Below are 56,284 nucleotides of genomic sequence, written 5' to 3' on the forward strand. Positions count from 1 at the left end.
AAAGATCAGCGTCATCAGCAATGGCGGCATGGCCGAGCCTTCGGCGTAATGCATCCAGTACCGAAATTGCAGGCGCTCGGGAGACTCCGCTGGACGCGCCGACGGCGACAGCGCGCATTCGGTGTCGTAGCGCTCGGTGAGGTATTCCAGGATCGCGCCGGACTCGGCGATGGTCAGCCCACCATCGACCACCACCGGCGACTTGCCCAGCGGATGGATCGCGCGCAACGCCGACGGCGCCAGCATGGTCTTGGGGTCGCGCTCGTGGCGCACGATCTGGTACGGCAACGCCAGCTCTTCCAGCAACCAGAGCACGCGTTGCGAGCGGGAATTATTGAGGTGGTGGACAGTAAGCATGGGAGAGCCGGCGTGCGGAAAGCGCACATCCTACCCAGGCCCACGTCATTGCCGTGCTCACCGCATCCGTAAACCCTCGCACCGGAGTGCAACGCGGTGGCGCCGAACGTGCAGATTGGGGCGACGCGACAAATCGCAGACAATAAAAAAACGCCGGACGCTTGCGCGCCCGGCGTTTTTGGCAACCTTACGGTTGCAGACGGATTAGACCGCCTGCACCTGGTCAGCCTGCATGCCCTTCTGGCCCTGCACGGCGACGAAGGAGACCTTCTGGCCTTCCTGCAGCGACTTGAAGCCGGTGCCCTGGATGGCACGGAAATGCACGAACAGGTCCGGGCCGCTTTCCGGGGTGATGAAGCCGAAGCCCTTGGCATCATTGAACCACTTCACGACACCGTTCTGACGATCTGACATTTTACTAACTCCTGAACTTTTAGATGGATAAATCGCAGCAACCGAAAAACCGGCGCTGAGACTGAGTTGCAGGCGTTGGTAAAGCGGAACGATGGAGCGGGATCGAATGAGATCTAGCTACACCAGGCCACGATTCACGGTGACCCTTGCAAACACAGTGGGTGCACAGTACTCGTGTTTTATGCAAAAAGCGACACCTTCGGACAAAAGTTTTGCTGTCGGGCGCATTCTGACCCCCTGTCAGGCCATTTCCTTCCCGATTTCCTAGATGAATACGCCACTCCCGCCAGGTCTTCCGCAGATCTGGGCCGACGCCGACGCCTGCCCGGCGGTCATTCGCGACATTTTGTTCCGCGCCTCCCTGCGCACCGGCATCCCTGTCACCCTGGTCGCCAACCACTTCCTGCGCACGCCAACCCTGGCCCATGTGCGGGCGCTGCAGGTGCCCGGCGGTCCGGATGCGGCCGATGACGCCATTGCCGAACGCGTCAATGCTGGCGATCTAGTGGTGACCCAGGACATTCCGCTGGCGGCGCGCGCACTGAAACACGGCGCCGCAGCGGTCAGCCCGCGCGGGGAGCCGTTCAGCAGCGACAGCATCGCCGAGCGCCTGTCGGTGCGCGGTTTTCTGGAGGAATTGCGCGGTGCCGGGGTGGCCACGGGCGGGCCGCCCGCGCTGCACGCACGCGACCGCCAGGCGTTCGCGGCGCAGCTGGATCGCTGGCTGGCACGGCAACCCGCCCGGCCATGAAGACCCTCGCGCGGAGCCTGCAGGCGTATCATGACCGCCCTTTGCAACTGGTTTCCCGATGGCTCTCACCGCCACCGTCCGCAGGGCGGAACTGCAGATCAGCGACATGGATCGCGGCTACTACGCCAACCATTCGCTGACCCTGGCCCAGCACCCTTCCGAAACCGACGAACGCCTGATGGTGCGCCTGCTGGCGTTTGCCCTGTTCGCCGACGACCGCCTGGAGTTCGGCCGCGGGCTGAGCAATGACGACGAACCGGATCTGTGGCGGCGCGACTACACCGGCGACCCCGACCTGTGGATCGACCTGGGCCAGCCCGACGAGAGCCGCGTCCGCAAGGCCTGCAACCGGTCACGGGAAGTCGTGGTCATCGGGTACGGCGGCCAGGCCACCGAGACCTGGTGGAAGAAGCATGCCAACGCACTCGGCCGGCACCGCAACCTGCGCGTGCTGGAGCTCGAATCGCAGGCCACCGAGGCGCTTGGTGCGCTGATCCAGCGCGGCATGCGCTTTGACGTGATCATCCAGGACGGCGAAGTGCAGATGCTGGCCGACCAAGGCACCGTCACGCTCACGCCCATCGTGCGACAAGCCCCGGCGGAATGAGCACGCGTTGCGATGTATTGGTCATCGGCGCCGGCGCTGCCGGGCTGATGAGCGCCTTCACGGCCGGCCGCCGCGGGCGACAGGTGCTGGTGATCGACCACGCCAACAAGGTGGGCAAGAAGATCCTGATGTCCGGTGGTGGGCGCTGCAACTTCACCAATACCGGCACTGCTCCGGCCAACTTTGTTTCGGCCAACCGGCACTTCTGCAAGTCTGCCCTCGCCCGCTACACCCCCGGCGCGTTCGTGGAACTGGTGGAGCAGCACGGCATCGCCTATCACGAGAAAGAGCTGGGCCAGTTGTTCTGCGATGTGTCGTCCAAGCAGATCGTGCGCATGCTGCTGGATGAATGCGAGGCAGCCGGCGTGCAGATCCGCACCCAATGCGAAGTGCAGGCGGTGCGCCGCGACAGCGACGGCTTCAGCGTGGACACCAGCCAAGGCCGCGTGCAGGCGCAGGCGCTGATCGTGGCGACCGGCGGGCTGTCGATTCCGAGCATGGGCGCGAGCGGCTTCGGCTACACGCTGGCCAGGCAATTCGGTCATCAGCTGCTGCCTACCCGCGCCGGGCTGGTGCCGCTCACCCTCAGCGGCAAGCATCAGGAACGCCTGCAGGATCTGTCCGGCCTGGCCGTGCCGGTCGAGGCGCACTGCAATGGCGCCAGTTTTCGCAACTTCATGCTAATCACCCACCGTGGCGTCAGCGGGCCGGCGATCCTGCAGATCTCCTCGTTCTGGCAGCCCGGCGATGATCTGCGCCTGGACCTGCTGCCAGGCCATGACGCCGAGGCCTGGCTGCGCGAACAAAAGCAGCTGCGCGGGGCCATCGAGCTGCGCAACGTGCTGGGCGAGGTCTTGCCACGGCGCTTTGCGCAGCGACTGTGCGAGGTGTGGCTGCCGGACAAACCGGTGCGCCAACTCGACCCACCGCAGCTGCGCGCAGCTGCCGACCTGCTCGGCGGCTGGCCGCTGGTGGCCAGCGGCACCGAGGGCTATCGCACCGCCGAGGTCACGCTGGGCGGCGTGGACACCGACCAGGTGTCCAGTGCGACGATGGAGTCGCGCCTGGTGGCCGGCCTGTACTTCGTCGGCGAAGTGCTGGACGTCACCGGTTGGCTGGGCGGCTACAACTTCCAGTGGGCCTGGGCGTCCGGGCATGCTGCCGGAAGCGTGGCCTAGGTCTCACCGTCGCTGCGCGCCCGTCCACATACATGGACGCGCCGAACCCCTTCGTGTATTAAAGCCCGTCTCTAGGGAGCCGCGCATGCAGAAAGGCAAAGATCTCACCCTCCGCCTGATGATTGTCGATGACAGCGTGGAGAGTGCCGAGGCCATCGTGACCGCGCTGCGCAACGGCGGCATCGCCGTGCGGCCGTCACGCCCGCAGACACCGGAAGAGCTCGGCAGCATGTTGTCCGGGCAGATCGACTTGGCGGTGCAAGGCCAGGCGCAGCAGATTCCGATGTCGGCCCTGCAGCAGCAGATTGCCGGCAGCGGCAAGGACATCCCGATCATCCAGTTGGCCGATCGCATCGAAGAGAACGCATTGGTCGAAGCCGCTGCGCATGGCGTGCGCGCGATCGCGCTGCGCCATCGCACCGAGCATCTGCTGGCATTGGTGCGCTCGGAGTGGGCCGACCTGCAGGCGCGCCGCGGTTTGCGTCGTATCGAAGCACAGATGCGCGAAACCGAGCGCCGCTGCGATGCACTGATCGCCTCATCGCGCGACCCGATCGCCTACGTCCACGAAGGCATGCATATCCGCGCCAACGAGGCGTACCTGGAGATGTTCGGCTTCGAATCCTTCGAGGACGTGGAAGGCGTGTCGTTGCTGGACATGATCGCCGCGCAATACGTGGACGATTTCAAGCAACTGCTCAAGGCCCTGTCCAAGGGCGAGCCGCCGCCGGCGCAGTACAAGGTCGACGCGCGGCGGCTGGAGGGCGACACCTTCCCGGCCACCATGGAATTTGCCACCGCCACCTATGAGGGCGAACCCTGCATCCAGGTGGTGTTCCGGCGCCGCGAAGAGTTCGACCCGGAACTGGCGCGCGAGGTCGAAGACCTGCGCCAACGCGACCAGGTCACCGGCCTGCTCAACCGCCCCACCTTCATGGTGGCGCTCGAACAGGCGGTGGCACAGGCCGGCCGCAGTGAAGGCCAGTCCGGCTTCCTGTTGATCGAACCGGATCATTACGCGCGGATCCTGCCGGAGATCGGCCTGGATTCGGCGGATGCACTGATCGCCTCACTGGCAGCGCACCTGGCCAGCGTGCTGGATGACAGCGTGGTGGCCGCGCGCTTCGGCGAGCACAGCTTTGCGTTGTTGATGGACGGCAACTATGCGCGCTCGCATGCACTGGCCGAATTGGTGCGTGACGCGTTTGCGCAGCACGTGTTCAGTGTTGGCGAACGCTCGGCCACGGTCACCGTCAGCATCGGCGGGGTGCAGATCGGCGAGAAGATCGCCAGCATCGGGCAGGTGCTCAACCGCGGCACCGAGGCGGTGCGCACCACGGCCGAGCTCGGTGGCAATGCGGTCAGCATCTTCGACCCGGCCGCGGCCGATCGCGCCGAGGAAGAACGCATCGAGCGCTGGGTGGAACAGCTGCGCGAGGCCCTGATCGGCGACGGCTTCCTGCTGCATTACCAGCCCGTGCTCAACCTGCAGGGCGAGCCGCTGGAGCTGTATCAGGCGTTCCTGCGGCTGGAGCGCAACGGCGAGATGATGTCGCCGAATGCGTTCATGGCGATTGCCGAAGAACACGACCTGATCACCGAGATCGACCGCTGGGTGGTGGCACGTGCCATCCGCCAGCTGGGCGAGCGCCAGCGCGCCGGGCACAAGACCCACTTGCTGGTGCGCATCGGACCCAATTCGTTCTCCGACCCACAGATGATCGACACCATCCGCGAACAGCTGGCGGTGTACGGCGTGCCGGGCGAGCGGCTTTGGCTGCAGACACCGGAATCGAAGGTCTTCACCCACCTGCGCAACGCCCAGCAATTCCTGGCTTCGGTCTCGGCAATGGGCTGCAAGGTGGGGCTGGAGCAGTTCGGTTCGGGCCTGGATTCGTTCCAGCTGCTCGCGCATTTCCAGCCCGCGTTCCTCAAGCTCGACCGCAGCATCACCGGCGACATTGCCTCTGCCCGCGAAAGCCAGGAAAAGATCCGCGAGATCACCTCACGGGCGCAGCCGACCGGCATCCTCACGGTGGCCGAGTTCGTAGCCGACGCGCAATCGATGAGCAGCTTCTTCACTGCGGGGGTCGATTACGTGCAAGGCGACTTCGTCGCGCCCACCGGACCGCTGATGAACTACGAGTTCGGCTGAGGCCGTAGCCACCCGCGTAAGGCGCCATGCTGCTGGCTGGCGCCGTGTGCGGTTTATCGCGGCGGTGCGCTGCCGAGACTCAAAGAAACACGCTGCAACAAAAAACCCGCATGACGCGGGTTTTTTGTTGAGAGACAAACCGCTGGCTTACATCGCCGTACCGCTGGACGCACGCAAGGCGGCAATGCGCTCGGTCAGCGGCGGGTGGCTCAGGAACAGGCGACGCAAGCCCTCACCCACACCGCCGGAAATGCCGAACGCCTGCACCTGCGAGGGCAAGGTGTTCTGGCCGTGATTGAGCGACAGCCGCTCCAATGCGGCGATCATCTTGTTGCGCCCGGCCAGCTGCGCGCCACCGGCGTCGGCACGGAACTCGCGGCGGCGCGAGAACCACATCGCGATCATCGTGGCGAACAGGCCGAACACCATCTCCAGCACGAATACGATGATGTAGTACGCAAATCCACGCCCGCTGTCGCGATTGCCAGACAGCGCGCTGTCGATGATGCCGCCCACCACGCGCGCCAGCACGATCACGAAGGTGTTCAGCACGCCCTGCAGCAAGGCCATGGTGACCATGTCGCCATTGGCAATGTGGGCAATCTCATGGCCCAGCACGGCCTCGGCTTCGTCTTCGCGCATGTGCTGCAGCAAGCCGGTGGAAACCGCCACCAGCGCATTGTTGCGGTTGGCGCCGGTGGCGAAGGCGTTGATTTCCGGGCCGTCGTAGATAGCCACTTCCGGCATGCCGATACCGGCTGCCTGGGCCTGGCGGCGCACCGTGTCCACCAGCCAGCGCTCGGTCTGCGTCCGCGGCTCGGTGATCACCTGCGCGCCGGTGCTGCGCTTGGCCATGAACTTGGACAGCAGCAACGAAATGAACGAGCCGCCGAAGCCGAAGATGGCGGCCATCACCAGCAGCCCACTCATCTGTGCCGGATTGACGCCCAGCACCGACATCACAATGCCGGCCAGGATCAGCACCGCAAAGTTGGTCAAGAGAAACAGGACGACACGGTTGAACATAGAGGCAGTGGCTCCGCACGCAAAGAGGATGAACTGCTGCGGATCTGCGGACGTGGCGGGTTGAAATCAAGCAAGCACCTGACCGACGATTCAGCTGCCCATGTCCTCACTCCCCTACCGCGGCCGGTTCGCGCCCTCGCCCACCGGCCCCCTGCACTTCGGCTCGCTCCTGGCTGCGTTGGGCAGCTGGCTGCTCGCACGCCATGCCGGTGGCGAATGGCATGTGCGAATCGAAGACATCGACCCGCCGCGTGCCGAGCCAGGCGCCTCGCAGCGCCAGTTACATACGCTGGCTGCGTTCGGGCTGCATGCTGACGGGCCGGTGCTGTATCAGTCCGACCGCGATGCGCATTACGAGGCGGCACTGTCGCGGCTGCTGCACACCGGCGCGGCGTTTGAATGCAGTTGCAGTCGCGCAGAGCTGGCGGCGATGGGTGGCATCCACCACGCCTGCGTGGCGCCGCTGGGCATCCGCCGCGCCGTGCGCCTGCGGGTGCCGCCGAACACCCAGGCAAGCTTTCAGGACGCGCTGCAGGGGCGCATCACCCAGGATGTGTACGCCGAGGTGGGCGATGTCGTGCTGCGCCGTGCCGACGGCTACTGGGCCTACCAGCTGGCGGTGGTGGTCGACGATGCGGCGCAGGGCATTACCGATGTGGTGCGCGGGGCGGACCTGCTCGACTCCACCCCGCGCCAATTGGTGCTGCTGCAGGCCCTGGGCGTGGCACCGCCGCGCTATCTGCATCTGCCGCTGATCCTGGGCGCCGACGGGCGCAAGCTTTCCAAGTCGCATGCGGCGCAACCGGTGGACGACAGCGACCCGCTGCCGGCGTTGCGCGCGGCCTGGCGAGCGCTGGGCCAGGCACCGGCGGCCCTGCCCGCGCATGCATCGGTGGCCGGTGTGCTGCAGCATGCTGTGCAGCATTTTTCGCCACAGCGGCTGCCGCGCGTTGCCAGCCTGGACGCTGCCACGCGCATCGACGCCCCGGCTTGACTAGAATTGCGACCCAGCACCGGCTTTCGCCCTGACGCCTCTGCAGCGTCGCGGGCGCCGCCAGCCCTATCTGCTCATTGGAGTTGCGCATGACATCTCGCGTCGCGTTGGTCACCGGCGGCACCGGCGGTATCGGTACCGCCATCTGCAAGCGCCTGGCCGACCAGGGTCACCGGGTCGCCAGCAATTTCCGCAACGAAGAAAAAGCACGCGAGTGGCAGCAGCGCATGCAGGCCCAAGGCTACGAATTCGCCCTGTTTCGTGGGGATGTAGCCTCGTCCGACCATGCGCGCGCGCTGGTGGACGACGTGGAAGCCGCACTCGGGCCGATCGAAGTGCTGGTCAACAACGCCGGCATCACCCGCGACACCACGTTCCATCGCATGACCGCCGAGCAGTGGCACGACGTCATCAACACCAATCTCAATTCGGTGTTCAACGTGACCCGCCCTGTGATCGAAGGCATGCGCAAGCGCGGCTGGGGCCGGGTGATCCAGATCAGCTCCATCAACGGGCTCAAAGGCCAGTACGGCCAGGCCAACTATGCGGCGGCCAAGGCCGGCATGCATGGCTTCACCATCTCGCTGGCGCGCGAAAATGCGGCCTTCGGCATCACCGTCAACACGGTGTCGCCGGGCTACGTGGCCACCGACATGGTGATGGCAGTGCCGGAAGAAGTGCGCGCCAAGATCGTCGCCGATATCCCCACCGGCCGGCTTGGGCGGCCGGAGGAAATCGCTTATGCAGTGGCGTTTCTGGTGGCCGAAGAGGCGGCGTGGATTACCGGCTCCAACCTGGACATCAACGGCGGCCACCACATGGGCTGGTAACGTTTGCTGCAGATGCCCGGTGCAGCATGGAAATCCGTGTCAAATCATGCTGCGCAGCATTTTTTTCCCGTCTGCTTAAGAAAATAAGGCGTTCTGGCTGTTGCAAGCGCTGCTGCGGTGCGCCATCCTGCGCGCACTATCGTTGTGAGTGAACGCTCCATGGCCGGACTTCGCATCATCAAGAAGTACCCCAACCGCCGTCTCTACGACACGGAAATTTCCAGCTACATCACCATCGAGGATGTGCGCCAACTGATCATCGACGGCGAGGAGTTCGAGGTCCGCGATGCAAAAAGCGGCGAAGACCTCAGCCGCGCTGTGCTGCTGCAGATCATCGCCGACCAGGAACAGGACGGTGAGCCGATGCTCTCCACCCAGTTGCTGAGCCAGATCATCCGCTTCTACGGCGACTCCCTGCAGGGCTTCATGGGTAATTACCTGGAGCGCAGCATGCAGGTGTTCCTGGACCAGCAGCAGCAGTTCCGCCAGCAGATGGGCAACCTGCTCGGGCAGACGCCATGGGCGATGATGAATCAGCTCACCGAGCGCAATCTCGAGCTCTGGCAGGAATTCCAGCGCAACTTCGGCGCGGGCTTCGGCCGCCCCGGTGGCCCTGGTACGCCGCCCACCCCGCCCGGCAGCAGCAGCATGGGCAGCGGTCTAGGCAGCGGAACCAGCAGCAGCAACGCGACCGGCACCACCGGCAAGGCCCGCAACCGCGGCTGAGCCCTGACCGGCGTGGCGCAACCTGCGCCGCGCCCGGTCATCACGTCAGTGGCCGGCCTGCTCCGCGCAGGCCGTGCAGATCCGCTCCACGCGATACCCGCGTGCACGCAGACGCTCCACCACCCCGTCGCGACCCAGCAGGTGCAAGGCACCGACCACCACCAGCGTGGTGCCGGCCTGCTTGCCCAGCCGCTGCTCCAGACGGGGCACCCAGCGCGCATTGCGCTCGACGTTGATGTCTTGATACAGCGCGGGATACTGCTTGCGCATGTCTTCGGCCATTTGCGTGGTCAGCAGATGGACGTCACCACGGCGCCAGGCGTCGTGCAGCGCGTTGACCTGATCGGCGGCACCGGCCTCGTCGAGGGTTTCGGCCAGCAGTTGCTGTTGTTCGGTCGCAGTCATGCTGTCGAGCAGGGCGATCTGTTCGTCCGCGCGCTCCAGGCCATCGGCCGGTTTGCCACGTGCCTGCGCCAGCTGCATCAGGTAATTGTCCAGTCCCGCATCGGCCTGCATGCCCTGGCGTCGCATCTCGGCCAGGCTGAGCGTCAGGGCGACAAACCACGGCTTCATCGGCTGCAGTCTCTCCAGCGGGATGCCGTGCTTGCGCGCCTGCGTGGCGAGCGCCTGCCAGGTCGGGGCGTCGAGCGCATCCTGCAGGCGCCTGCCATCGCTGCGGCGGGCGGCACGCAGCATCTTGACCGCCAATTCGGGCGACTGCACATCGGCCGGTGGCAGTTCGAAGGTGAGCCGGTCGGCCTGCGCAAAGGCCTGCAGCACATCCGGCGACAGCGGGTAGTCGTCGGGCTTGAGCAGATGGAACGAGCCAAGCAGATACAGCGTGCCGCCTTTGCCATCGACCTTCCACAGCAGCGGTACCGGCGGGCTGGCGGCAGCAGCGGCGCCACGGGCTGAGGCGGCAGCCGCTGTGCCGCCCCACAATGCAGCGATCGCCAACAGGCTGGCGCAGGCGGGCAGCAGCGCGCGACGCGTGCGTGTCATCCAGCGCATCAATGCGCTGCCTTGTAGGCTTTTTCGCCTGCCGATACGGCTAGGTCGATGCGATTTTCCGGCGGTGGCAACGGGCAGGTCGCAAACGGCGTGAACGCGCACGGCGGGTTGATGGCGCGGTTGAAGTCCACCACCACGTGCCCGGAGGCGTCCGGGGCTTCCAGATCAAGAAAGCGCCCGGCCGAATAACTGCCGTGGCCGCTGGTGCGATCGGCGAACACCACGAACATCGGGCGACCCGGCTCGCCAATGGCTTCCAGCCGATAGGTCTTGCCATCGCGCTCGAACTCGATCGCACCGGCATTGGGCTGCTCGCTGCTGATGCCGACGATATCTACGATGGGAATGGTCTTGCCGACATTGTTGGGCACGTAGCGCGCCTGGATGCGCCAGGACGGATCGATTGGCCAGTACTCCAGCCCCGCAAACCCGGTGCGCGACGGCGCGTCGGCATGCTTGACCCGCAACGCGTAGCGATCGCCGCGGTGAATCAGGCTCAACACGCCCTTGCCGTCGTCGAAGCCGATCAGCGTCGGCTGCGGATCGACATCGGACTGGAAGCGGATCTTGCCGGTGAGCGGTTTGCCGCCGACGGTCAGTGCCGCGCCACGCTCGGGCACGAACCACACCGCATCGCGCTCGCTGGACACCATGCCCATCTTGGGCGGCCCCACGGCCAGGCGGATGCCGCTGTCGGCACTGCGGCCGATGTAGTGCGCCTTCAACGACAGCCAATGCAGGCCGACCAGGCTGGTCCAGCCATCGGGCGCGCGCAGCTCGGTCAGGCGCGCCTCGCGCCAGGCGGCGTTATCGGCCAGAAACGTCTTGTCCAGCGCCACTGGCGCCGGCGCGGGCGGTGCCTCGCGGCCACAGCCGAGCACACCTACCGCTACCAGCATGCCGAGCAGCCAGCCCCGCCCCCTGTGCAGCACTGTCATCAACGTCCCCTCAGGAACCAGCGATCGATTTCGCCCAGCGTAAACCGGGCCCAGGTTGGCCGGCCATGGTTGCATTGGCCCGAGCGCTCGGTGGCTTCCATGTCGCGCAGCAAGGCGTTCATTTCCGGCACGGTGAGCCGGCGGTTTGCACGCACCGCGCCGTGGCAGGCCATGGTGGACAGCAACTCGTCGCGCGCGGTGGCGATGCGCCGGCTCTGGCCGTGCTCACGCAGATCGCCGAGCACATCGCGCAACAACGCTTCCGGGTCGGCATTGGCAAGCAGCGCCGGAATGCTGCGCACGTGCAGCGATTGCGGGCCGCTGCGGGTGATCTCGAAGCCCAGGCTGGCAAGCGTATCGGCCTCGCGCTCGGCGGTGTCGGCCTCGCGCTCGCCCACTGCCAGCGTCATCGGTACCAGCAGCGGCTGCGCATGCAGGCCAATGCTGTCGTGCGCCTGCTTGAGGCGTTCGTAGCCGATACGCTCATGCGCAGCATGCATGTCGACCACGATCAGGCCTTCGGCGTTTTCCGCGAGGATATAGATGCCGTGCAACTGCGCCACCGCGTAGCCCAATGGCGGGACTCCGCTGTCGTGCGCGGTCGCCGGCAAGCCGGTGCCGGACAGCACCGGTTGCCCGTCATCGCGCAACGCGCTGCCGGCCGCAGGCGCATACAACGCGGCGTAGGCGGCGCGCGCCTCGTCCACGCGCAAACCCAGCGGCGCCTGCGACAGCGCCCAGCTTGCATAGCCGGAGCCATTGCCAACGCCCGGATACCCGGCACTGCCGCCAGCGGCGTAGCCTGCGTCGCTTGGCACAGCACCGGCGCCAATGCCGAAGGCTGACGACCCGACGCCGACATCAGCGGGCAGCGCGCCTGCACGGGTTTGCGCAAGTGCGTCCTGCAGAGTGCGATAGACGAAGTCGTGGATCAATCGCGCCTCGCGGAAGCGCACCTCGTGTTTGGCCGGGTGCACGTTGACGTCCACGCGCGCGGGGTCCAGCTCGAGAAACAGCACATACGCCGGCTGGCGCCCGTGGAAGAGCACATCGCCGTAGGCCATCTTCACCGCATGGGCCACGCTGCGATCCCGCACCGAGCGGCCGTTGACGTAGAGATACTGCTGATCGGTACTGGCGCGCGAGTAATGCGGCTGCGCCACCCAGCCGTGCAGGCGCAGGCCGGCACCGCTGTGGTCCACGCGCAACGCCTGGCGCGCGAAATCCTCGCCCAAGGTCTCGCTCAGCCGCGCGTCCGAATACAGATCGCCCGGCTTGTAGCGCCGCGACGGCTTGCCGTTATGCGAGACGCGCAATTCCACGTCCGGGCGCGCCAGTGCCAGCGAACGCAGCCACTCTTCGATATGGCCCAACTCGGTGCGCTCGGCGCGCAGGAACTTGCGCCGTGCCGGCACGTTGAAGAACAGCTCGCGCACCTCGACGGTGGTGCCCGGCGCATGCGCACGCGGCATCACTTCGCCCAGGCGCCCGCCTTCGATCTGCAGCGCGGAGCCGTGCTCTGCATCCGGGCGCCGCGAGGCCAGCGTAAAGCGGCTGACCGAGGCGATCGACGGCAACGCTTCGCCGCGGAAGCCCAGCGTGGCGACGGTTTCCAGATCATCCAGCGAGGCGATCTTGCTGGTGGCATGACGCGACACCGCCAGCGGCAGCTCTTCCGGCGCGATGCCGCCACCATTGTCGCGGATGCGGATCAGCCGCACGCCGCCCTCTTCCAGATCGATATCCACGCGCGTTGCGCCGGCATCGAGGGCGTTTTCGACCAGTTCCTTGACGACCGATGCCGGGCGCTCGACCACCTCGCCGGCGGCGATCTGGTTGATCAGGATCTCGGGCAATTGCCGGATCGCCATCAGCGGGCGCTCCCTGGCAGATGCGCTGCGCGCACGCAGTGGCTGCCCGCATGGGCGAATGATGGAATCAAGGGGGAAAACGTCGGCACGGCCATCCGGCGGCGCCAGGCGCCGTCATCGAGGAATCAGTGCGGAATGATAGCCGAGCGGCTCAACGGCTGCCGCCGGCCACGGTGCCGACTGCGGCGTCGGCCTCGGCCTGCGCGCGTGCGGCGAACAAGGTGCCCGGGGGCGGCTGACGGGTGAAGAACGTATCGATACCGTCCAGCACCGCGGAGGCGATCTTGCGTTGATACGCCGGGTCGATCAGCCGGCGCTCTTCATCCGGGTTGGAGATGAAGGCGGTTTCCACCAGCATCGCCGGCATGTCGGAAGTGCGCAGCACCGCGAAATTGGCGCGTTCCAGCTGCGGCTTGTGATTGTTGCCGATGCGCTTCAAACCGCCCAGCACATGGCCTGCGGCGTCTTCGGATGCCTTCATGTGGCCGCTCTGGGCCAGGTCCAGCAAGACGTTGGCCAGCGTGCTTTCGGTCTGCTGCAGGCGCACGCCACCGACGAGGTCGGCGGCGTTTTCCTTGTCGGCCAGCCAGCGTGCACGCTGCGACGACGCACCCTTGGTCGACAGCACATAGACCGACGAACCGGTGGCGCTGCGGTTCTCCGCGGCGTCTGCATGAATGGAGATGAAGATGTCGGCCTTGGCCGAGCGTGCCTTCTGCGCGCGCATCGGCAACGGAATGAACACGTCGGTATCGCGGGTCATGTACGCCTTCATGCCCTGCGTGGCGTTGATCTGGCGTGCGAGCTCGCGGCCGATGGCCAGCGTGACGTCTTTTTCGCGCTTGCCGGTCGGGCCCATGGCGCCGGGGTCCTGGCCGCCGTGACCGGGATCGATGGCCACCACCAGCGGACGCATGCCGGGCGCCATCTTGACGCGCGATGCCTCGCTTGGCAGCAATGGACGCGGCGGCGCATCGTCATTTTGCGCATCGGCGGCAGCCACACCGGCCGACGTCACGGCTGCGCCCTGCGGCACGTTGCCACCGTTCAAGATGGCTGCCGGCGACGGCGTGCCAGTGGCGATCGCGGTGCGGGTACCGCCGGTCGTGGCGGGCGCGCCTGATGCGGCAACCGTCCCGGGACGCGGAGTCGGCACGCCAGTAGCAATCGTCGTGGGCACCGGCGCAGGCGTCACTGTCGGCATTGCCGATGCAGGCACGGGTACCGGCGTGGGCGCTGCTGCCGGGGTTGGCGGTGGAAGCGCCGAGGCGCGCTGTGCGGAGGCCGCGAGCGCCGCAGTGGCACGTGCAGCTTCCGCCTGTGCATCCAGCGGACGTGTGGCAGGCACTGCGGCTGGCGGCGTTGCTGTTGCTGGCAGAGCGCTCGATGTTGAAGCAACCGGCTTGGCCGGCGCGAAATCGCCGGGCCACTCGATCACCAGCGTCGAGGCGCTGCCCAGGGTCTGCATCTGCGGCTTCAGTGCGGTGACTGGCGTTGCCAGCTCGAACACGACCCGGAAGGTCCCCGGGACCGGCTGGCCGGTGCGCACCGACGTCACCAGCCCGGCGGCGGCCGGCAGCTTCAAGCCATTCTTCGCCGAGGAGGCCGGGAAATCCACCACCAATCGATTGGGATTGGCCAGCGACAAGGTCTTGAACCCGCCGCTGCCGGCAAGCTGGATCTCCGCACGCGTGCCCGTGGCCCCGGTGCTGACATCCACTTGCTTGATTTCGCCTGCCCACGCGCTAAAAACCGCCAGGCTCAGGCCGGCGGTCAGGGCGAAAGCAAAGCGATGGTGGCTCCCCTGGGTCATGGAGCCGGATTCAATCACCCGAACGCATGAATTGCAAGGCAATTTCCCTTAATAATCCATAACCTGGCGTTCATTCCTCTTGTGCGGCGGCAAAAAGCGCCCGCAACTCGTCCCGTGCTGCCAGCTCGTTCACCCATGCCTGCCCGCTTGGGCTCGCGCCGCGCAGCGTCAGCGCGCGTCCCTCCCCGGCCACTGCCAATTCGACCTCCATATCCGCCGCAGGCAAAGCGCCAGCGCCACGTTCCGGCCATTCGACCAGCCACAGGGTGGCACTGCCCTCGTCCAGCCCGAGAAAATCCAGCTCCCCGGCGTGGCCGATGCGGTACAGATCCAGATGCCAGGCTTCGCCCCCGGCTGCCAGGGGATAGCGTTCGACAAGTGTGTAAGTGGGGCTGCGAATTGGGCCGGTGACGCCGAGCGTGCGCAACAAGGCACGTGCCAGGGTGGATTTGCCGGCGCCCAGGTCGCCATGTAACTGCACCACGGCGGTGGCGGGCCGGGTGGCCGCCAGGGCCTGCCCGACCTGCTCGGTGGCATCGACGTCGGCCAGAAAGGCGTGCAGCGTGGTCATGCAATGGCTCCAGCGTTGGCCAGACGGCGCAGCGCCGGCAGCAGGTCGGTGGGAAGCAGGCCGCGCTCGCCGTCGGTGGCTGCAGCATCGCCGGCGCAGGCGTGCAGCAAGGCGCCCAGGCTGGCGGCCTCGAAGGGCGCCCAGCCCTGGCCGAGCAAGGAGGCGATCACGCCGGTCAGCAGGTCGCCCATGCCGCCCACTGCCATGCCGGCATTGCCGGCGTCGATCAGGTGCGGCAGGCGATCTGGCGCGGCCACCACGGTGCCGGCGCCCTTGAGCACCACCACCGCATCAAAGCGCGTGGCCAGCGCATGCGCGGCGCCCAGGCGGTCGCGCTGCACCTGTGCGGTGGATTGACCAAGCAAACGCCCCGCTTCGCCCGGATGCGGCGTGAGCACGCGGGGGCCCCGCGCAGGCACGGCAGTGGATGCGAGCAGGTTCAAGGCGTCGGCGTCGATGACGGTGGGCGTGGCCGATGCCAGCACACCGCTCCACAAGGCGCGCGCCCAGCTGTCCTGGCCTAGCCCCGGGCCCAGCGCGACCACATCGGCGGCCTCGGCCAGCGCGGTGATGTCGGCGTCTTCCTGTACCCCCCGCACCATCGCTTCCGGGCAGCGCGCCAGCAGCGGCGCCACATGCTCGGCGCGGGTTGCCACCTGCACCAGGCCAGACCCGCTGCGCAGGGCAGCTTCAGTGGTCAGCATGATGGCGCCGCCGCTGCCGGCATTACCGCCCACGCACAGCACACGCCCGGATTCGCCCTTGTGGGTGTTGCGCCGGCGCGGCAGCAGATGCGCGGCCAGTGCGTCACGCTCCCAGCGCTGCGCAACCGGTGCCAGGCCGTCGAATGCCGAGCCCGGCACCTCCAGCGTGGCAAGGTCGCGCTCGCCGGCGTATTCCAGCGCATCGCCGGTGTACAGGCCCACGTGCGGCACGATGAACTGCAAGGTCGCGCTGGCACGCACGGCGCTGCCCGGTGCGATGCCGCGATCGGCATCGATGCCACTGGGCACGTCCAGCGCAAGTACGGGCACGCCGGCGGCGTTGATGGCATCGAACAAAGCGCCCATCTGCGCATCGGGCGCGCGGTTGAGACCGATGCCGAACACCGCATCCACCAACACATCCGCATGCGCCAGCGCGCACGGGAATAGCGTGATCGCACCGCCCACGGCCAGATAGTCCGTGCAGGCGCGTTGCGCCAGTTCGCTGGCTGGCCCTTGGTCGGGCAGATGCACGACCTGCACCTGGCGTCCGGCCCGGTGAGCCAACCGCGCCAGCACATAGCCGTCGCCGCCATTGTTGCCGGTGCCGCACATCACCACGATGCGGCGTGCGCGCGGCCAACGTTCCTGCAACCACTGCCAGGCGGCTTGCCCGGCGCGCTGCATCAGCGTGTAGCCGTCGCCGCCGAGCAGCGTGGTGGCCTGCGCGTCCAGCATGCGCGCGGCAGCGGTGTCGTAAAGAGCGAGCGGTGCATACATGCCGGGAATTCTATACTTGTCGCCATGTCCGCCGTCCTTGCCCGCCCCGACCCGACCGATGCCGCCGCGCGCATCCGCACGCTTGCGCGCGAGGCCGGCTTTCAGCGCTGCGGCATCACCGGCATCGAGCTGGGCGAGGACGAAGTGCACTTGCGCAGCTGGCTGGCCGAAGGCCTGTACGGCACCATGCACTGGATGGCGCAGCACGGCGACAAGCGCTCGCGTCCGCAGGAACTGGTGCCGGGCACCTTGCGGGTGCTGTCGGTGGGCATGGACTACGGCCGCAAGGACGACACCGAGGCCTGGGACACCTTGCACGACGGCCGCCGCGCGTACGTGGCGCGCTATGCGCTGGGGCGTGACTACCACAAGCTGATGCGCAACCGGCTACAGAAACTGGCCGAGCGCATCCAGGCCGAGGTCGGGCCCTTCGGCTACCGTGTGTTCGTGGATTCGGCGCCGGTGCTCGAACGCGCCCTCGCCCGCAATGCAGGGCTGGGTTGGATCGGCAAGCACACCTGCCTGATCGACCGCCGCGGCGGCTCGTGGTTCTTCCTGGGCGAGATCTACCTGGACCTGCCCCTACCCATCGACACGCCGGCCACCGCGCATTGCGGCACCTGCACGCGCTGTATCGACATCTGCCCAACCCAGGCCATCATCGCGCCGCACCGGCTGGATGCACGCCGCTGCATTGCCTATCTCACCATCGAGCACGACGGCGCAATTCCCGAAGACATGCGCAAGCCGATCGGCAACCGCATTTTCGGCTGCGACGACTGCCAGCTGATCTGCCCCTGGAACAAGTTTGCCCAGCGCACCGACGAGCCGGATTTCCGCGCGCGCAACGATCTGGATGTGGCGACCCTGCCGCAGCTGTTCGCCTGGGACGAGGCCGAGTTCCTGCGCCGCACCGAAGGCAGCCCGATCCGCCGCAGCGGCCACGAACGCTGGCTGCGCAATATCGCCGTTGGCCTGGGCAATGCCCCCGGCAGCGAAGACGTGCTCGCCGCGCTGGAGTCGCGGCGCCATGACGACTCCGCCCTGGTGCGCGAGCATGTGGGCTGGGCGCTGGCGCAACACGGCCTGTAGCAGGGTTAGTGGAGCGCTGTTGCACGCGGGCACCGCTGGCGTGCGCGCCGCACTCAGTCCACCTTCCACACCCGATCGTTCGCCGCATCAGCCGCACCGCACACAGCCGATCACGCATTGCGTGCCCCGCTGCGGGATAATGCGGCGATGGCCGACCGCACCGAACAGATCCTCACTCCCAGCCAGCTCAACATGCTGGCGCGCGACCTGCTCGAAGGCAGTTTCCCCCTGGTCTGGGTAGAAGCCGAACTGGGCAATGTCACCCGCCCCGCCTCCGGCCATCTGTATTTCACGCTCAAGGATGCGCGCGCACAGATCCGCTGCGCGATGTTCAAGCCCAAGAGCACCTGGCTGAAGTTCCAGCCGCGCGAAGGGCTGCGCGTGCTCGCGCGCGGGCGCCTCACCTTGTACGAGGCACGTGGCGATTACCAGCTGGTGCTGGACCACATGGAAGAAGCCGGCGAAGGCGCGTTGCGGCGCGCGTTCGAGGAACTGCGCGCGCGGCTGGCCGCCGAGGGCGTGTTCGACGCCGAGCGCAAGCAGCCGCTGCCCGCGCATGTGCGCCGCCTGGCGGTGATCACCTCGCCCAGCGGTGCGGCCGTGCGCGACGTGCTCAGCGTGCTGGCGCGCCGCTTCCCGCTGCTGGAGGTGGAGATTTTGCCGTCGCTGGTACAAGGCGACAGCGCCGCCGCGCAGATCACTTCGCTGCTGCAACGCGCCGATGCCTCCGGCCGCTACGACGTCATCTTGATCACTCGCGGTGGCGGTTCGCTGGAAGACCTATGGGCGTTCAACGACGAGCGCCTGGCGCGGGCGATTGCCGCAGCGCACACGCCGGTGGTGTCGGCGGTCGGTCACGAGACCGATGTCAGCCTGAGCGACTTTGCCGCCGATGTGCGCGCCCCCACGCCCTCGGTCGCCGCCGAGTTGCTGGTGCCCGATCAACGCGAACTGGTGGCACGTGTGCGGCGCGCGCAAGCCCGGCTCAGCCAGCTGCAGCAGCACACGCTTGGCCAGGCGATGCAACACGCGGATCGGCTGGCGCTGCGCCTGCGCGCGCGCAGCCCGCAGGCACGCTTGCAGTTGCTGCAGCGCCGCCAGGAAGACGCCGCGCGGCATCTGCGTGCGCGCATGCAGCATATCCTGGAGCGGCTACAGGCACGTGTGCAGCGCGCGCAGGCCGGTGTGCAGTCACACAGCCCGCAGCGCCACCTGGCACCGCTGCAGCAACGCCTGCGCGCTGCACATCCGCAAGCGGCAATGCAGCGGCGCCTGCAGCAGGATCACCTGCATCTGCGCGGCCTGGTGCGTTCACTGGAAGCCGTAAGCCCGCTGGCCACGGTGGCACGCGGCTATGCCATCGTCACCCGTCAGGCCGATGGCAGCGTGGTGCGCAGTGCCGCCGGATTGACCCAGGGTGATCGCCTGCGCGCACAGCTGGCCGATGGCAGCGTGACGGTCGTGGTCGACACCAGCGAGACCGGCTGACGCGCTCATCCAGGCACGCCGTGCAACATGCCTGCAGCTGCGCGGGCTTCACGCATGCCCCGGCAGTTGCGCCGCGCGCTGCCAGCCCCGCAGCAGGATGTCGGCCAGCGCACCCGGGTCACGGTCGAAGTGGTGGCCGCCAGGACGCGCAATGACCTCCACGCCACGCGCGCGCAGCTCCGGGCACAAGGTGTCCTTCTCCTGTTCGCCGTAGATGCATTGCAGCCGATGCGCATCGAGCGCCTGCAGCGCCGGGGCGATCGGGCGCTCGGCCTCGTTGTGCCAGCCCAGCCAACCGCCCACCCGCACCTTGAAGTCGGCCTGATGGGCCAGGCCCAGCAAGCCGACAAACTGCACCGCATCGCGGCGCGCCGCCGACAGTTCGGGGAATGCGAACGGCAATACATCCGCACCGAACGAATAGCCCACCAAGGCCACGTGATGCGCATGCCAGCGTTGCTGGTAGGTGGCGATGATCCGGTCCAGATCCACGCCCACCTGCTGCGGCGTGCGGCTGCCCCAGAAGTAGCGCAGGCTGTTGAAGCCGACCACCGACACGCCCTGTTGCTGCAGGCGTGCAGCAATGCCTTTGTCCATCTCGCGCCAGCCGCCGTCGCCGGAGAGCAGCACGACCAGACGATCGCTGCCGGGCGCGTGCAGTTCCACCAGCGGCAGGTCGGCCAGGCCCTGCGCCTGTGCGGCCTGGAAATGGCCGCGCGTGGCGGCGGCGATCTGTGCCGGGCTGGCATCTTCCACCTGGGCATCCAGGAAGCCCTGGTTCGGGTCGGGCACATCGTGCAGGCAAGCCAGTCCGGTCTCGGTGGCGTCGCCATCGGCCACCACGACGCCGCCGAGCACATCCGGCGCCGCGTTGGCGACCGCCTGACGCGCCAGCAGCGCGCCATCGCCCTGCCCGACCAGCACCGGCGGCAGGAAGGCATCCACGTGCTCGGCGCGCAGCAATTTCTTGCCGAGCCGCTCGGCGTCGTCGGCCAGCGCACTGCAGGCAGCATGCCGGCTGCGCGCACGGGTGCGGTACCGCGCGGTGTCGACCACCGCGACCAGCGCGCCATCGTCGCTGAGCAGGTCGGCCAGTTGCTGCCCCTGCTCGGCGTGTGCGCTGTCCGGCAGCAGCACCACCATCGCCTTGGGCGTGCCTGACGGGCGCACCACTTCCACCGCACCATAGTTGCCGGCGGTATTGCCGTCCTGCAGATGCCGGGCAACGGCATAGCCGCTGCCTGCAATGAACAGCAGCGCCACGATCCAGCGAAACAGTGTGATACCCCAGGTCATCGCGGCGGTCCTTGAAAACGCTGCGGCTTGGACCGGCGCAGGCCGCGCCCGGTTCCAGCCACGCGGTGGCGCCGTTTTGCGTGGTTAAGCCTGGCGCCGCGCCAGCCTAGATGCCGCGCGCCAGGCGGAAGCCGATGCGCGCACTGGTGGTGTCGGACTCTTGCGACAGCCGCCAGGCCGCGCGTGTCTGCAGCGGCGAATTGGCCCAGCTGCCACCACGTACCAGGCGCTGCCGGCAACCGGGGTTGAACCACGCGGCGCCGTCGGCCGGTGCGCGGCGGTAGCTGGCGTGCCAGCAGTCGGCCACCCACTCGCTCAGGTTGCCGCCCATGTCGTGCAGGCCCCAGGCATTGGCGCGGAAACTGCCCACCGGCGCCGGCCCCCAGAAGCCGTCGCCATAGCCGACAAAGCCGTTGTTCCAGTGCCGCCCGCTGCGCGAGACGTCGTTGCCGCCGGTGAAGTTGCCCGCATCAGGCGGCGGCACGCCCGGGTTACCCCACGGATAGCGGCCGGTGGTGCCGGCACGCAGCGCGTATTCGAACTCTGCTTCGCTGGGCAGGTGGTAGTGGCGGCCGGTCTGTTCGGACAACCACGTCGCATAGGCTTCGGCGTCGCGGATGCTCACGTGCATCACCGGGCTGTTGGGGGCGGCCTGGGCACCGTTGTAATCCGATTGCCAGTCCACCCCGCTACGGCGGATGAAGTTGCCGCTGCGCTCGTCGTAGACCACCGAATGGCCGCGCCGGGTTGCGCGCGGCCGCGCCTTGGTCGCTTCCACAAACTGGCGGAACTCGGCCACGGTGACTTCGGTGATGGACATCGCGAACCCGCGCGCAAAGCGCACGTAATGCGCCGGGCGTTCATTGTCCGATGCGCCCGGCTCGTAGTCGCCTGCGCCCATGCGGAACGCACCATGCGGCACCACGATCATCTGCGGGCCGCGGCCGCCGACCTTCAGGCCATCGGTGAAGACCTGGCCGGGACGAAAACTGCCGTAGTGCGCGGCCAGTTCCAGCCGCCGCCGCAGATCGCCGGCCACCGGGTCGCCGGGATCGGCAATGCGCAGCACCTCGGCCAGTTTTTCGCCGGCCGGCTTGAGCCCGCGCGGGGTGGTCAGGTCACGCAGGCCGGCATCGCGCAGCGCGGCGATCTGCGCGCGCCGCATGCGCTCGATACGCGCACGTGCATCGGCAATGGTCGGCGCGCGCTCGCGCACCTGGCCGGCCATCTGCAGCCAGTAGCGCGCCGCCACGAAGTTGGCCGTCTCGGCGGCCTGTTCAGCACGCCGCAGCAAGGCGCTTTCCACTGCGGCCAGGCCCTGGCGTGTGCGCGGGTTATCCGGGTCCAGCTGGGCGGCATCGCGGAAGTTCACCAGCGCGCCGTTGCCGTCTTCGCCCAGACGCCCGTTGCGCAGATCGTCCTCGCCTGCGCGATTGAAGCCGAGCACGCGCTGGGCCGTTTCCACCTCGAGCTGCAGCGCGCGCACCTTGGGATCTTCCGGCGCCAGGGCCAGTGCCACGATCGCCAGTTCGCGCGCCTGCTCCAGTGCGTTGTCCTGACGGTCGGTCTGCGCGACCAGCGCATGGCCGCGCTCAAGCAGACGCCGCCGCGCCTGCTCCAGGCCACGTCGGCTGACCGCATCCTTGCCCTCGCTGCGTTGCTGGATCGCCAGATACAGCGGAATGGCATCGTCGGCGCTGCGGTAGAGGCGATCTTCCTTCAACGCCTCGGCGGCGCGCTGGCGCACTTGCGCCAGGGGCATCTCGCCCAGGTCCACCGGTGGTGGCTGCCACTGCGCAACGGTCTCGGCGGATTCTTCGCCACCAATGGACACACGCGGTGCGGTGGCCGGCGCTGCGCTGGCAGTAGCAGCCACGCGCGGCTTGGTAACCGCCGCGGGCGTAGGTGTCGGCTCGCGCGAGCACGCACCGGCACAGAGTGCGACCAGCGCCCATGCTGCGATCCGATTGCCGCACTGACCCACACCCACTCCTTGCCCGGCACTGCCCCTTCGGCAGGCGATCGCGACGTTAGGCTATTCTGCGCGCTCTACGCAAACCCTTGCTGTCGACGGAAATCACGTGCCCCATTGGATCACCCACCCCTCCGAATTGACCGAACGCCTGCAATTGCGTCCGTCCCGCATTGGCCTGGATACCGAATTCATTCGTGAGCGCACCTACTGGCCGCAACTGGCGCTGGTGCAGATGGCGATCGGTGAGGAGATCCTGCTGATCGACCCGTTGATTCCGGGCATGACCGATGCACTGAAGGACTGGCTGACCGCGCCGGACATCGTCAAGGTGATGCACAGCGCCAGCGAAGATCTGGTTACCTTCAAGTGTGCCTGCGGCGTGCTGCCGCGGCCGTTGTTCGACACCCAGATCGCGGCCGCACTGGCCGGCGTCGGTGGCGGCATGGGTTATCAGAAACTGGTACAGGAAATCACCGGCACCCTGCTCACCAAGGGCGAGACCCGCTCGGACTGGATGCGCCGCCCGCTCTCGCCCGCACAGCTGGAATACGCCGCCGACGACGTGCGCTACCTGTTTGCCATCCACGACGCGCTCACCGCCAAGCTGACCGCGCAGGACCGCCTGGGCTGGCTGGCCGAAGATGGCGAGCGCTTGCTCGGCACGGTGGAGCACGACGATGGCGACCGTTGGCCGCACGTGAGCCTGCGCACCGCACAGTTCCTGGAGCCGGCCGCACAGCGCCGCCTGCTGCGCCTGTTGCGCTGGCGCGACCTGCAGGCACGGCAGAGCGACCGCCCACGCAGTTGGATCCTTGACAACGAACTGGCCAGCCAGCTGGCGCGCTTCCCGCCGGCGGATCTGGACGCATTGATGCGCCAGTTCGACAAATTTCCCAAGGCACCGCGCAAGCTCGCCAACGCGGTCTGGGAGGCGCTCAACACGCCCTTGCCCGACGAAGATCACGCTCCGCTTGCGCAGGCCTCCACCGATGGCAACAAGGCCACGCTCAAGCGCCTGCAGGATGCAGTGGCGCAGCGCAGCCGCGAGCTCGAACTGCCGGACGGCATCCTCGCCTCGCGCCGCCATCTGGAAACCCTGATCGAGCAGCGCAGCTGGCCGGCCGCGCTCGGTCAGTGGCGACGCGACGCATTGGAAGCAGATCTGCTGCCGCTGCTGGATGCGGTAACGCCCTGAGCGGCGTGTTGCGCACGTTTGCCGCGTGACTGCGGCGGCGTGTGGCAACAAACGCATCCGGCGTGCTCTGTGAGAATGGAGCCCGTGCCTCAGCCCTGGTCCGCCCAGCGCGCCAGGTTCTGTTGAATGCTGGCGATATCTGCCCAAGGATCCTTGCGGCGGCGACGCAACTTGTCTGGGACATCGCGCAGGGTGAAGGCATTGGCGCGATGCAGCTTGGCCAAATCTGACCACGGCAGCGGCAATGCCACCGGTGCGCCCGGGCGGCCGCGCAGCGAGTACGACGCCACTGCGGTGGCCCCACGCCCATTGCGCAGGTAGTCGACAAAGATGCGTTTGTTGCGGAAGCGCTTGGTTGCCGTGGCCACGAAGCGGTCCGGCTCGGATTGCGCCAACGCGTCGGCAAAGCCTTTGGCAAAGCGCTTGGTCAACTCCCAATCGCAGCCGGGGTTCAAGGGCACCACCACGTGCAGGCCCTTGCCGCCGGACACGCGCAGAAACGATTCCAGCTCCAGCTGCGCCAGCAGCTTGCGGATATCGGTGGCGGCCCGTTTGACCTCGGCAAATGGCACATCCGGGCCGGGATCCAGATCGAACACCACGCGGTCAGCCATATCCGGCCGCGCGGCATGCGAGCCCCAGGGGTGGAATTCCAGCGCATTGAACTGCACCAGCTCCAGCAGCCCGGGCGCATCTTCGACCACCAGATAGTAGGCATTGCTGCCGGTCTCTTCCTTCAATCGCACCGAGCTCACCCGCTCCAGTCCGGCGGTGTGGTGCTTCTGGAAAAAGCACGGTTTTTCCGCCCCGTTGGGGCAACGGATGATCGACAACGGCCGACCCACGATCTCTGGCAGCAGGTGATCCATCACCGCGTGGTAGTAATCCCAGACATCGCCCTTGGTGGCCCGGATGTCTGGGTAGATCAGCTTGGTCGGGCTGGACAACGTGAGCTCGCCCGGCGCGGGCGCTTGCTTGTTTGCACGCTTGTGCCCGAGTGCTGGAGTGTCGGCCACATCAGCCTGCGCGGGACTGACATCCCCCGTATCGCTGTCGGCCAGGTCGGCGATGTCCTTGTCCAGACGCACCGCCTTGAGCGAGGCCTGGCGCAACAGCTGCTGCCCACCGATGCCGCGATAGAACACCTCCACCACGAACCGCGGCGCAAACCAGGTGGCGCCACGCAGATCGGTGTCTTCGGTGGGGATATGCGCGGTGGGCCGCTTGCCGCCCCCGTGCAGATGCTGGGCCACCTGCTGCATCAACGTATCCGAGAAGCCCGAACCAACTCGCCCCACATACAACCAGCCGTGCTGCGGGTCCGGCGTGGCCAGCAGCAGCGAGCCGAAGCCGGTACGGCTGCCCTTGGGCGCGGTATAGCCGACGACCGCATATTCCTGGCTGGCCAGTTGCTTGGTCTTGCGCCAATCATCGCTGCGACCGCCGCGGTACGGCCGGTCGGCACGCTTGGAAATGATGCCTTCGAAGTGCTGCTCGCCGGCGACCCGGAACGCCTCCAGCCCATCGCCCTCCACATGCGAGCTGTAGGCCAGATGGCCGGCCGGCGCATTCGCCAGGACCTGCTGCAAGAGCTGCTTGCGTTCGCGCAGCGGCGCCTCGCTGATCTCCACGCCATCGATGTGCAGCAGGTCGAACACCGCCAGCGCCAGCGGCACCTGGCGTTCGCCCGACAAGGTCGCCTGCAGCAGGTTGAAATCCTCCTTGGTGCCACGCCCGGCGATCAGCTCGCCATCCAGCCGTGCCGAGCGCAGGTTGAGCGCCTGGATCGCATCGCGGATATCGGGAATCTTGTCGGTCCATTCCAGCGCATTGCGCGACCACAGCCGCACCTGGCCATCGGTCACCGTGGCCAGGATGCGATAACCGTCCCACTTGATTTCATGCACCCATTGCGCCCCTTCCGGCGGCGCCTGCCCGAGCTTGGCCAGCTGCGGTGCGAAAGCGGCATCGTCGATGTCGCCGCGCCGCGCGTGCGTGAGTTTCAACGCGGCGTTGGTCCAGGCGTTACGTGCACGCCCCCGTGGCACAGGCACGGTGGCGAGTGCCTTGCGTTGGGCCTTGCCGGCCCCGGCGCGACGCACATCTTCTGCTGGCGCGGCAGCCACATCGGCCAGCAGATCGTCGGCTTCCAGCGTGCCGGCATAGGCGTCGTCTTCCTTGAACAGCAACCACTGCGGCTGGCGGGCCGGCTTGCTCGAGCGCACCAGGTGCCACCCGCCCTTGAGCTTGCTGCCGAACAACTCGAAGCGCAGGTGGCCCTTGGCCAGCTGCGCTTCCGGGTCACCGGCGGTGGCCCAGACCCCATGATCGAACTGGGCCACGTGACCGCCGCCGTATTCGCCCTTGGGAATCTCGCCTTCGAAACTGGCGTAGTCCACCGGGTGGTCTTCCACCTCTACCGCCATACGCTTGACTGCCGGGTCGTAGCTTGGCCCCTTCGGCACCGCCCAGCTCTTGAGCGCATCGCCCACCTGCAGACGAAAGTCGTAGTGGCGCCGGCTGGCATGGTGCAGCTGCACCACGAAGATCGCCCGCTGCCCCTGCGGCAGCAGCTTGCCTGGCTCCGGCTCGCGGGTCTTGTCGAAGCTGCGCTTGCGGCGGTATTCGCTCAGGCTCATGCAAGCCGAGCCTATTTGCCCAGGTGCTGGCGCACCTTGGCGGCCACCGGCCCCACCGCATCCACGGCCGCGCGCAATTCGTCGGCGCTCAGGCCAAGGGCCTTGGTCCAGTACTGCAGTTCGTAAGCTTCGTGCACATTGATCCGGTCACGATCCGGCGTGCCGACATTGCGGGTGTCATCACTCATGGCATGCTCCTGTATTGTTGCGGTTGGGCCTGCCAGCAGACGCGATGCGTCTGCAGCAGGCGCAGCACGACAATGCGAAAGCGTCCGGCCAGACCCCGTGAACGGCCCGTTTAGCGCATGTGTAAAGCCGTGTCCGTGCAACGACCTTCCACAGACCAGTGCCATAATGGCGCGCGCCCATCGGGCGGTGTCTCCACTCTTATTCCGAGGCCATACCTCTGTGAGCAATACTTCTTCGAAACTGGATTCCATCGCGCAAGCCAAAGCCAAGCTGCTGGACGAGCTGCAGAAGCTGGAAGAACAGGAAAAAACCGAGCGCGCCAGTGAGGCATCCTCAGCACATGCCACCATCGTGTCGCTGCTCGAGCAGTTTGCCGGCCACTTCAACACCAAGCAGCGCAACGACATTGCCGCGTACCTCGGCACCACCACCGCTGCCCGCAAGGACGTGGTGAAGACCGGCCGCAGCGAAGTGCGCCCGAAGTACGAGCTTCCCGGCACCGGCGAGACCTGGTCCGGCCGCGGACGCACGCCGAAGGCCTTCGCTGCATGGGAAGGCACGGAGTCGTACAAGGAATGGAAAGCCAAGAACCCCGATCTCAAGTTCCCGCTGATTCGCGAGTAATCAGATCGCCGGCCGCATCCCCCGATGCGGCCAGCCACGCAGGCAGCCCTTGGCGAACCGCGTGGCATGTGGTTAGAATCGACTCACGTGGGGCGGTAGCTCAGCTGGGAGAGCGTCGCGTTCGCATCGCGAAGGTCGAGGGTTCGATCCCCTTCCGCTCCACCAGATAGCATCCCGAACGGGATGGAAGAAGGCCGGAAACCTTGCTGTAGGAGAGGTTGACCGGCCTTCTGCATTTTTGGCCGGACCGGATCGTTTCGTTGCAACGCGCGAGACAGTGGGGGCATATCTGGGGGCATTTGCACCCAACTGCAGATTTAGCTGCCCTTCTCCCTGCGACAGCGACAAGCCTGCGTCTAAACGAAGAAGCTGCTAGCGGCCTGTACTTGGAGGTGCGTCCGCCTGATGGCCGCTGGTGTCAGCTGGCATATCGGTTTGATGGCAAACAGAATGCTTGGCGCTATGGGGGACTCGGAGTTGGTGCTAGTGCACCGCGAGCGCTAAGCCGCGTCACGCCACGCGGTAACCGGCCGGATCCAGGAACTCCGCCAGGCAGCGGCCAAGCTGCATTGCCTGGGCCCGCGCATCGCCGCGATAGCCTGCCTTGCCGGCTTCTTCAATCGTGGCGACCGCCGATGACAGATCGCGATGGTAGACATACGCCGTGGAGCTCCACTGCGGGTCGCCCGGCGCCTGGAACTCGACCGTTTCCACGCGAAACTCGCCGCAATGACCATGCAGCACGGTGCGTTGTAGGGTGCGCTGTTTCATGCGTTGCAGTATCGCAGTGGGCATCTGACGAACACGTGTGGGCCGACGCATGACCGCGTGCAGCCGCATCGACAGCGCGCTGTTAGACATTGCGCCAGCGCGGAGGCTCTTGCCTGTTGCGGACACCAGCATTCAGCAACTGCGCTGCCTGTACGCCCGCCCGCATGCCCTGGCGGCGCGCCTCCATGCGATCGGGACTACAGCCCACATTGGGGAGTACCCGGATCGCGCCTGCCTCATCGCCGTGGTGGATGTACGCGGTGGACATCCATTCGTTGGCGCCCAGGCGTTTGGTTTCGACCGTAGTCACTCGGAAAAGACCGACGTAGCCGTGCAATGGCATAGAACAAGGGTGGTATGGCCCAGCTGCTATTTTTCTTACAGCGTGGCGCTCGATCAACCCGTCAGCGCGCCATCGGATGAACACCTTTGATTTTGTGATGGAACTGCGTTGCTCGGTGGCGGGGCAATCGCCAGCGATTTAGCCGCGCCGCGAGTGCCTCAGCGCAGTCCTCTCTGCAGCGCGTACTCGGGTGAATGACGTGCGAGCGCAATCTTGCCAGCCACGTGGAACGAGATGCACATGCATCTAGTGATACCGATGCACCTGACTTGGTTAGAACCCGCAGTCAGGCGTCGCAAACGGCGACGTCCCAAACATGCTGCTGCAAGCGAGGATCACTGGTCGCCCATTAAATTCAACTGCGGACACAGCGAGGTTATGTGTCCGACGCGCCGCACAACCGCAGCGTTGATGGCCAACTGCACTGCTTAAAATCGCGGCAGTCGGTAGTCCACCAGAGTGCTGACGACCGCGTCGGATTCACGGCATCCGCAGCATCCGCGGCATCGAAATCGTGCAGCAGGATCGGACCTGTCGTCGAGCTATTGCACTGCAGCCGAGCGCTAAACACCGCAGTCGATTAGCAACGCTGGCGGTATGAAGCAGCGCGCCTCGCGGCGCACGGCTCACGACTTGCCGCGCAGCCAGATCGGTGTACAGCTATGCGCTCTGCTCGTCGCTGGGCTTGGGGCGGCGGCTTTCGGTATCGCGGATCTGCTGATCGTTCTGCCCGGGGCGCTGTTTGGCGGTTTCGTCCTGCTTTCTGTCTTGCTGCCCTTCCAGTTCGCCATGCTGACTGTCGGGTTCGTTTTCACGCGGTGTGTGGTCGGGCATCATCTGGGCGACTCCATTGAAAGATTGCAAACGAACGTTAGCGCTGCGCCCGTGATGTGCGCGCCACGACGGACGGCGCCTGTTGGCGCGGTTTGAAGTTGATCGCACGCGATGCCTTTGCATGGCGGAAGGCCACGTTCCGCACCGCGCGGTGCGCAGGCTATATTCAAGCGAGCAAATGCCTACGCGGCGCCACGTGCAAGCCAACGAGTGTGGCAAGATCGGCCAGCAGCATCGCGCGCGCCAGCGCTTGCCGCCCGATAACAACCAGCCATTCCTATTCGCGCCCCTGCGGGCCCCTGCCGGTACCACGCTCGATGCAGACCCCCGACGCGCCGTCGCTGAACCTGGCCCATGCCACGCTGCTATCAGGCAATGCGCTGGCTGCTTTGGGCGCACCGCCACCGGCCAACGAAGACGACCGTCTGGCCGCGCTGCACAGCTACAACATTCTCGACACCGCGCCGGAGCCGCTCTACGACGACATCACCGCAGCGGCCGCGCAGCTGTGCCGTACGCCGATGGCGTTGATTTCGCTGATCGACCAGGACCGCCAGTGGTTCAAGTCGCGCGTGGGCATGCAGCCCGCCGAAACGCCGCGCGACCTAGCGTTCTGTGCGCACGCCATCCTGCAGCCCGACCAGATAATGGAAGTGGGCGACACGTTTGTGGACCCACGCTTCGCGCGCAACGCACTGGTGACGGGCGGGCCACAGATTCGCTTCTACGCCGGTGCACCGCTGTTGACGTCCGACGGCGTGGCGCTGGGCACCTTGTGCGTGCTCGATCGCGCCCCGCGCACCTTGTCGGACACCGAGCGCACTGCATTGCAGGCGCTGGCCCGCCAAGTCGTCACCACCATCGAACTGCGCCAGGCCGCGCGTCTGCTGGAAGGCGATGCCCTGCGCGACCCGCTCACCGATCTGTGGAACCGGGAGGGTCTTGAACATGTGCTGGAAGACGCCACGCCGGTGGCAAAGCAGCACGGCCTGGCATTCGTGCTGATCGAGATCGATGGTTTCAAACGGCTCAAGCTGCAATTCGGCAGCGACGCTGCCGACGCAACACTCGTGCAGGCCGCACGTTGTATCGAGACCGAGCCGCAGGAACCCGGCGGTGTCGCACGCATCGGCGCAGCGCACTTTTGCATGGTGCTGCCCGGCGCAGACAGCGAGCACGCACTGGCGAGCATGCAGCGCCTGCAAGCCATGATCGCCGCTGCCTCCTGGCCAGCCGACACCATCAGCATCACCGCCGGGCTGGTCTGCGTCGCGCCTGGCGAGCCATTGGACAGCCATGTCTTGATGGCGCGTGCCCGCCACGCCTTGCTCGGTGCCACGCGTGCGGGGCGTAATTGCGTGCAGTGCTTCGATGGTTGGCAGACCGACCGCTGATCAACGCGTCACCGCCGCAGGTGCTTTGTTTCGCGGAATTTCAGGCCGCCAGCACGTCGGTTTCGCCAGCAATCTCATCCACTCGCAACACCTGCTCCATCTCCAGCAGCACGACGAAGCGCTCGCCCACCTTGCCCATGCCGCGCAGCAGGTCGCGGCGGATGTGCGTGCCGAACGACGGCGCTGCTTCGATGTCGTGATCGGCCAGCTCGATCACCGCATTGACCGCGTCCACCAGCACGCCGATCACCTGCGGCCCCTGCGCCTGCTCGGTGGCCAGAATCACGATGCAACTGCGCTTGCCGATGCTGCTGTCGGCACGTCCCAGCCGTGCCTGCAGATCCACCACCGGCACCACTGCGCCGCGCAGGTTGATCACCCCGCGTACGCAGGCGGGCATCGATGGCACCGGCGTGGGTGCACGGTACTGGATGATCTCGCGAATGCCGAGAATGCTGGTGGCAAAGGTCTCGCCGTCCAGCTGGAAGGTCAGATACTGGGCTGCCGCATCGGCATCGCCCAGCAGCGCATCGGGTGTCAACGCATCCATCGGTCGTCCTCAGAAACGTGCGAACTGGCCTTCGTCCGGGCCCTCGGACATGGCGTAGACCGGTGCGGCAGTGCCGCGCCAGGTCCGTGCGCCACTGCTGCGGGTTGCGCGCGCGGCCACGGCCTTGCCTCGCTTGGGCGGCGTGCTGGCCGGCGCCTGCCCGCCCAGCCGGAAGAACGCCATGCTCTGCTGCAGCTGCTCGGCCTGCGCGCTCATCTCTTCAGCGGTGGCCGCGAGTTCTTCAGAGGCGCTGGCATTCTGCTGGGTGGTCTGGCTCAACTGCACCACCGCCGAGTTGATCTGGCTCACACCGGAGGACTGTTCTTCGGAGGCGGCAGAAATTTCCTGTACCAGATCGGAGGTGCGCTTGATGCTGGGCACGATGGTGTCCAGCAAGCGGCCGGCGCGGTCGGCGAGCTCGACACTGGAACTGGCGACCTCACCAATTTCCTGCGCCGCTACCTGGCTGCGTTCGGCCAGCTTGCGCACTTCGGCGGCAACCACCGCAAAGCCCTTGCCGTGCTCGCCGGCGCGTGCAGCTTCGATGGCGGCATTGAGTGCCAGCAGATTGGTCTGATACGCGATGTCGTCGATGATGCCGATCTTCTGTGCGATCTGCTTCATCGCCTGCGTGGTGGCCACAACCGCCTCGCCGCCTTCGATGGTTTCCTTCGCGGCCTGGGTGGCCATGCCGTCGGTGATGCGTGCGTTTTCGGTGTTCTGGCTGATCGATGCGGTCATCTGCTCCAGGGAGGCGCTGGTTTCTTCCACGCCAGCCGCTTGCTCGCTGGCAGCCTGCGAAATGCTTTGCGCAGTGGCACTGACTTCTTCCGACGCGCTAGCCAGCGTTTCGGCACTGGTGTTGACCTCGCCCACCACCTGCGACAGCTTCTGCACCATGGTGCGCATCGCCTCGAGCAGTTGCGCGGCTTCGTCGCGACCATGCACCTCGATGCGCATGGTCAAATCGCCTTCGGACAGCCCGTTTGCCACCTCCACCGCACGACGGATCGGGCCGGTGACGCTGCGGCTGATCACCACACCGAGCACCCCGCCCAGCAGCACGCCGCCGCAGATAATGGCCATCAGCAATTTGGAACTGCTGCTGTGGATTGCACCGGTTTCGGCGTTCGCCGACGCCGCACTGCGTTCGCGCAAGCTGCTCAGGTCGGTCATCAAGGTATCGACCTCATCCGAGCTGGCGCGCACCGCGCGTGACAGCTCGGCCAATTCGGGGTTGGCCTCGCGCAGTGCTTCGCGGTTGGCGGCCTCGACGAAGCGGCCGCGCTCATCCAGGTATTTCTGCCAGGCGCGATCGAACTGCGCCAGCTTGGTCTTGCCCTCGTCGGTTTCGAAGCTGGCCCGCGCACGCGTCATGTAATCGACCACCTTGGCGGTGTACTTGTCGATGTTCTGCACGTGCGACTGGCGCTCTTCCGCGCTACTGGCCAGCAGCAGGTTCGCGCGCGCACGGCCCGCGTAAATCAGATTGATGTTGGCTTCCTTCACATTGGACAAGCCCAGCAATTCGCGCTCGTACAACGTGGTGGACAGGTCATTGAGCCGGCCGGAGTTGGAGTACCCCACCCAGCCAATGCAAGCGCCGATCGCCGAAACGATCAGAAACGCCACGATCAGCCGGGTTCCGATTTTGAGGTTGCCTAACATTGGGATGTCTCTTGAGTGAACGTGCATGAGTGCGGTGCGTCGGCAGGCACTTGCTGACACCGTCGGTGCAGCGATTGATGTGCCTTGCTAAACCAATCGTTAATGGCTATCGGCGCACGCAAAACGCGCTTGAGGCGGTTTCAGCCTGAATGTGCCGGCCACACGAATGGATGTGTCGATTTGTGACAGTTCACTCGCTTGCCGCGCGCCCCATTCGGAAAATCCCTACCCGCGTTATGCACGCTGTCCAGGACAGTCCCGCAGAGACATCACAATTACCGCGTTAGGCTTGCACACATGTCATTGCACTCGCCTTTGCCGCGCGCTTTTTATGCAGCCGATGCGCGCACCGTTGCGCCGCTGCTACTCAACAAGGTTCTGGTGAGCGCCGACGGCCGCCGCGGCCGCATCACCGAAGTCGAAGCCTATTGCGGCAGCGAAGATGCCGCTGCGCATTCGTTTCGCGGCATGACCCCACGCACACAGGTGATGTTCGGTGCGCCCGGGCATTTGTATGTGTATTTCATCTACGGCATGCACTGGGCAATCAACGCGGTATGTGGCGGCGCGCCCGGGCACGCGGTGTTGATCCGTGCGCTGGAACCGTTAGATGGATTTGATGCGATGCACGCTGCACGCGGCGCAGCGCCGTTCAAATCGTTGACCACCGGTCCAGGCCGCCTGGCGCAAGCCTTTGGCGTGAGCGCAGTCGATAACGGACTGGACCTGACCACTGGCGTGGCGCGCTTGTGGATCGAGGACGACGGCACTCCGCCACCAGCGGCACCGCTTGCCGGCCCGCGCATCGGCATTCGCAAGGCCGTGGAATTGCCGTGGCGCTGGGTCGTGCCTGGCAGCGCCTATCTGTCGCGTCCGCTGCCACGTGCGAGCGGCGCACGCGCATCAGTAACCGGCGACTGAGCGAGCCATTGCTGCAGTGGCGTCTGCTCGGCGGCGCCCGGCCCACGTTGCAGCAATCGCAATGCCTGCTCGCCGTGCTCGTGTGAGAGCTCTTGCAGCGGCTGGAAGCGATCGCCGCTCAAGGCGGCCATCGGCAGGCCGTCCAGAAACGCCACGCGATTGCCGGGCACGCGCGCGATGCGCTCGCCGGGCAACAGATTGCCGAGCAGATTGGCCGGGTCACTTGCGCTAAGGCAGATCCACTGTTGCGCCAACGGTTGCGCGCGCACGCGACGCATCACGGCAATGGCATCGGGCAACGCGAACTGTTCGCCGGACACGCCGGCAATGAAACGCCCGCCACGCAATTCGCCACGCGCTTCCAACCGCTGATACACACGCAGTAACTCGCGCCAGGGCGGCAGCCACGCGGCCTCGCGTTCAAGCAGCCGCCAACACACCACGCCATAGCGGCGCAGCAACGCGCGCGCCACGTGCTCCAGCATTTCCTGGTGCCGCTCGCTGGCCTCGGCCAAGGGCAGCGCCGGCAAGTTGCGCACCGGCGCCCAACGGCCGGCATCGCGGATGCCCAGCGCACTGGCACGCCGGCGTTGCCGCGACAGTGCCGAGGGGCGCTTGGACGCCGGCACCAGCAGTGCACGCAGGCCGGCATAACTGTCGCAATGCACGCGCCCGCGCATCACCAGTTCGCTGAGCGCATCTTCCAGCTCGGTCGCCATCAGCCGCGCAGCATCGGCAATCTCGTCGAAGAACAGCGCGCCCTGCTCCTGCAGCACCTCCACCACGCGCTGCGCACGTGAGCCCAGCGGCGCGTCATCGTCCGCGCGTGCCAGGGCATTCCAGCGCTGCGCTTCACGCCGCGGCAGCAGCACGATTGGCGTGCCGCGCAACGCATTGCCGCTGCGGCCACCGCCTGGACGCAGGCGCGCCCATACCGTGCGGCCAGCGGTGCACAGTTCGTCCAGCCACGCGGGTTGGTAGTCGCGCACGCGCGCAGGCAACAGCTCGCTTTCCCAGAGCGCGGCCGGCGCCTCGAAACCTTCCAGCTGGCCAACGATACCGGCCAGTGCGTCCGGCCCGGCCACGCGGTGATCGGCATCCAGGCGCTGCCATTCGAACAGGAAACGCGCGTAATCGCGCTGCGACACCGGCTCGATCTCGCGGCGCAAGTGCCCCAGCGTGTAGCGATGGATGCGCGCCAGCAGATGCCGCTCGCACCATTCCTCGTCCTGCACCTGCGCACTGAAGCGACCCGCCATGACATAGCCTTCGCGCTGCAGCCCGATCAAGGCGAGTTCGACCTCTGCTGCCGGCAGGCGCGCTGCGCTGCACAGCGCAGACACCTGCGCCGGCCCCACCGCCGACAGGCGGCCGCGCACCAGCTCGCGCACTGCCCACTCGCGCTGCCAGTCGTCCACACGGCAATCCGGCGGCGCCTGCAGCGGCGGCTGCGCCACGGCGTGCGGATACAACGGTGCAAACCATTCGATGCGCTCGGCGCTGATCCACAGTGCAGCGCCGTCATCGATCGCCAAACAGGTGGCGCGCCCGGCCGCCGACAACGCCGACAGCCATGCCTGCCACTGTGCATCGAGGGCTTCTTCCACCGGCAGCACACCCAGGCCCACCAGCGCCTCGTGCATCTCTTCGGCATCGCGTGGTTGCGGCCAGGCTTCTTCGCGCACGGCGGCAATCGCCTGCGGATCCAGCTGCCCCAAATCATCGCTGCTCTGCGGCGTGTAGCGCCTGCCCTGCACGGCCTGGGTGCGACGCTCTTCCAACGGGGCATCGTCGAGAAAGGCGTACGGACGTGCATTCAAGGCTTCCGCCGCCAGCGGCGACGGCGCGGCCAGATCACGTGCCACCAGCGTGATGGCGCCGGACTCCAGGCCGCGCAACACCTGCAGCCAACCCTCGCTATCCATCGATTGATGCAGGCAATCTTCCAGCGTTTGCGCCACCAGCGGATGGTCAGGCACCTCGCGCTCGCCAACCAGATTCTCCGCACATGCCACCTGGTCCGGGAACACCGTGGCCAACAGGTCTTCGGACTTCATCCGCTGCAGTTGCGGCGCAACCTTGTTGCCGCCGGAAAAGCGCGGCAGCGCCATCGCGTTGGTGGCATTCCAGCGCCAGCGCACACCGAACAGCGGCGCGTCCAGCAACGCCTGCACCAGCACGTGCTCGGCCGATGCGGAATGCAGATAACGCGCCACCTCTTCCAGCGCAAAACTATGGCTGGTGGACAGCGACAACACGATCGCGTCCTCGGTCGCGGCAGCTTGCAGTTCGAAATTGAAGGTGCGGCAGAACCGCTTGCGCAAGGCCAGGCCCCAGGCGCGGTTGATCCGGCTGCCGTAGGGCGAGTGGATGATCAACTGGGTGCCGCCGGTGGCATCGAAGAAGCGCTCCATCACCAGGCACTGCTGGGTCGGCATCGCACCCAATGCCTGACAGGCGTTCGCCAGATACTCCACCAGTTGCTGCGCTGGTTCCGCGGCCAACCCAACCTCATTGCATAGCCATGCCTGGGCGCCGGCATGCCGTGCACCGTCGAGCCGCGTGGCAATCTCTTCGCGCAGGCGCGACACCGCCAGCGACAATGCATCGCTGCGGCCTGGCGCCTCGCCCAACCAGAACGGAATATTGGGCGGCGCCCCCTTGGCATCTTCAACCCGCACCTTGCCCGCATCCACGCGCAGGATGCGGTAGCTCGCATTGCCAAGCTGGAAGACATCGCCGGTGAGGCTTTCGACCGCGAAATCCTCGTTCACCGTGCCGATGTTTTCCGCCTGTGGCTCCAGCACCACGCTGTAATCGCCGGTTTCGGGAATGGTGCCGCCGGAGGTGAGCGCGGTCATGCGCGCGCCACGCCGCGCATGCAGGCGGCGATTGACCGCATCGCGGTGCAGATAGCCAGCGCGTGGCCCCAGCCGGGTGCTGAAGCCCTCGCATAACATCCGCACGACCGCATCGAACGTGGCGCGGCTCAGCGTTGCGAATGGCCAGGCGCGGCGCACCAGCGCAAACAGTGCATCTTCGTCCCAATCTTCGCAGGCGGCTTCGGCGACGATCTGCTGCGCCAGCACGTCGATTGGCGCGAGCGGAAACCGCAGGGCATCCAGTTCGCCACGGCGGATGCCATCCAGCAGCGCGGCGCATTCGACCAGCTCGTCGCGCGTCTGCGGGAACAACCGCGCCTTCGGCGTGCCGCCGACCGCATGCCCGGACCGGCCGGCGCGTTGCAGGAAGGTGGCGATCGAGCGCGGTGAGCCGAGTTGGCAGACCAGGTCCACATCGCCGATATCCAGGCCCAGCTCCAGCGATGCAGTGGCCACCAGCACGGTCAATTCGCCGGCCTTGAGTCGGCGCTCGGCCAGCAGCCGCGTCTCGCGCGACAGGCTGCCGTGATGCGCTGCCACGCGCTGCTTGCCCAGCAGCTCGCCCAGGTGGCGCGCAGCCCGCTCGGCCATGCGCCGCGTGTTGACGAACACCAGCGTGGTGCGGTGCTGTTGCGCCAGCGCAGCGACCTCGGCATACACCTGCAGCCATTGGTCGTTGGACATCACCACGCTCAACGGCGTGGGCGGCAGCGCCAATGCCAGATCGCGTTGACGGGTGTAGCCGATATCCACGATCTCGCACGGCGGCGTCGCGCCGTCCTCGCCAACACCCACCAGAAACTGCGCCACGGTGTCGATCGGCTTCTGCGTGGCAGACAGGCCCACCCGCGTGATGGGCTGCTCGGCCAATCGCTGCAGGCGCTCCAGGGTCAATGCGAGATGGCTGCCGCGCTTGTCCGCTGCCACTGCGTGGATCTCGTCCACGATGACCGTGCGTACATGGCGCAACGCGCTGCGCCCGGAGGCCGAGCCCAACAGCACGTACAGCGACTCCGGCGTGGTCACCAGAATATGCGGCGGCACACGACGCGCCTGAGCCCGCTCGCGCTGCGGCGTGTCGCCGGTGCGCACCGCCGTACGCACCGGAACTTCGGGCAGGCCCTGCGCCAGCAACTCCGCACGGATGCCCTGCAGTGGCGCCTCCAGATTCAGATGGATGTCGTTGGACAAGGCCTTGAGCGGCGAGATGTAGATCACCCGCGTTTGGTCCGGCAGCGCACCGCCTTGGGCCAGGCCGTCACGGATCAACGCATCGATCGCTGCCAAGAACGCGGTGAGGGTCTTGCCGGAGCCGGTCGGCGCCGCCACCAGGGTATGCCGCCCGGCCTTGATCGCCGGCCACGCAGCAATCTGCGCCGGGGTGGGCGCAGCAAAGGTACGCCCGAACCAGGCGGCGACCACGGGATGAAAATGCTGCAGGACTGGATGCATGGGCGGGGCCCGAGGCGCACCAGGCAGGGCCGTGCGGCACTCGGCGTCGACAGGGGCAGAATCCTAGTGATGGGGCTTGGCGACCGCCAGAACAAGCCAGCCGCCGTGGGCGCGGTGAATTGGTTAATGGCGACTACCGCAATCGCGCGGTGCTTGGGCACGCATGGCATAGGCAAGCCAAGTCCTCTCGGTAAAGCGCAGTCCGCGGGTGCGCATCCTGCGGACACGCCGAATGCCTGAGCACACAGCGCCGGCTGCGCGCACCGCTCGCGCCTGCCTGGCGACTACGAGCGCTTTGATCACTGGCCTCGCGCCATCTGCACGACAGCACCGCAACGCTGCGGCCCGGCACCCGCGATTGTCCAGCGCCTGCGCGGCATGGCACATTGTCGGCATGCCCAGCCTGATTCTCTTCATGATTGCCGGCGCCGCGCTCTACGCGTTCTGGAACGCGTCGCGTGCCGCGGCCGAACGCGCCGAAGTGCTCGGCCGCAATGCCTGCCGTGCAGCCGATGTGCAATGGCTGGACCAGAGCGTGCACTCCACCAACCTGCGCATCTGCCGGATGCCCAACGGCTGGCTGGGGTTTGAGCGCACGTTTCGCTTCGAGTATTCGCACGATGGCGTGGACCGCCACAGCGGCCGTCTGATCCTGCGCGGCGAGCAGCTGATTGCCTTCACCGGCCCACAGGTGACGACCGTGCGAGCCTTGCATCCGGAGCAACAGCGCCTGGAGTGATGGGCACCGATCCCGTGGCGGCGCTGGCTAGCTAGTGGCGTCCCTGCACTGCCATCTCGGCAGCCGCGGCAGCAAGATCCGCCAAGACGTCGTGTGCCCCAACGACACATCAAGCGGGCGAAGGCACGCCGCCAGGCAGCGGCTCGTAACCGTCTCCCCGGCCACTCAACCAACGCAGCTCCCGCTTGCCCTCCTGCCGCAGGTAGTCCTGGGCCAGTGCGAACAACGGCTGCGCCAGGTCAGCCTGCGTCAACAGGCGCAGCGTGCCGTTGACCTCGATGTTGAGGAAATGCGCCTCTTCCGGCGTGTCGGTGTAGCTACGCGCGATCAGACCGATCCCGCCATCCACGAAATGATAGATGTCGTACTCGTAGTCATACGCATACTCGCCGGACGCATCCGGCGCACTGCAATCGGTATGGCGGACGCGCGAGACCTGCATCGGTGCAGTGCTCGACAACGTCCGCGACCGCTTACTTGACCACGCGCAGGTGCGGGCGCTTGCCGGTGCTCGGCGGCTCGTCCGGCGGTGGCGGGCTCGGCGGCGACGGCGTGCCGGGATCCGGCGGCTCGGTGCTGGTGCCCGGGATGTCGTCCGGCAGTGCCATGCCCTGCCCGGTCTCGCGCGCATACACGGCCAGCACGGCCGGCATCGGCACCATCACCGGATAGCTCACGCCACCAAAGCGCGCGGTAAACCGCACGCTCTCGTTGTCGACATTCAGGCCAACCACGGCACGCTCGGCAATGTTCAGCACCACGCGGCCGTCCTTGACGGCACTGGCCGGCACCTGCACGCCAGGCAGCCCGGCATCGACCAGGATATGCGGCGTCATGCCGTTGTCGTTGATCCACTCCACCAAAGCCCGCAACAGATACGGGCGGTGGCTGGTCATGCGGGGGAAATCTTCGCTCATTGCGTCATTTTACCCGCACACGACGCGCAGCGGCGGCGGTGCCATCGGAACTCGGTCTGTTGGCATACAGCCGCACCATCAACCCGGCATGTCGCGCAGTTTCTTTTCCTGATCGGTCAGGCTGCGGATGAAGCCGGGATTGCGGAAGATGCGGTTGCCATAATCCTCGATCGCCTTGCTGTCCTTGGGCAGGCTGATCTCCAGCGCATCCAGCCGCCAGATGATCGGCGCCATCGCGCAATCGGCCAAGCTCATTTCAGGGTTGAGGAAGAACTTGCTGGCCTTGAACAGCGGCACCGAGGCCGTCAGCAGTTCCTTCAGGCGCTTGCGCCCGGCTTCGGCCTGGGTCTTGTTGCCCAGCTGGATCGCCTGCACCTGCGGCACCCAATCGTGCTCGATACGCAGCATCGCCAGACGCAGGCGCGCACGCGACAACGGGTCGACCGGCATCAACGGCGGATGCGGGTAGCGTTCGTCGAGGTATTCGCTGACCACCGAGGCGGCGTAGAGCACCAGGTCGCGTTCGACCAGGGTCGGCACCGAGTGGTAAGGATTGAGATCGATCAGATCTTCCGGAGGATTCTGCGGGTCGACTGACACCAGATCGTAGGTCACCCCTTTTGCCGCCAGGACCAGTCGGACCCGGTGGCACAACACATCATCGTTGGACGAAAACAAAGTCAAGGTATTCCGCATACGCACACTCGTCGCCATTCAAGGCTCTCCGACGACCGGAATCCGCCGGCCGCATCGGTGCGGCCGGCCCAACGCCGACCGTCACCACGGTCCATCGAGTGTGCAATCACGTCACGCAAAAGCCAATAGTGCTAAGGACACGGTCGCCACACTGGCGGCGCCGTATCCGGCTTTTGGGCGTGATCAGTGCACGTCCTTCCAGTATTCCTTCTTCAGCAGATACGCGATGAAGGTGAGCAGGGCCAGGAACAGGATCACCCACACGCCCATGCTCTGCCGCTTGAGCGCTGCGGGCTCGCCGGCGTACTCCAGGAAGTTGGCGATGTCGCGCACGGTCTGATCGAATTCCACCGGCGTCTGCCGCCCCGGCTGGCCGAGCTTCAATGCCTGCACCGGGCGATCGCCGGTGGCCTTGTCCGGTGGGCCGAACTGCGCCTGCTGCAGGCCTTGCAACTCCCACAGCGGGTTGGGCATGGAGGCATTCGGGAACAGTTGATTATTCCAGCCCAGTGGACGTGTCTGATCCAGGTAGAACGACTTGAGGTAGGTGTAGACCCAGTCGGTGCCACGCACGCGTGCAATCAGGGTCAGATCCGGCGGCGCCTTGCCGAACCACTTGGTGGCCGCATCGTGCGGCATGGTGCCTTCGATGTGTTCGCCCACCTTGGCGCCGGTGAAATTGAGGTTGGCCATGACTTCGGCCTCGCTCAACCCCAGGTCGCTGGCCATGCGCGAGTAGCGCAGATATTTCAGCGAGTGGCAGCCGGAGCAGTAGTTCATGAACAACTGCGCGCCGCGCTGCAGCGATGCGCGGTCGCCCAGGTCGTTGCCGGCCTGTTGCACCGCCCCGCCCTCTGCCGCCAGCGCACCGCCGGCGAACAGCACACCACACAGCAAGGCGACCACGTGCGACTTCCATGACCTCACGATGGGCTTAGTCATGTGTGGTCACCCGCTCCGGTACCGGTTTGGTTTTGTCCAGCCGCGTCCACACCGGCATGGTGATGAAGAACGCGAAGTACAGGAAGGTCAGCACGCGCCCCACATAGGTTTCATGCGCGTCGGTGCCAGGGCCGGAGCCGATCACGCCCAGCCACACGAAGCACACCACCAACACGGCCAGCGCCACCTTGGAGATCCAGCCGCGGTAGCGGATCGAACGCACCTTGGCGCGATCCAGCCAGGGCACCAGGAACAGGATGGCGATCGCCGAGAACATCACCAGCACGCCACCGAGCTTGTTGGGCACCACCCGCAACATCGCGTAATACGGCGTGTAGTACCACACCGGCTTGATGTGCTCCGGCGTCACCAGGCGATTGGCCTCGGTGAAGTTGTCATGCTCCAGGAACAAGCCGCCGAAGGCCGGCGCAAAGAAGATGATGAAGGCAGCGATCACCAACAGGAAGCCGACGCCGACCAGATCCTTGACCGTGTAATACGGATGGAACGGAATGCCATCGGCCGGCTTGTGCGCATCCCAGCGGTTGCCCTTGGGCCCCTTCTTGATATCCACGCCGTCGGGGTTGTTGGAGCCCACTTCATGCAGCGCGCCCAGGTGCAGCACGATCAGCAACAGCAGCACCAGCGGCAATGCGATCACGTGCAGCGCGAAGAAGCGGTTGAGCGTGGCATCGCCGGGCAGGTAATCGCCCATGATCCATTCGGTCAGCCCATTGCCGATCACCGGAATGGCGCCGAACAACGAGATGATCACCTTCGCGCCCCAGAACGACATTTGGCCCCAGGGCAGGACGTAGCCCATGAAGGCTTCGGCCATCAGCACCAGGTAGATCAGCATGCCAAGGATCCACACCAGTTCGCGCGGCTTCTGGTAACTGCCGTACATCAGGCCGCGGAACATGTGCAGGTACACCACGATGAAGAACAGCGAGGCACCGGTGCTGTGCATGTAGCGGATCAGCCAGCCCCACTCCACGTCGCGCATGATGTATTCGATCGACGCGAAGGCATCGGCGGCGCTGGTCTTGTAGTGCATCGTCAGGAAGATGCCGGTGACGATCTGGTTGACCAGCACCACCATGGCCAGTGAACCGAAGTAGTACCAGATGTTGAAATTCTTCGGCGCGTAATACTCGCTGACATGCTTGCGATACACCGGCACCAGGCCGGGTGCGCGTTCGTTGACCCACTCGAACACGCCGTTGGCGGTACGAACCAGGATATTGCTCATCAGGCAGCCCCCGTGCTGTTGGCCGGCTTGCCGGCTGCGTCCGGATCGACGCCGATCACCAGCGTGTTGTCATCGACATAGTGGTGTGGGGGCACCAACAGATTGATCGGTGCCGGCACGCCATCGAAGACGCGGCCGGACATGTCGAAGCGCGACTTGTGGCACGGGCAGAAATAGCCGCCCTTCCACTGCGGGTCGTAGGGCTCGGGCCGGATCTCGGCCACCATCTCCGGCGAGCACCCCAGGTGCGTGCACAGGCCGACCAGGACCGAGATGTCGGACTTGATCGAGCGGTACTCGGGGTTCTTCAGCACGTAGTCCGGCTGCTGGTCCTTGTTCTCGGACTTTGGATCCTTGAGCCGGTCGTCCAGGGATGGCAATGCATCGAGCATCGCCTTGGACCGCTTGACGATCCAGATCGGTTGGCCGCGCCATTCCAGGATCAGCCGCTGGCCTTCCTGCAAAGCGCTGATGTCGGCGGTCACCGGTGCGCCGGCCAACTTGGCACGTGCACTGGGATTCCACGACTTCACGAACGGGACTGCGAGAAAACCTGCTCCGACCGCACCGACCACGGCGGTTGTCGCGGTCAAAAACCGACGACGTCCTGTGTCGGCAGGTGCGTTAACCCCATCGTTGGCCATCCGGCTCTCCGATCTTGATTAGGTAGCGTGAGGCTGCCAGCGGCTGGCGGGGGGTCCAGCCGCGATGAATCGACCGCAGTGTAGCGGAACGCTTAATGCACAGACAATGCAATGTACGCAGTCGGGCATGCGCGATGCAAACCCTCTCGTGCATCGGCATGCAGGCGGGTGTGGCGAAGCACACCCGCGTGGGCCACGTGCGTGATGCAGTCCATGAAACCGCGCAGTTCAAGGCGCGGCGCGCGGCGATGCATGCATGGCCGGAGCAGCGCGCATGCGGGCAGCACGCGCGTGCAATCGCACTGCATCATTATTGGGCGTCGGTGTCGTGCAGCGTGCGTGCCGCGCACGCAGGCGCGCACTAATTGGCGGTGGAGGCCTGCCCGCGATAGCGGCCAGCCAACAGGCCGACGCGTTGCACGTAACGCTGGGTCTCGCTGTAGGGCGGCACGCCACCATAACGATCCACCGCACCTTCGCCGGCGTTGTATCCCGCAGCGGCCAGGGTGAGATCGCCGTTGAAACGCCTCAAGAGCCACGACAGGTATTGCACGCCGCCGCGGATGTTCTGTCCCGCATCGTAGGCATCGCTGACCCCGAACCTGCGCGCGGTGCCCGGCATCAGCTGCATCAGGCCTTGTGCGCCGGCGCGGCTCAAGGCCAGCGGGTTATACGCGGACTCGGCATGGATGATGGCCCGCACGATCGACTCTTCGACCCCGAACTCGCGCGCGGCGGCAGCGATCTCCTGCTGGTAGGCGCTGGTGTTGAGCCGGATCGCACCGAAGTTGACGCCCGGCTTGGCGCCACAGGCGTAGCAGGTCTCGATGAAGCTGTAATGGATAGTGCGCAGGCCTTCGATACTGGCCACCTGGCGCGGGCGCGCACTGGTGTAGTGCCGCACGCCGTCCTTCATATACGAATACACCTGGCCGCTGACCACCCGGCGCGGGTTGACCGCAGCCGCTGCCGGCAGTGGCGCGATGGCGCTCTCGGACACTGGCATGCTGCGACCCGCCGGCAGCGGCGCGCTGGCGACCTCGGCCGTGCGGCGTGCGCTGACCGGCGGGCTGATGATGGTGGCCGGGGCGCCGCTGTTGATGTCGGGCGCCATGCGCGCCGGGCTGGCGGCCAGGCGAGCGGACGACCGGCTGGCCGAGCGATCTGGCGTGTACTGGCTGATGATGCTGCAGGCAGCCCCGCTCTGGCGCTTGCTGACGTAACTGGCAATGCCATCGGCGCTGACACACTTGTACAGCGTGCCGGCGCTGGCGGGCGCAGCCGCCAACGTGACAAACAAGAGCCCCAGTGTTCTTGACATCCCCTTCATGCGGCGGAGTGTCCCAGCTTGCCCGGCACTTGCCAAGTGTCCTCGCCGGTGCTTGCCGGCAAGTACTCCAGCCGGGCCCGCAGCTGCGTCAGCGCGTCGCACAACGGGGCGCGCAGGTGATCTGGCGCGAGCGCCTCGAACGGCTCCTCGAGCAGCAACAGGTTGGCCGCCAATGCCGACAGGCTGGGCGCGCCCAGGCCCAGCCAGCAGTGGTCGGCGCCGTCCGCCTCCAGCGCGCCCAGCCAGGGCGGCACGCGGGCGGCCAGGTCCTGCAGGCTGCCGCGTAGGCGCACCCGGGCCCGATGCGGAAACGGCGCCTCGCCGATCGCCTTGCGCAGCAGCTGCAAGGGCTCGTCTGGCAGCGCGCGGGCTTGCGCCTGCATGCCGGTGGGCTGGGCCTGATCGATGCGGTCCGCGCGCAGGGTGCGCCAATCCTGGCGTTCGCAATCCCAAGCCAGCAGGTACCAGCGACGGCCGTAGTTCACCAGCAGGGCTGGCTCGACCCGGCGGCGGATCTGCTCGCCGGAATGGCGCCGGTACTCCAGCTGCAAGTTGATGCGATCGCGGCAGGCACCGGCCAGCAGGGCCAGCATTGCCGCGTCCACCTGGCTGCCTGGCGCGGCGGTAGGCAGGCTGGCCATGGCGGCATGCGCGGCGCTGGCGCGTTGCTGGTGGCGGCGCGGCAGCAGCGGATCGAGCTTGGTCAGCACGCGGGCCGCCGTGTCGTCCAGGCCAGCAATGGCCGGCGCGGCCGCGCGCAGCGCAATGGCCACGGTCAGCGCTTCGTCTTCTTCGAACAGCAGCGGCAAGGCCGCCGCGCCGTGCCCCAGCCGGTAGCCGCCGCCGGTGCCGGATACCGCGCGGATCGGGTAACCCAGCTCGCGTAAGCGCTCGATATCGCGGCGCACACTGCGCGGGTGAATCCCCAGGCGCTCGGCGAGAGCCGCGCCTGGCCAATCCCGCCCGTTCTGCATGAGCGCGATCAGACGAAGCAAGCGGGCTGCGGTGGAGGCCATGGCGGCACCGTATTGCGGACAGAAACTGTCCGCAAGTGCTGGTTACGCTCCATGTCTCGTCTTCCTTCCAGCCAGGAGCTTCCGATGCATAGCGACTGCCACATCACCCTGTTCCACAATCCGCAATCGCGCTCGCGCGGAGTCCTGGTGCTGCTCGAGGAACTGGGCGCCGACTACAGCCTGCAGCGGCTGGATCTGGAGCGCGGCGACCAGCGCGATGCCGCGTTCCTGGCGATCAACCCGATGGGCAAGATTCCCGCCATCACGCACGGCGACAGCGTGGTGACCGAACAGGCGGCGATCTACCAATACCTGGCCGAGCTGTACCCGGACGCCGGGCTGTCGCCTGCGCCGGGCGACCCGGACCGCGGCGCCTATCTGCGCTGGCTGGCGTTCTACGGCTCGGCCTTCGAGCCGGCCCTGATCGACAAGGCCATGAAGCGCGATGCACCGCCACGCTCGCTGTCGCCATGGGCCGACTTCCCCACCGTGCTGGCGGTGGTGGATGCCCAGCTGGCCAAGGGCGACTATCTGCTCGGCGCACGTTGTTCCGCCGCCGACGTGCTGTGGGGCAGCGCGCTGGGCTGGATGGCCGGCTTCAAGATGATCGACCCGCCTGCCCCGACCCTCGCCTACATCGCACGCATGGCCGCGCGGCCAGCGGTGGCGCGGGCCGCGGCGGTGGACGCCGGCGCCTGAGCGCCACCGGGGCGGCATGAGCGGGTAAACTGCGCGGCTCTCTTCTACCCGCCTGGAATAAGCGCCATGCCCGGGACATCCGTTTCCGATCTGCCGACCACGGCCACCGCCGTGGACGCGCCCGCCCTGCTGCCCCTGCCCGTTGGCCGCCCGCAAGCGCCTGCCGTGGTACGCGGCAAGCTGTACATCAAGACCCACGGGTGCCAGATGAACGAGTACGACTCGGCCAAGATGGCCGACGTGCTTGCCGCGTCCGAAGGACTGGAGCTCACCGACAATCCGGAAGACGCGGACGTGGTGCTGGTCAACACCTGCTCCATTCGCGAAAAGGCGCAGGAAAAGGTGTTCAGCCAGTTGGGCCGCTGGAAGGCGCTCAAGGCCGGTGGCAAGCCGGTGATCATCGGCGTGGGTGGCTGCGTGGCGTCGCAGGAAGGCGAAGCGATCGTCAAGCGCGCGCCGTACGTGGACCTGGTGTTCGGCCCGCAGACCCTGCACCGGCTGCCGGAGTTGATCCGTGCCCGCCGTGAGTCCGGCAAGTCGCAGGTGGACATCAGCTTCCCGGAGATCGAAAAGTTCGACCGCCTGCCCGAACCGCGTGCCGATGGCCCGTCGGCGTTCGTGTCGATCATGGAAGGTTGTTCCAAGTACTGCTCGTTCTGCGTGGTGCCATATACGCGTGGCGAAGAAGTCAGCCGGCCGTTCGAGGACGTGCTGGTGGAAGTGGCGCAGCTGGCCGCACAGGGCGTGCGCGAGATCAATCTGCTCGGCCAGAACGTCAACGCGTATCGCGGTGCGTACGGTGCCGATGCTGGCGAGCCGGCGCAGTACGCCGATCTGGGGTTGCTGATCCGGACCATTGCGCAGATCGACGGGATTGGCCGGATCCGCTTCACCACCTCGCACCCGCTGGAGTTTTCCGATTCGCTGGTCGATGCCTATCGCGATGTGCCGCAGCTGGCCAATTACCTGCATCTGCCGGTGCAGGCCGGCAGCGACCGCATCCTGTCGGCGATGAAGCGCGGCTACACGGCGCTGGAATTCAAGTCCAAGATCCGCAAGCTGCGCGCGGTGCGGCCAGATATCTCGATCAGCTCGGACTTCATCGTCGGCTTTCCGGGCGAGACCGACGCCGATTTCGATAAGACCATGAAGTTGATCGAGGACGTGGGCTTCGACCAGAGCTTCTCCTTTATCTACTCGCGTCGCCCCGGTACGCCGGCATCGGATCTGGAAGACGACACCCCCGATACGGTAAAGCAGGCGCGCCTTGCACGTCTGCAGGCGCATATCAACGCGCATGCCGCCGGCATTTCGCAACGCATGGTCGGCAGCGTGCAACGCGTGCTGGTGGAAGGCCCGTCGCGCCGTGATGCCAATGAGCTCACCGGCAAGACCGAAAACATGCGCCCGGTGAATTTCCCGGGGAATCCGCGCCTGGTGGGCCAGTTCGTGGATGTGCTGATCACAGAAGCACTGAGCAATTCGCTGCGCGGGCGCATCCAATTGGACGACAGCGCGGCCTGAGCGGGCAGCGCGCATTCTTGCCCTCCGGAAGACCCCACACGCTGATGCAGTTGGCGTGTGGGAGTCGCCCAGGTGCAGGCCGACGACGGTGGCGAGACATGGTGCAGGCGGCGCAGTGCTGCGCCATGGCGGAAGCATTAGGTGCCAGTGGTCATAAGTAATGCCCGCAAGCGCGAAACGATTCTTGTCCGATGGCCAATGCGTCATTGACTAGCGCGCCGTGGCACGGTTCTGCACCGCAGCGATATTTCGCTGACATGCACGTCCATATGCATCGCTCCCAGTGCAGCATCGCAGCGACGTGCTCATAACACGCGCCACGCGTCCTGGTCATTTTTTCGCCATGCAACTGCAAGGCCTTGTCGCAGTAAGCGCATCGCCACTTACCCACAGGCTTTGGCGAAAACCATCCACATCCGGTGTGGACAACCTGCCACCCGCTGGTCATTTTTTCGCCACATGCAGTGTGAGCCTTGCGGCAGTAAGGGAAACCGAATCTATCCACAGGTTACTGGTACGACGCTCCACACCCGGTGTGGAAAAGTCCTGGCTGCGCTCTGCACCTATGCACGGCGCGGTGCTGCACCGCCCGGTTTGCTGGTGGGATCACGCCCCCCGCGCTACCCTTTTGCTCCCGTCCTACCGACGCCGCATTGCGCGGTGTCCGATCCAATCATGAACTCACCAGCGTCCCGCGATTTCACCCTCGACCCGGCCGATACCGAGCGCCTGGCCAACCTGGCCGGCCCGTTCGATGCGCACCTGCGCCAGATCGAGCTCAAGCTTGGCGTGGAGATCGCCAACCGCGGCAACATCTTCCGCGTCACCGGCCCGGAGCCGGCGGTCGATGCCGCGCAGCATCTGCTGACCGCGCTGTATGACGAAGCCGCCTCCACCACGTTCGACAACCACGCCATCCATCTACGGCTCAACGATGCCAATGTGGAGCAGGTGGCGCAGCGCGCATACGAACCACAGGACGTGGCGATCAAGGTCAAACGCGGCACCGTGCGTGGCCGCGGCGCCAACCAGGCCAAGTACCTGCACGCGATCACCACCCACGACATCAATTTCGGTATCGGCCCGGCCGGCACCGGCAAGACCTTCCTGGCCGTGGCCAGCGCCGTGGAAGCACTGAACGAGTCGCGCGTGCAGCGGCTGATCCTGGTGCGCCCGGCGGTGGAGGCTGGCGAGAAGCTGGGCTTTCTGCCGGGCGATCTCAGCCAGAAGGTCGACCCTTACCTGCGCCCGCTGTACGACGCGCTGTATGAAATGCTGGGCGTGGAAAAAGTGGTCAAACTGCTGGAAAAGAACGTCATCGAGATCGCTCCGCTGGCCTACATGCGTGGGCGCACCCTCAACGACGCGTACGTGATCCTGGACGAGGCGCAGAACACCACCATCGAACAGATGAAGATGTTCCTGACCCGCCTGGGCTTCGGTTCCACCGCGGTGGTCACCGGCGATCTCACCCAGATCGACCTGCCCAAGCACGTCAAGTCCGGGCTGCGCGATGCCATCGACGTGCTGCGCGAGGTGGACGGGGTGAGCTTCACCTTTTTCGAAGCCCGCGACGTCGTGCGCCACCCGCTGGTACAACGCATCGTCACGGCGTACGAAAAGCACGATCTCGCCCACACGCCGCCCGAACCTGCAGCCTGAAATCACGCCGATGCAGGCACCGCCAGGTGTCCTGCGCCCAGGTGATGCGTCGCAATGTCGGCGTGGCGCAGGCATCTGCGCAACCCTGGCCATGCGACGTCAGCGCGATCAGACGCAAGCCATTGCAGAGGGCATGGCGGCATTTCGCAAAGACCTCGCGTCGGCAGTGACGCAGGGCAGCTATTCGCGCCTGGACGAGCTGGACCAGACCACGCTCGTGCTGCCGACCAATGATGCGCCTGCCGCCGCGCCCGCCAATGGCACCGATGCCAAGGTCATCGCGGCCATCGCGGATGCCCAGCGGGTTGTCGGGGAAAAGCTGCGCCTCAGAACGCAACTGTCCTCGACCGGCAAGCCGATGCGTTCCAACGGCTATCTGTTTTACAAGCAGCTCTATTACTTCAAGGTGCGTGTGTCTGCGGACGAGGACGCTGTGGCTCAGGACGCTTTCGAGGCGTTAGCGGACCAAGCTGCACTGACCCTGGTTCCAGCAATTCAGGTCACCAGCATCGGCGGGTGCGCCAAGGCAAGCATTCGCGTCGACACTGACGCCACACCTGAGGAGCAGGCCGTGGCACTAGCGCGCCAGATCAAGACCCATCTGGGCTTCAACTGCCACGGCACGCTCAAGGAGGCAGGGATCGAGGATGCAGCGAGAACGGCCGATGTGGTCGAAATCGGGTATGACGCGGGCGACTGGAAGTCGCAGTAAAACAGCACACGCGCGATACTGTTGCTCCTGTCTGATCAGAATGATTGGTGTCCCCATGACCAAAGGTCCGGTCCGCCTCGATGTCGGAGTCAGCTATGCGCTGCCGCGCACCGGGCTGCCTTCGTCGGTGAGTTTTCGCAAGTGGGTGGCGGCCGCGCTGAAGGGGCGGATCCGCGAAGCGGATCTGGCGGTACGCGTGGTCGACGAGAAGGAAGGCTGCTCGCTCAACCATCACTACCGCGGCAAGGATTACGCCACCAACGTGCTCAGCTTCCCGGCGGAGATGCCGGAGGGCCTGCCCAAGGGCGTCAAGATGCCGCTGCTTGGCGATCTGGTGATCTGTGCGCCGGTGGTGGCCCGCGAGGCCGCCGAGCAAGGCAAATCATTGAGCGCGCACTACGCGCATCTCACCGTGCACGGCACCTTGCACCTGCTGGGCTGGGACCACGAGGACGACAAGGAGGCCGACGCGATGGAACAGCTGGAGCGCGAGATCCTGGCCGAACTCGGCATCGACGACCCGTACGCGGGAGAGCGCTGATGCGGCGGTGGGTGATGGTCGGCCTGCTGATGGCAGCTGCCTGCCCGGCCTGGGCGCAGACCGCGCCGGTGCGCCCGGATCTGCCGGCGTTGATCGAGTGCCGCCAGCGCATCGGCGACTTCTCTGCGTTGGCACCAATCCTGGCCGACCCGCTCAAGGCGGTGGCGCTGGGCTGGGCACCGCAAGCGCAGTCCAACCTGTTCATGACCGAGTACACGCTCAACACGCCGATCACCGTCTTCGGCCACAGCACCAACCAGATTGCGTTTTCCGGTGCCAGCGTCATGGCGCTGCTCGACCTGCCCGACCCGCGCCCGCTGGCCAAGCAGCTGGATCTGGAGCTGGGCGTGGATAACGCCGACAAGGTGATGTATGGGCGCGAGGTGGTCAGCGAAGACACCACCAACCCAAAGACCGGCGAGGCGATGATCGAGTCGATCGTGCTCAGCGTGTCGAATGTGAAATCGCACCCTGGCAAGACCGTAGTGGGCTGCGGTTACAGCCTCGACCTGCCCTGAGCGCTGCGCGGCCCCGCTCGCCGGCTCGGCGGCCTGCGTTGCGCGTTCGGTCTGCCTCGACTTGGAATCAGCTACGCGCTCCGGTGCTGAGCCGCGTCGATCTGGTGCTATCGGGTTGGAATGGTCCCGACACGGCCTGACGTAGACGGCCTGACGGACACAGGGCAGCGGTGCGTCGCAGCGGCCTGGATGCTGGACCCGCCGCCGTGCCGCGCTGACCCACACCCTGCCCTGCGCGCCAGGTCAGCCACAGCCCCCAGCCACAGACCACTCACGGCTTCCTGCTAGACTTGGCACTATCGCCTGGTTCGCCGGGTGCCGTTCCCCGTCAAGATGTCCGAAGACGACAGTAGCCAAACCTCAGAATCCCCGGAAAAACGCCGTAGCTGGCTCGAGCGCTTGAGCGCGGCCTTCTCTGGCGAACCGCATACCCGCGACGAACTGGTCGCCCTGCTGCGCACCGCCGAACAAGACGGTCTCATCGCCGCAGACACCTTGCGCATGATGGAAGGCGCGATCTCCGTGTCCGAGCTCACCGTGGGCGACGTGATGATCTCGCGCTCGCAGATGGTGTCGCTGCCGGTGGAGGCGCGCTTCCTCGACCTGATGAAGCAGGTGGTCGAATCCGGCCACTCGCGCTTCCCCGTGCACGGCGAAAACAAGGACGAAGTGCTCGGCATCCTGCTGGCCAAGGACTTGTTGCGCGGCGTGGTGGCCGACAACGGCCCGGGCAACGTGCGCGAACTGCTGCGCCCGGCCGTGCTGATCCCCGAGTCGAAAAAGCTCAACGTCCTGCTCAAGGAATTCCGTCTCTCGCGCAACCACATGGCGATCGTGGTGGACGAGTACGGCGGCGTGGCCGGGTTGGTCACCATCGAAGACGTGCTGGAGCAGATCGTCGGCGAGATCGACGACGAGCACGACGATGCCGAAGAAGAGAATTCGTTGATCGCCATCCAGGCCGACGGCCGCTACGTGGTGGATGCGCTGACGCCGATCGAGGATTTCAACGAGCGCTTCGGCGCCGATTTCCCCGATGACGAATACGACACCGTGGGCGGACTGGTCACCGATGCGATCGGGCATCTGCCGGAAACCGGCGAGGAGCTGACCCTGGGCCGGTTTGCGTTCCGCGTGGCAAAGGCCGACGCGCGTCGCGTGCACGCCTTCCACGTCACCATCCTGCCGCCTGATCCGCAGGACGACGCTTGAACCTGCGCCGGCGCAGCACCGCCGTGCGCGGGCCGGCACGCCGCGCCGCCGCCTGGTGGGCAGGCTGCAGTGCACTCCTGCTGCTCGCCCTGCTGAGCCTGCAGAGCGCCATGGCGCAGGCGCCGCGCATCGGCGTGGCCACCATGCAGCCGGGCGAAGTGTTCTTCGAGCGCTTCGGCCATGACGCCATCGTGGTGGTCGACCCGGCCACTCAGCAGGTGACCTCGTACAACTTCGGTTTCTTCGATCCCGGCGAGCCCGACTTCGTGCCGCGTTTTGCGCGCGGCGAGATGATGTATTACCTGGTGGCGCTGCCGCTGGAAGAAGATCTGGCGCAATACCGCGACGGCGGCCGCGGCGTGAGCATCCAGTGGCTGGATCTGCCACCGGAACAGGCGCAGGCCCTGGCCGATGGTCTGGCGGTGCGCAGCCGGCCGGAAAACGCGCGCTACCACTACGATTATTTCGTTGCCAACTGCGCCACGATGGTCCGCGACACCCTGGACCGTGCCATGGACGGCGCGCTCAAGTCGCAATTGGCCGGCCGCTCGCGCGGTAACACCTTCCGCAGCGAAGCGGTGCGCCTGGCCTCCCCCGCCCCATGGATGTGGCTGGGCTTCGACCTGGGCCTGGGGCCATACGCAGACCGCCCGCTGTCGCGTTGGGAAGAAGCGTTCGTGCCGATGCGCCTGGCCGACAGCCTGACCCAGGTGCACAACAGCGCCGGACGTCCGCTGGTGCAATCCACCCAGGTGCTGTTGCCGCATCGCATTGCACCGGAGCCGGCCGAACAGCAAAGGCACTGGTGGCCGTGGCTGCTGACCGGCGTGCTAGTCGCCGCGGGCGTGTTGGCAGTGCGCCGCAGGCAGCGTTTGCTTGCCGGCGCGGCGCTGCCGTTCTGGCTGTTGTGCGCCATCGGCGGCGGCCTGTTGGTGTATTTGTGGGGCTTCACCGCGCACCAGTCTGCATGGGCCAACCGTAATTTGCTGCTGGTCAATCCGCTGTGCGTGTTGCTCTGCGTGGGCGGCGTTGCGCTGCTGCGCGGCCGCCGGCCGGGGCGCTGGTTCGATGTGTTGTGCTGGGTGGTCGCTGCGTGCGCACTGCTGGCGCTGGTGATTCACTGGTTGTCGTTCCAGGCGCAGGACAACCTGCAGTGGGTGTTGCTGCTGCTGCCGATTCATGCCGCACTGGCCATCGCGCTGCGTCCGCGCGCCTTGCCGGTGCGTGCGCGCTGATCCACGATGCGGCCATGAACAACCGTCGCCACCCGGAAAACCCGTCCTGCGTCATCACCTGCGCCTATTACGATGGCCACGGCGCGCGCCACGACATCAGCCTGGAACAGATCAGCGACGAGTTACAGCGCCCGGACGGCTTCGTCTGGGTTGGTCTGTACGAGCCGCAGGAATCGGTGCTGCGCAAACTGCAGGAAGAGTTCGGCCTGCATGACCTGGCGATCGAGGATGCGCTCAAGGCGCATCAGCGGCCCAAGGCCGAGAGCTATGGCAATTCATTGTTCGTGGTTGTCAACACCGCGCAGCTGGTCAACGAACGCATCCGCTACGGCGAAACCCATGCCTTCCTCGGCGCACGTTTTTTGCTCACCGTGCGCCACGGCGCCTCGCTGTCCTACACGCCGGTACGCAACCGCGTGGAACGCGAGCCGGCGATGCTGCGCATGGGCTCGGCTTTTTGCCTGTATGGCGTGCTGGACTTCGTGGTCGACAACTATCTGCCGATCATGGACGAGTTCCGCGACACCCTGGAAGGCCTGGAAAAAGACATCTTCGCGGAGAACTACAAACGCGAAACCGTGGTGCGCCTGTACGAACTCAAGCGCGAACTCAACAAGATGCGGCTGGTGGTGGCCCCGCTGCAGGACGTGCTCTCGCACCTCAAGCGCAATCCCGGCTCGCTGATTCACGGCGAGGTCGGCGTCTACCTGCGCGACGTGCTGGATCATGCTGTGCGCATCAACGACGCCATCGACACCTTGCGCGAAATGCTGGGCACCGCGCTGAGCGTCAACCTCTCGATGGTGACCCTGGCGCAGGGCGAAACCGTCAAACGCCTCGGCGCCTGGGCCGCCCTGCTGGCCGCCCCTACCCTGATCACCAGCTGGTACGGCATGAACTTCACCCACATGCCCGAACTCGACAAACCCTACGCCTACCCGCTGCTGGTCGGCGGCATCGTTGCCTCGTGTCTCGTCCTGTATCGCCTGTTCAAGCGCGCGCGCTGGCTGTAAGGGCCACCGTGTTGCGGTGGCGGAATGGGGAGTTGGGAATGGGGAATTGGTAGAGCGGTGGTCGCTGAGCTTTTCGCTGGCGACTGCTCCTGGGCGTGGCTGAAGAGCATTGCTCCCGGCTGTTGTTCTTGGCTGTCGTTCATGGCCGCTACTTGCATTGAGCTCTTCGCCGTTGCTCTTGGCTTGAGTCTTCGCTTTCGTTGTTCGCCTTTAGTTTCCTTCGCCCTAAAGCGAGCCGAGCACCGCAGTCACGCGTGGCCGAAGAGGCGCCCTTGTCTGAGCGTAGCGAGTTTGGGCGCCGTGCCGCGCGTGGCGAGGAGCACAGGGCACCGGTGCGGCTTCATCGCACCGGATCGCGCCGGGCGAGCGCGGTTTTGGTGACTTTTGCCAAGACAAAAGTTACCCGCGCCGCAGGCGCGGAAGCTTCGGCTTGGCTTTGCTTGAGCTTTCGCCTTCGCTCCTCGCTCACCTCGCCCTAAAGCGAGCCGAGCACCGCAGTCACGCGTGGCCGGAGAGGCGCCCTTGTCTGAGCGCAGCGAGTTTGGGCGCCGTGCCGCGCGTGGCGAGGAGCACAGGGCACCGGTGCGGCTTCATCGCACCGGATCACGTCGGGCGAGCGCGGTTTTGGTGACTTTTGCCAAGACAAAAGTTACCCGCGCCACAGGCGCGGAAGCCTTTGCTTCTGCTTTCACTCTGACCTGAAGCTTTGGCGCAATGAGAGCGGCAATTCGAGATTCGAGATTCGCTAGAAGCCAAAGCGAGGTTGCCTACAAATCAGCGGATGAATCAGCTAGACCACCAGCACTGCAAGAGCAACGCAGCCTCACCTACTCTCTGCATACCTTCTCCCGATGGGAAAAGAACCGCCGCTCTTGCAAATCCCGAATCCCGACTCCCAAATCCCCACCCTCAAGCCACATAAATCGTTTTGATGTTCATGAACTCATGGATCCCGTGCTCGGCCAATTCCCGCCCGAATCCCGAACGCTTGATCCCACCGAACGGCAACCGTACATCGCTCTTCACCACCGAATTCACGAACGCCGCACCGCACTGTAACTGCTGCGCAACGCGCTCACCCCGCTTGGCGTCAGCGGTCCAGACGCTGCCGCCCAAACCGAAGGTGGTGTCATTGGCCACGCGCACGGCTTCGGCCTCATCGGCGACGCGAATCACCGCCGCGACCGGCCCAAACAATTCCTGTTCGTAGGCCGGCATGCCTGGGCCGACCTGGTCGAGAATGGTGGCCGGGTAACCCGCATGGGACCCCGCCACCGGCTCGCCGCCAAGCAACACCTTGGCACCCTTGGATACGCTCTCCTGCACCTGCTTGTGCAATTCATCGCGCAGGTCCGCACGCGCCATCGGCGCAAGTGTGGTCGCGTCCTGCTGCGGGTCGCCGAGCACACGCTGCGCGGCGGCGGCAACGAAGCGCTCCACGAAATGGTCGGCAATGGCATCCACCACGATGAAGCGCTTGGCGGCAATGCAGGTCTGCCCGCTGTTGTCGAAGCGGGACTGCACTGCCGACTGCACGGTGCGCTCCAGATCGGCATCGTCGAGCACCACGAAGGCATCGCTGCCGCCCAGTTC

Annotated in this window: 51 protein-coding genes and 1 tRNA gene (2 of these 52 running past the window's edge); 24 read left to right on the forward strand and 28 right to left on the reverse strand. The window is 66.2% G+C overall.

Translation table 11 applies throughout. From position 1 onward, the window contains the following. Nucleotides 1-357, reverse strand: partial view of a glutathione S-transferase gene (locus ACCQ01_RS12890; RefSeq protein ID WP_228432092.1) — the 5' portion only. 342 nt of this gene lie to the left of the window's left edge; 357 of the gene's 699 nt are visible here — the first part of the coding sequence; the start codon lies at nucleotides 355-357; the stop codon falls past the left edge of the window. 204 nt (nucleotides 358-561) lie between these two features. Next, nucleotides 562-771, reverse strand: coding sequence for a cold-shock protein (locus ACCQ01_RS12895; protein WP_011037431.1), 210 nt, complete (start codon nucleotides 769-771; stop codon nucleotides 562-564). Nucleotides 772-1,039: 268 nt separating this feature from the next. On the opposite strand from ACCQ01_RS12895, the gene ACCQ01_RS12900 reads away from it, so the two are divergent. The 4 genes from ACCQ01_RS12900 to ACCQ01_RS12915 all read left to right on the forward strand — a co-directional run bounded on the left by ACCQ01_RS12900 (nucleotide 1,040) and on the right by ACCQ01_RS12915 (nucleotide 5,462). Continuing rightward, nucleotides 1,040-1,522, forward strand: coding sequence for a YaiI/YqxD family protein (locus ACCQ01_RS12900; protein WP_228432094.1), 483 nt, complete (start codon nucleotides 1,040-1,042; stop codon nucleotides 1,520-1,522). Between the two features lie 58 nt (nucleotides 1,523-1,580). Further along, nucleotides 1,581-2,129 (forward strand): YaeQ family protein, encoded by a 549-nt coding sequence (locus ACCQ01_RS12905; RefSeq protein ID WP_011037433.1) that lies wholly within the window; start codon nucleotides 1,581-1,583, stop codon nucleotides 2,127-2,129. Beyond that, on the forward strand, nucleotides 2,126-3,307 hold the full coding sequence (locus ACCQ01_RS12910) for a BaiN/RdsA family NAD(P)/FAD-dependent oxidoreductase (RefSeq protein WP_228432096.1): 1,182 nt from the start codon (nucleotides 2,126-2,128) through the stop codon (nucleotides 3,305-3,307). Before ACCQ01_RS12905 ends, ACCQ01_RS12910 begins: the two co-directional genes overlap by 4 nt. Before the next feature lie 85 nt (nucleotides 3,308-3,392). Further along, complete coding sequence (locus ACCQ01_RS12915; RefSeq protein ID WP_011037435.1) at nucleotides 3,393-5,462, forward strand: EAL domain-containing protein; 2,070 nt, start codon at nucleotides 3,393-3,395, stop codon at nucleotides 5,460-5,462. A gap of 147 nt (nucleotides 5,463-5,609) precedes the next feature. Here the strand turns inward: ACCQ01_RS12915 and htpX are convergent, their stop codons facing one another. Then, nucleotides 5,610-6,488 carry a protease HtpX gene (gene htpX / locus ACCQ01_RS12920; RefSeq protein ID WP_114998906.1) on the reverse strand — a complete coding sequence of 293 codons (879 nt, stop codon included), beginning with the start codon at nucleotides 6,486-6,488 and terminating at the stop codon, nucleotides 5,610-5,612. A gap of 100 nt (nucleotides 6,489-6,588) precedes the next feature. Between htpX and gluQRS the strand changes: the two genes are divergently transcribed. The 3 genes from gluQRS (at nucleotide 6,589) to phaR (ending at nucleotide 9,038) form a co-directional block, all read left to right on the forward strand. Further along, a complete protein-coding gene (gene gluQRS, locus ACCQ01_RS12925) occupies nucleotides 6,589-7,482 on the forward strand; it encodes a tRNA glutamyl-Q(34) synthetase GluQRS (protein WP_228432098.1) in 894 nt (297 codons plus the stop codon). A gap of 89 nt (nucleotides 7,483-7,571) precedes the next feature. After that, complete coding sequence (locus ACCQ01_RS12930; protein WP_014507974.1) at nucleotides 7,572-8,312, forward strand: beta-ketoacyl-ACP reductase; 741 nt, start codon at nucleotides 7,572-7,574, stop codon at nucleotides 8,310-8,312. Between the two features lie 159 nt (nucleotides 8,313-8,471). Then, nucleotides 8,472-9,038 carry a polyhydroxyalkanoate synthesis repressor PhaR gene (gene phaR / locus ACCQ01_RS12935; protein ID WP_011037439.1) on the forward strand — a complete coding sequence of 189 codons (567 nt, stop codon included), beginning with the start codon at nucleotides 8,472-8,474 and terminating at the stop codon, nucleotides 9,036-9,038. Nucleotides 9,039-9,083: 45 nt separating this feature from the next. Here phaR and ACCQ01_RS12940 read toward each other — a convergent pair whose 3' ends face one another. From ACCQ01_RS12940 to ACCQ01_RS12965, 6 genes are all read right to left on the reverse strand, one after another. Then, complete coding sequence (locus ACCQ01_RS12940; RefSeq protein ID WP_372358801.1) at nucleotides 9,084-10,040, reverse strand: TraB/GumN family protein; 957 nt, start codon at nucleotides 10,038-10,040, stop codon at nucleotides 9,084-9,086. Between the two features lie 8 nt (nucleotides 10,041-10,048). Further along, the gene (locus tag ACCQ01_RS12945) at nucleotides 10,049-10,987 is read right to left on the reverse strand and encodes a DUF1684 domain-containing protein (protein WP_012438136.1); all 939 of its coding nucleotides are present in this window, start codon (nucleotides 10,985-10,987) and stop codon (nucleotides 10,049-10,051) included. Beyond that, nucleotides 10,987-12,858, reverse strand: coding sequence for a DNA mismatch repair endonuclease MutL (mutL, locus tag ACCQ01_RS12950; RefSeq protein ID WP_228432102.1), 1,872 nt, complete (start codon nucleotides 12,856-12,858; stop codon nucleotides 10,987-10,989). Before mutL ends, ACCQ01_RS12945 begins: the two co-directional genes overlap by 1 nt. 151 nt (nucleotides 12,859-13,009) lie before the next feature. After that, nucleotides 13,010-14,671: an N-acetylmuramoyl-L-alanine amidase gene (locus ACCQ01_RS12955; protein ID WP_228432104.1), complete on the reverse strand. Its 1,662-nt coding sequence runs from the start codon at nucleotides 14,669-14,671 to the stop codon at nucleotides 13,010-13,012. A 70-nt stretch (nucleotides 14,672-14,741) separates the two neighbouring features. Further along, complete coding sequence (gene tsaE / locus ACCQ01_RS12960; RefSeq protein WP_115005029.1) at nucleotides 14,742-15,242, reverse strand: tRNA (adenosine(37)-N6)-threonylcarbamoyltransferase complex ATPase subunit type 1 TsaE; 501 nt, start codon at nucleotides 15,240-15,242, stop codon at nucleotides 14,742-14,744. Beyond that, nucleotides 15,239-16,726: an NAD(P)H-hydrate dehydratase gene (locus tag ACCQ01_RS12965; RefSeq protein WP_228432106.1), complete on the reverse strand. Its 1,488-nt coding sequence runs from the start codon at nucleotides 16,724-16,726 to the stop codon at nucleotides 15,239-15,241. Before ACCQ01_RS12965 ends, tsaE begins: the two co-directional genes overlap by 4 nt. Nucleotides 16,727-16,750: 24 nt before the next feature. On the opposite strand from ACCQ01_RS12965, the gene queG reads away from it, so the two are divergent. Then, on the forward strand, nucleotides 16,751-17,818 hold the full coding sequence (gene queG / locus ACCQ01_RS12970; protein ID WP_228432108.1) for a tRNA epoxyqueuosine(34) reductase QueG: 1,068 nt from the start codon (nucleotides 16,751-16,753) through the stop codon (nucleotides 17,816-17,818). 147 nt (nucleotides 17,819-17,965) lie between these two features. Continuing rightward, complete coding sequence (gene xseA, locus ACCQ01_RS12975) at nucleotides 17,966-19,306, forward strand: exodeoxyribonuclease VII large subunit (RefSeq protein ID WP_228432109.1); 1,341 nt, start codon at nucleotides 17,966-17,968, stop codon at nucleotides 19,304-19,306. 48 nt (nucleotides 19,307-19,354) lie between these two features. Here the strand turns inward: xseA and ACCQ01_RS12980 are convergent, their stop codons facing one another. Further along, complete coding sequence (locus ACCQ01_RS12980; RefSeq protein ID WP_228432112.1) at nucleotides 19,355-20,602, reverse strand: virulence factor; 1,248 nt, start codon at nucleotides 20,600-20,602, stop codon at nucleotides 19,355-19,357. A 106-nt stretch (nucleotides 20,603-20,708) separates the two neighbouring features. Further along, the gene (locus ACCQ01_RS12985) at nucleotides 20,709-22,586 is read right to left on the reverse strand and encodes a formylglycine-generating enzyme family protein (RefSeq protein ID WP_228432113.1); all 1,878 of its coding nucleotides are present in this window, start codon (nucleotides 22,584-22,586) and stop codon (nucleotides 20,709-20,711) included. 97 nt (nucleotides 22,587-22,683) lie between these two features. Between ACCQ01_RS12985 and rnd the strand changes: the two genes are divergently transcribed. Further along, complete coding sequence (rnd, locus tag ACCQ01_RS12990) at nucleotides 22,684-23,772, forward strand: ribonuclease D (protein WP_228432115.1); 1,089 nt, start codon at nucleotides 22,684-22,686, stop codon at nucleotides 23,770-23,772. A gap of 89 nt (nucleotides 23,773-23,861) precedes the next feature. On the opposite strand, the gene ligD is transcribed toward rnd, so the two are convergent. Next, complete coding sequence (ligD, locus tag ACCQ01_RS12995) at nucleotides 23,862-26,411, reverse strand: DNA ligase D (protein WP_228432117.1); 2,550 nt, start codon at nucleotides 26,409-26,411, stop codon at nucleotides 23,862-23,864. Between the two features lie 11 nt (nucleotides 26,412-26,422). After that, nucleotides 26,423-26,599, reverse strand: coding sequence for a DUF3606 domain-containing protein (locus ACCQ01_RS13000; RefSeq protein WP_228432119.1), 177 nt, complete (start codon nucleotides 26,597-26,599; stop codon nucleotides 26,423-26,425). A 220-nt stretch (nucleotides 26,600-26,819) separates the two neighbouring features. Here ACCQ01_RS13000 and ACCQ01_RS13005 point away from each other — a divergent pair, with 220 nt between their 5' ends. After that, the gene (locus tag ACCQ01_RS13005) at nucleotides 26,820-27,224 is read left to right on the forward strand and encodes an H-NS histone family protein (RefSeq protein ID WP_040941192.1); all 405 of its coding nucleotides are present in this window, start codon (nucleotides 26,820-26,822) and stop codon (nucleotides 27,222-27,224) included. Nucleotides 27,225-27,313: 89 nt separating this feature from the next. Next, a tRNA-Ala gene (locus ACCQ01_RS13010) sits at nucleotides 27,314-27,389 on the forward strand. Between the two features lie 345 nt (nucleotides 27,390-27,734). Here the strand turns inward: ACCQ01_RS13010 and ACCQ01_RS13015 are convergent. The 3 genes from ACCQ01_RS13015 to ACCQ01_RS13025 form a co-directional block, all read right to left on the reverse strand. Beyond that, nucleotides 27,735-27,995, reverse strand: coding sequence for a hypothetical protein (locus ACCQ01_RS13015; RefSeq protein WP_040941188.1), 261 nt, complete (start codon nucleotides 27,993-27,995; stop codon nucleotides 27,735-27,737). A gap of 82 nt (nucleotides 27,996-28,077) precedes the next feature. Continuing rightward, nucleotides 28,078-28,305: a hypothetical protein gene (locus tag ACCQ01_RS13020; protein WP_372358802.1), complete on the reverse strand. Its 228-nt coding sequence runs from the start codon at nucleotides 28,303-28,305 to the stop codon at nucleotides 28,078-28,080. 693 nt (nucleotides 28,306-28,998) lie between these two features. Beyond that, a complete protein-coding gene (locus tag ACCQ01_RS13025; RefSeq protein ID WP_228432344.1) occupies nucleotides 28,999-29,172 on the reverse strand; it encodes a hypothetical protein in 174 nt (57 codons plus the stop codon). A 317-nt stretch (nucleotides 29,173-29,489) separates the two neighbouring features. Between ACCQ01_RS13025 and ACCQ01_RS13030 the strand changes: the two genes are divergently transcribed. Beyond that, a complete protein-coding gene (locus ACCQ01_RS13030; protein ID WP_228432121.1) occupies nucleotides 29,490-30,566 on the forward strand; it encodes a GGDEF domain-containing protein in 1,077 nt (358 codons plus the stop codon). Nucleotides 30,567-30,606: 40 nt separating this feature from the next. Here ACCQ01_RS13030 and ACCQ01_RS13035 read toward each other — a convergent pair whose 3' ends face one another. Both ACCQ01_RS13035 and ACCQ01_RS13040 read right to left on the reverse strand, forming a co-directional pair. After that, nucleotides 30,607-31,116 (reverse strand): chemotaxis protein CheW, encoded by a 510-nt coding sequence (locus ACCQ01_RS13035; protein WP_011037457.1) that lies wholly within the window; start codon nucleotides 31,114-31,116, stop codon nucleotides 30,607-30,609. A 9-nt stretch (nucleotides 31,117-31,125) separates the two neighbouring features. Continuing rightward, entirely contained in the window at nucleotides 31,126-32,784 is a 1,659-nt protein-coding gene (locus ACCQ01_RS13040; RefSeq protein ID WP_228432123.1) for a methyl-accepting chemotaxis protein, read from the reverse strand. A gap of 297 nt (nucleotides 32,785-33,081) precedes the next feature. Here ACCQ01_RS13040 and ACCQ01_RS13045 point away from each other — a divergent pair, with 297 nt between their 5' ends. Continuing rightward, nucleotides 33,082-33,705, forward strand: a complete 624-nt coding sequence (locus tag ACCQ01_RS13045; RefSeq protein ID WP_228432125.1) for a DNA-3-methyladenine glycosylase — start codon at nucleotides 33,082-33,084, stop codon at nucleotides 33,703-33,705. Here ACCQ01_RS13045 and ACCQ01_RS13050 read toward each other — a convergent pair. Next, on the reverse strand, nucleotides 33,645-38,039 hold the full coding sequence (locus ACCQ01_RS13050; protein ID WP_228432127.1) for a DEAD/DEAH box helicase: 4,395 nt from the start codon (nucleotides 38,037-38,039) through the stop codon (nucleotides 33,645-33,647). The genes ACCQ01_RS13045 and ACCQ01_RS13050 overlap by 61 nt on opposite strands. A 394-nt stretch (nucleotides 38,040-38,433) precedes the next feature. Here ACCQ01_RS13050 and ACCQ01_RS13055 point away from each other — a divergent pair, with 394 nt between their 5' ends. Beyond that, nucleotides 38,434-38,778, forward strand: a complete 345-nt coding sequence (locus tag ACCQ01_RS13055) for a DUF3301 domain-containing protein (RefSeq protein WP_228432129.1) — start codon at nucleotides 38,434-38,436, stop codon at nucleotides 38,776-38,778. Nucleotides 38,779-38,887: 109 nt separating this feature from the next. Here ACCQ01_RS13055 and ACCQ01_RS13060 read toward each other — a convergent pair whose 3' ends face one another. The 8 genes from ACCQ01_RS13060 to ACCQ01_RS13095 all read right to left on the reverse strand — a co-directional run bounded on the left by ACCQ01_RS13060 (nucleotide 38,888) and on the right by ACCQ01_RS13095 (nucleotide 45,575). Further along, entirely contained in the window at nucleotides 38,888-39,220 is a 333-nt protein-coding gene (locus ACCQ01_RS13060) for a hypothetical protein (protein ID WP_070691173.1), read from the reverse strand. 31 nt (nucleotides 39,221-39,251) lie between these two features. After that, nucleotides 39,252-39,695, reverse strand: coding sequence for a ClpXP protease specificity-enhancing factor (locus ACCQ01_RS13065; RefSeq protein WP_011037463.1), 444 nt, complete (start codon nucleotides 39,693-39,695; stop codon nucleotides 39,252-39,254). Nucleotides 39,696-39,773: 78 nt separating this feature from the next. Then, nucleotides 39,774-40,409, reverse strand: coding sequence for a glutathione S-transferase N-terminal domain-containing protein (locus ACCQ01_RS13070; RefSeq protein WP_011037464.1), 636 nt, complete (start codon nucleotides 40,407-40,409; stop codon nucleotides 39,774-39,776). 165 nt (nucleotides 40,410-40,574) lie between these two features. Continuing rightward, complete coding sequence (locus ACCQ01_RS13075; protein ID WP_029216995.1) at nucleotides 40,575-41,333, reverse strand: cytochrome c1; 759 nt, start codon at nucleotides 41,331-41,333, stop codon at nucleotides 40,575-40,577. Then, on the reverse strand, nucleotides 41,326-42,585 hold the full coding sequence (locus ACCQ01_RS13080) for a cytochrome b (RefSeq protein WP_116902394.1): 1,260 nt from the start codon (nucleotides 42,583-42,585) through the stop codon (nucleotides 41,326-41,328). The genes ACCQ01_RS13075 and ACCQ01_RS13080 overlap by 8 nt, the downstream gene beginning before the upstream one ends. Further along, complete coding sequence (gene petA / locus ACCQ01_RS13085) at nucleotides 42,585-43,229, reverse strand: ubiquinol-cytochrome c reductase iron-sulfur subunit (protein ID WP_011037467.1); 645 nt, start codon at nucleotides 43,227-43,229, stop codon at nucleotides 42,585-42,587. The genes ACCQ01_RS13080 and petA overlap by 1 nt, the downstream gene beginning before the upstream one ends. A 361-nt stretch (nucleotides 43,230-43,590) precedes the next feature. Further along, entirely contained in the window at nucleotides 43,591-44,559 is a 969-nt protein-coding gene (locus ACCQ01_RS13090; RefSeq protein ID WP_228432131.1) for a lytic transglycosylase domain-containing protein, read from the reverse strand. Next, nucleotides 44,556-45,575 (reverse strand): helix-turn-helix transcriptional regulator, encoded by a 1,020-nt coding sequence (locus ACCQ01_RS13095; protein WP_228432133.1) that lies wholly within the window; start codon nucleotides 45,573-45,575, stop codon nucleotides 44,556-44,558. The genes ACCQ01_RS13090 and ACCQ01_RS13095 overlap by 4 nt, the downstream gene beginning before the upstream one ends. An 84-nt stretch (nucleotides 45,576-45,659) precedes the next feature. Between ACCQ01_RS13095 and ACCQ01_RS13100 the strand changes: the two genes are divergently transcribed. The 9 genes from ACCQ01_RS13100 (at nucleotide 45,660) to ACCQ01_RS13140 (ending at nucleotide 54,691) form a co-directional block, all read left to right on the forward strand. Beyond that, nucleotides 45,660-46,274 carry a glutathione S-transferase family protein gene (locus ACCQ01_RS13100; RefSeq protein ID WP_228432332.1) on the forward strand — a complete coding sequence of 205 codons (615 nt, stop codon included), beginning with the start codon at nucleotides 45,660-45,662 and terminating at the stop codon, nucleotides 46,272-46,274. A gap of 66 nt (nucleotides 46,275-46,340) precedes the next feature. Next, nucleotides 46,341-47,798, forward strand: a complete 1,458-nt coding sequence (gene miaB, locus ACCQ01_RS13105) for a tRNA (N6-isopentenyl adenosine(37)-C2)-methylthiotransferase MiaB (RefSeq protein WP_228432134.1) — start codon at nucleotides 46,341-46,343, stop codon at nucleotides 47,796-47,798. A 675-nt stretch (nucleotides 47,799-48,473) separates the two neighbouring features. Continuing rightward, nucleotides 48,474-49,460, forward strand: a complete 987-nt coding sequence (locus ACCQ01_RS13110) for a PhoH family protein (RefSeq protein WP_115540466.1) — start codon at nucleotides 48,474-48,476, stop codon at nucleotides 49,458-49,460. Between the two features lie 91 nt (nucleotides 49,461-49,551). Further along, on the forward strand, nucleotides 49,552-50,172 hold the full coding sequence (locus ACCQ01_RS13115) for a hypothetical protein (RefSeq protein ID WP_228432136.1): 621 nt from the start codon (nucleotides 49,552-49,554) through the stop codon (nucleotides 50,170-50,172). 55 nt (nucleotides 50,173-50,227) lie between these two features. Then, nucleotides 50,228-50,713, forward strand: a complete 486-nt coding sequence (ybeY, locus tag ACCQ01_RS13120; protein WP_042597712.1) for an rRNA maturation RNase YbeY — start codon at nucleotides 50,228-50,230, stop codon at nucleotides 50,711-50,713. After that, a complete protein-coding gene (locus ACCQ01_RS13125; protein ID WP_228432138.1) occupies nucleotides 50,713-51,231 on the forward strand; it encodes a hypothetical protein in 519 nt (172 codons plus the stop codon). The genes ybeY and ACCQ01_RS13125 overlap by 1 nt, the downstream gene beginning before the upstream one ends. A gap of 333 nt (nucleotides 51,232-51,564) precedes the next feature. Further along, a complete protein-coding gene (locus tag ACCQ01_RS13130) occupies nucleotides 51,565-52,443 on the forward strand; it encodes a CorC family transporter (RefSeq protein WP_011037476.1) in 879 nt (292 codons plus the stop codon). Continuing rightward, entirely contained in the window at nucleotides 52,440-53,678 is a 1,239-nt protein-coding gene (locus ACCQ01_RS13135) for a lipoprotein N-acyltransferase Lnb domain-containing protein (protein ID WP_372358803.1), read from the forward strand. Before ACCQ01_RS13130 ends, ACCQ01_RS13135 begins: the two co-directional genes overlap by 4 nt. Nucleotides 53,679-53,692: 14 nt before the next feature. Further along, nucleotides 53,693-54,691: a magnesium and cobalt transport protein CorA gene (locus ACCQ01_RS13140; protein ID WP_040942300.1), complete on the forward strand. Its 999-nt coding sequence runs from the start codon at nucleotides 53,693-53,695 to the stop codon at nucleotides 54,689-54,691. A gap of 909 nt (nucleotides 54,692-55,600) precedes the next feature. Here the strand turns inward: ACCQ01_RS13140 and ACCQ01_RS13145 are convergent. After that, nucleotides 55,601-56,284 carry the 3' portion of an NAD-dependent succinate-semialdehyde dehydrogenase gene (locus ACCQ01_RS13145; protein WP_228432140.1) on the reverse strand. It continues 681 nt past the right edge of the window, so the window shows 684 of its 1,365 coding nt (coding positions 682-1,365); its start codon lies beyond the right edge, outside the window — the gene reads right to left on this strand; its stop codon occupies nucleotides 55,601-55,603.

Source organism: Xanthomonas sp. NCPPB 4037 (genome assembly GCF_041475695.2).
Taxonomy (GTDB): Bacteria; Pseudomonadota; Gammaproteobacteria; order Xanthomonadales; family Xanthomonadaceae; genus Xanthomonas; species Xanthomonas campestris.

Bases quoted from the DNA above. Each gene is read 5' to 3' on its own strand.
- htpX (WP_114998906.1), bottom strand. From the start codon at position 6,488: ATGTTCAACCGTGTCGTCCTGTTTCTCTTGACCAACTTTGCGGTGCTG.
- ACCQ01_RS12930 (WP_014507974.1), top strand. From the start codon at position 7,572: ATGACATCTCGCGTCGCGTTGGTCACCGGCGGCACCGGCGGTATCGGT.
- ACCQ01_RS12955 (WP_228432104.1), bottom strand. From the start codon at position 14,671: ATGACCCAGGGGAGCCACCATCGCTTTGCTTTCGCCCTGACCGCCGGC.
- ACCQ01_RS12895 (WP_011037431.1), bottom strand. From the start codon at position 771: ATGTCAGATCGTCAGAACGGTGTCGTGAAGTGGTTCAATGATGCCAAG.
- ACCQ01_RS12905 (WP_011037433.1), top strand. From the start codon at position 1,581: ATGGCTCTCACCGCCACCGTCCGCAGGGCGGAACTGCAGATCAGCGAC.
- ACCQ01_RS13065 (WP_011037463.1), bottom strand. From the start codon at position 39,695: ATGAGCGAAGATTTCCCCCGCATGACCAGCCACCGCCCGTATCTGTTG.
- ACCQ01_RS13115 (WP_228432136.1), top strand. From the start codon at position 49,552: ATGCGACGTCAGCGCGATCAGACGCAAGCCATTGCAGAGGGCATGGCG.
- ACCQ01_RS13025 (WP_228432344.1), bottom strand. From the start codon at position 29,172: ATGCCCGACCACACACCGCGTGAAAACGAACCCGACAGTCAGCATGGC.
- ACCQ01_RS13045 (WP_228432125.1), top strand. From the start codon at position 33,082: ATGTCATTGCACTCGCCTTTGCCGCGCGCTTTTTATGCAGCCGATGCG.
- ACCQ01_RS13030 (WP_228432121.1), top strand. From the start codon at position 29,490: ATGCAGACCCCCGACGCGCCGTCGCTGAACCTGGCCCATGCCACGCTG.
- ACCQ01_RS13035 (WP_011037457.1), bottom strand. From the start codon at position 31,116: ATGGATGCGTTGACACCCGATGCGCTGCTGGGCGATGCCGATGCGGCA.
- ACCQ01_RS13055 (WP_228432129.1), top strand. From the start codon at position 38,434: ATGCCCAGCCTGATTCTCTTCATGATTGCCGGCGCCGCGCTCTACGCG.
- mutL (WP_228432102.1), bottom strand. From the start codon at position 12,858: ATGGCGATCCGGCAATTGCCCGAGATCCTGATCAACCAGATCGCCGCC.
- ACCQ01_RS13110 (WP_115540466.1), top strand. From the start codon at position 48,474: ATGAACTCACCAGCGTCCCGCGATTTCACCCTCGACCCGGCCGATACC.
- ybeY (WP_042597712.1), top strand. From the start codon at position 50,228: ATGACCAAAGGTCCGGTCCGCCTCGATGTCGGAGTCAGCTATGCGCTG.
- ACCQ01_RS13140 (WP_040942300.1), top strand. From the start codon at position 53,693: ATGAACAACCGTCGCCACCCGGAAAACCCGTCCTGCGTCATCACCTGC.
- ACCQ01_RS13070 (WP_011037464.1), bottom strand. From the start codon at position 40,409: ATGGCGACGAGTGTGCGTATGCGGAATACCTTGACTTTGTTTTCGTCC.
- phaR (WP_011037439.1), top strand. From the start codon at position 8,472: ATGGCCGGACTTCGCATCATCAAGAAGTACCCCAACCGCCGTCTCTAC.
- gluQRS (WP_228432098.1), top strand. From the start codon at position 6,589: ATGTCCTCACTCCCCTACCGCGGCCGGTTCGCGCCCTCGCCCACCGGC.
- xseA (WP_228432109.1), top strand. From the start codon at position 17,966: ATGGCCGACCGCACCGAACAGATCCTCACTCCCAGCCAGCTCAACATG.
- queG (WP_228432108.1), top strand. From the start codon at position 16,751: ATGTCCGCCGTCCTTGCCCGCCCCGACCCGACCGATGCCGCCGCGCGC.
- ACCQ01_RS13125 (WP_228432138.1), top strand. From the start codon at position 50,713: ATGCGGCGGTGGGTGATGGTCGGCCTGCTGATGGCAGCTGCCTGCCCG.
- ACCQ01_RS13100 (WP_228432332.1), top strand. From the start codon at position 45,660: ATGCATAGCGACTGCCACATCACCCTGTTCCACAATCCGCAATCGCGC.
- ACCQ01_RS13130 (WP_011037476.1), top strand. From the start codon at position 51,565: ATGTCCGAAGACGACAGTAGCCAAACCTCAGAATCCCCGGAAAAACGC.
- ACCQ01_RS12910 (WP_228432096.1), top strand. From the start codon at position 2,126: ATGAGCACGCGTTGCGATGTATTGGTCATCGGCGCCGGCGCTGCCGGG.
- miaB (WP_228432134.1), top strand. From the start codon at position 46,341: ATGCCCGGGACATCCGTTTCCGATCTGCCGACCACGGCCACCGCCGTG.
- ACCQ01_RS12915 (WP_011037435.1), top strand. From the start codon at position 3,393: ATGCAGAAAGGCAAAGATCTCACCCTCCGCCTGATGATTGTCGATGAC.
- ACCQ01_RS12980 (WP_228432112.1), bottom strand. From the start codon at position 20,602: ATGACCTGGGGTATCACACTGTTTCGCTGGATCGTGGCGCTGCTGTTC.
- ACCQ01_RS13015 (WP_040941188.1), bottom strand. From the start codon at position 27,995: ATGAAACAGCGCACCCTACAACGCACCGTGCTGCATGGTCATTGCGGC.
- ACCQ01_RS13040 (WP_228432123.1), bottom strand. From the start codon at position 32,784: ATGTTAGGCAACCTCAAAATCGGAACCCGGCTGATCGTGGCGTTTCTG.
- ACCQ01_RS13060 (WP_070691173.1), bottom strand. From the start codon at position 39,220: ATGCAGGTCTCGCGCGTCCGCCATACCGATTGCAGTGCGCCGGATGCG.
- petA (WP_011037467.1), bottom strand. From the start codon at position 43,229: ATGGCCAACGATGGGGTTAACGCACCTGCCGACACAGGACGTCGTCGG.
- ACCQ01_RS13075 (WP_029216995.1), bottom strand. From the start codon at position 41,333: ATGACTAAGCCCATCGTGAGGTCATGGAAGTCGCACGTGGTCGCCTTG.
- ACCQ01_RS12945 (WP_012438136.1), bottom strand. From the start codon at position 10,987: ATGACAGTGCTGCACAGGGGGCGGGGCTGGCTGCTCGGCATGCTGGTA.
- ACCQ01_RS13000 (WP_228432119.1), bottom strand. From the start codon at position 26,599: ATGAGTGATGACACCCGCAATGTCGGCACGCCGGATCGTGACCGGATC.
- ACCQ01_RS12940 (WP_372358801.1), bottom strand. From the start codon at position 10,040: ATGACACGCACGCGTCGCGCGCTGCTGCCCGCCTGCGCCAGCCTGTTG.
- ACCQ01_RS12965 (WP_228432106.1), bottom strand. From the start codon at position 16,726: ATGTATGCACCGCTCGCTCTTTACGACACCGCTGCCGCGCGCATGCTG.
- ACCQ01_RS13090 (WP_228432131.1), bottom strand. From the start codon at position 44,559: ATGAAGGGGATGTCAAGAACACTGGGGCTCTTGTTTGTCACGTTGGCG.
- tsaE (WP_115005029.1), bottom strand. From the start codon at position 15,242: ATGACCACGCTGCACGCCTTTCTGGCCGACGTCGATGCCACCGAGCAG.
- ACCQ01_RS12900 (WP_228432094.1), top strand. From the start codon at position 1,040: ATGAATACGCCACTCCCGCCAGGTCTTCCGCAGATCTGGGCCGACGCC.
- ligD (WP_228432117.1), bottom strand. From the start codon at position 26,411: ATGAGCCTGAGCGAATACCGCCGCAAGCGCAGCTTCGACAAGACCCGC.
- ACCQ01_RS13080 (WP_116902394.1), bottom strand. From the start codon at position 42,585: ATGAGCAATATCCTGGTTCGTACCGCCAACGGCGTGTTCGAGTGGGTC.
- ACCQ01_RS13050 (WP_228432127.1), bottom strand. From the start codon at position 38,039: ATGCATCCAGTCCTGCAGCATTTTCATCCCGTGGTCGCCGCCTGGTTC.
- ACCQ01_RS13095 (WP_228432133.1), bottom strand. From the start codon at position 45,575: ATGGCCTCCACCGCAGCCCGCTTGCTTCGTCTGATCGCGCTCATGCAG.